Origin of the sequence: Mycobacterium sp. NPDC051804, assembly GCF_044452905.1 — a bacterium.
Lineage (GTDB): Bacteria > Actinomycetota > Actinomycetes > Mycobacteriales > Mycobacteriaceae > Mycobacterium.
Genome location: NZ_JBITCD010000003.1, coordinates 579,344 through 634,934 on the forward strand (window position 1 = coordinate 579,344; position 55,591 = coordinate 634,934).

Genomic DNA, 55,591 nt, shown 5'->3' on the forward strand with positions numbered 1-55,591 from the left:
CCGTCGTCTTCGGCCTCGGCTTCGGCTTCTTCCTCAGCGGCTACCTCTGCCGCGACTTCCTCGGCCTCGTCAGCACTTTCGACCGTAGCCTCATGGACCTCGGGCGCAGCTTCCTGCGCCTCGACAGCATCCTCACCCTCGACAGCACCGACACCACCAACGGATTCTGCCTCGTCCTCAGTTTCAGCCTCAGGTGCTTCGGCTTCTTCCTCAGCGGCTACCTCTGCCGCGACTTCCTCGGCCTCATCGGCACTTTCGACCGCAGCCTCATGCGCCTCGGGCGCAGCTTCCTGCGCCTCGACAGCATCCTCACCCTCGACAGCACCAACACCGCCAACGGCATCGGCCTCAGCGTCCTCGGCTTGTTCTTCAGCGGCTACCTCGGCGGCGTCGTCCTCAGCCACTTCCTCGGCGTCACCAGACTCGGCCTCCTCGGCCTCAGTCTCTGCTTCTTCGTCTTCAGCATCAGCATCAGCAGCGGCGGCGGCTGCAAGCAGTTTGGCTTCAGCGGCGGTGTCCTCGTCGATCTCCGAATCCTGCTCCGAATCCAGATCTTCCGAATCGACATCGAAGTGTTCGTCCGCCGCTTCGATACGGGCGTCTTCATCTTCGTCCTGGCCTGCCGCCTTCGCCGCTGCCACCACACCCGACGTCGCCGCCACCGCGACAAGTTCGTCGGCCATCTCGTCGACGAGCGACTCCCCGCGCGGTTTACCCTTCAGCGTCGCCGGATCCTCACGGCCCTTAGGCGCGACCATGACGTACACCACGGCGCCAATGAACACGAAGGTCGACGTGAATGAGTTAACCCTGATATCCGCGATCAACGTAGCCGGATCGCTACGCAACAGTTCGATCCAGAACCGCCCCGCGCAATAGCCCGCGACATACAACGCGAACAACCGGCCGTGGCCGATCTTGAACCGCCGATCGACCCAGATCAGCAATGCGAAAATCAGGACATTCCACAACAATTCGTAGAGGAACGTTGGATGGACGACTTCATAGAGCTGACCTGTCGACACACCGTTGGCCAGGTCCGGACTGACCACGCCGTTGGCGCCTTCGCGCTCGTAGATCTCCAGGCCCCACGGGACCGTCGTCGGCCGGCCGTACAACTCCTGGTTGAAATAGTTGCCCATCCGGCCGATCGCCTGCGCCAGAATGATTCCCGGAGCAATTGCATCGCCGAACGCAGGCAACGGAATGCCACGATTCCGGCACGCAATCCAGGCTCCAACACCACCTAGCGCTACCGCACCCCAGATTCCCAGGCCGCCGTCCCAGATTCGCAACGCTCCGAGAATCCCTGGCTTGCCCTCACCGAAGTACTTCGACCAGTCGGTGATGACGTGATACAGCCGGCCGCCGATCAGGCCGAACGGCACCGCCCACAATGCGATGTCGTAGATGACGCCGCGCTCGCCGCCCCTGGCCTCCCAGCGACGATCACCGATGACCAACGCCACGACGATCCCGATGATGATGAACAACGCATACGCGCGAATCGGAACCGGACCGATATGCCAAACGCCCTGAGCTGGACTTGGAATGTAGGCGAGCACAGTCGTCGTCACGCGGTAACCCTCTGCCGTACTCCCTCGGCGAGCTCAGCGGTCAGCGTTCGCACCGCATCCTCACTATCCTGCAACGCCGACACCAACGCCGACCCCACGATCACCCCGTCCGCATAGGCACCGATCTCTGCCGCCTGCTCGCGCGACCGCACACCCAGGCCGACACCGACCGGGATATCCGATACCGCCTTCACCCGGCTCACCAACGCGGGCGCCGCATTGGACACGGCGTCACGCGCACCGGTCACACCCATAGTCGATGCGGCGTACACGAATCCGCGTGAGGCCTTGACCGTCGCCGCGAGCCGCTCCGGCGTCGACGACGGTGCCACCAGGAAAATACGATCCAGATCGTGCGCTTCCGATACCTCGAGCCACTCCGTCGCCTCGTCCGGAATCAGATCGGGCGTGATCATCCCCAGCCCGCCGGCCGCCGCCAGGTCGCGCGCGAACGCGTCTACACCCCAACGCAGCACCAGATTCCAGTACGTCATCACCACGGCCCGGCCGCCCGCATTGCTGATCGCCTCAACGGCTGCCAACGTGTCGCGCACCCGCACACCGCCGCGCAGCGCCGCCTCCGTGGCCGCCGCGATCGTCGGCCCGTCCATGCCCGGATCCGAATACGCGATGCCCACCTCGATGAGATCGCAGCCGGATTCGACCAACGCCGTCATCGCCGAGATCGACTTCGGCACATCGGGAAAACCCGTCGGCAGATAACCGATCAGCGCCGCGCGGTCTTCGTCTCGGCACGTGTCGAACATTGCCGCCAGCCGGCTCACGAGTCACCGTCCATCAGGCCGAACCACTTGGCCGCTGTCTCGACGTCCTTGTCGCCGCGTCCAGACAGATTGACCAGGACGATCGCACCGCTGCCCAATTGCCTGCCCAGCTTCAGCGCTCCCGCGACGGCATGCGCCGATTCGATGGCCGGGATTATTCCTTCGGTGCGGCACAACAGGCCAAAGGCATCCATCGCCTCGGTATCGGTGATCGGCTGATACTCCGCGCGCCCAATATCCTTCAAGAACGCATGCTCGGGACCGACGCCCGGATAGTCCAAACCGGCTGAGATCGAATGCGATTCGATGGTCTGACCATCTTCGTTCTGAAGCAGGTACGAGAACGACCCCTGAAACGCCCCCGGTGATCCACCGGCGAAAGTCGCTGCGTGACGGCCAGTTTCGACGCCGTCACCTGCCGCCTCGAAGCCGACCAACCGAGTGCCGGGGTCGTCGATGAACGCGTGGAAGATGCCGATTGCATTCGACCCGCCACCCACGCACGCCGTCACCGCATCGGGCAACCGGCCGGCCTGTGACTGAATCTGCGCACGCGCCTCCAGTCCGATCACCCTTTGGAAGTCGCGCACCATCGTGGGAAACGGGTGCGGTCCGGCGGCGGTGCCGAAACAGTAATACGTGTTGTCGGCGTTGGTGACCCAATCCCGGAAGGCTTCGTTGATCGCGTCCTTGAGCGTCTTCGAACCGGACTCGACAGACACCACTTTCGCGCCGAGCAAGCGCATCCGCGCGACGTTCAGAGCCTGACGTGCCGTATCGACCGCACCCATGTAGATGATGCATTCCAGACCAAGCAAAGCGCAGGCCGTCGCGGTGGCCACCCCGTGCTGGCCCGCGCCCGTCTCGGCGATCACCCGCGACTTGCCCATCTGCTGAGCCAGTAGCGCCTGTCCGAGCACGTTGTTGATCTTGTGAGATCCCGTGTGGTTGAGATCTTCTCGCTTCAGAAACAGTCGCGCGCCACCCGCGTGCTCTGACAGCCTGGACGCCTCGTACAACGGCGACGGCCTGCCGGTGTAGTGGCGCTGCAGGCGATCCAGTTCATCGAGAAACGTCTGATCGCCACGAGCTTTGTCATAGGCGGCAGTGACCTCTTCGATCACCGCCATCAGCGCCTCAGGAACGAATCGTCCACCGTAGACGCCGAAATGGCCGCGCGCGTCAGGATCGTGGACTGTGGGTTCGGCGACGGCCGCACTGGAACGCGGCAACTCCGGCCCGGCGAGGTCGGCCACTTGTCAGCGTGACGGTTTCGGGCAGGACGGATGCGTACCTGCGGTGACCAGATCGGCAACGGCGCCGCGGGGGTCACCACTGGTGACCAGTCCCTCACCGACGAGCACGGCATCGGCGCCTGCTCCGGCGTACGCGAGCAGATCGGCGGTGCCGCGGACACCCGACTCGGCGATGCGGATGACACCGCTCGGCAGGCCGGGGGCGATGCGCGCGAAGCAGTCCCGATCGACGTTCAGCGTCTTGAGGTCGCGTGCGTTGACCCCGATCACCTTCGCTCCGGCCTGCAGTGCGCGATCTGCTTCTTCTTCGGTGTGCACCTCGACAAGTGCTGTCATGCCAAGCGATTCGGTGCGATCGAGCATCGACTCCAGCGCCTGCTGCTCGAGCGCGGCAACGATCAGCAGCAGCATGTCAGCACCGTGGGCACGTGCCTCGTGGATCTGATAAGGGCCGACGATGAAATCCTTGCGCAGCACCGGGATTGACACCGCGGCGCGCACCGCGTCGAGGTCGTCGAGCGATCCGTTGAAGCGGCGCTGCTCGGTCAGGACGCTGATGACGCGTGCGCCGCCGTCCTCGTACGCACGGGCCAGTGCCGCCGGATCCGAAATCGAAGCCAGTTCTCCACGTGACGGGCTGGCGCGCTTCACTTCCGCGATGACGCCGATACCGGGTTCACGCAGCGCCGCCAAGACGTCCAGCGGAGACGGTGCGGCCTTGGCCGCTTCCTTGATGTCTGCTAGCGGTAGAACTGCCTCGCGAGCTGCGACATCAGCGCGAACACCCTCAATGATGGTGTCGAGCACGGTTGCCGAACTCATGGGGTGCTGGTTCCTCCCGGATGATGCCCACAGATCTTCAACGAAGGGTAACCCGTCGCCACACCCCCTGGTGTCACCGCCCCTTGTCCGGGTCGGTCGGGTCGCGGCCTTCATCGAGTGCGTCCCACAGCTGCCGCTCGGACATCGCATCGTCCGCCTGGTCCGTCGAAATCGCGGTACGACGTGCGTAACGCGCCGTACCTGTGCTCTCCTTGGTGACCGATCGCAGCAGCAACACCGCGCATGCAAGCGTGACGACCGCGGCCACCACCGTGACCACCGCGCCCCCGTAGTGCCGCTGAGTCCCGACCAGGTCGGCAACCGGCGCGTCGGCCAGATGCGACGCCCTGACGCCGACATCACGGGTCACCCACAGGCTGATCGCCAAATAGGCCATTCCCGCACTGGCAATCGCTGCGAGGATGGCCAGTGCCCGCAACGGCCAACCGCGTACCGCCAGCGCGGCGACGGCGGTCGCCAACAGCAGCACTGCCAGCGGTACCAACGCCGTCGACCACGAGCCGCCGGACAGCGCCACGGTCCTCGGCTGGCCCAGCCCGTCGAACGACGTCACGTCGACCCACGTCATCCGCGACGCCCCCCATAGCGCCGCCGCGGCCAGTACCAGCCCGAGCTGCGCAGTCCGGATCACGGTTCGGTCAGCGTTTCCGCGGCCGCGACGGCGTTCAGCACCGCGCGGGCCTTATTCGCCGCCTCCGTGTACTCATACGGGCCATTGGAGTCGGCCACAACTCCCCCGCCGGCCTGCACGTACGCCGTGCCCCCGCGCATCAATGCGGTGCGAATCGCGATCGCAAAATCGGCGTTGCCCGCGAAGTCCAGATAGCCGAGCACGCCGCCGTACAGTCCGCGACGAGTCTTCTCGACCTCCTCGATCAGCTCCATCGCGCGCACCTTCGGTGCACCCGACAACGTGCCCGCCGGGAAGCACGCCGTCACAGCATCCAACGCGGTCTTGTCCTCGGCGAGCTCGCCGTGCACCGTCGACACGATGTGCATGACGTGGCTGTAACGCTCGATATGGCTGTAGTCCTCGACGCGCACTGTGCCGGGACGGCAGACGCGGCCGAGGTCATTGCGGCCCAGGTCGACCAACATCAAATGCTCGGCACGCTCCTTGTCGTCGTGCAGCAATTCCTTCTCCAGCAGCAGATCCTCTTCCTCGGTCTGCCCACGCCACCGCGTACCCGCGATCGGATGCGTCGACGCCCGACCGTCCTTGACGGTCACCAGCGCCTCAGGGCTTGAGCCGACGATCGAAAAGTCCAGTCCCCCTGTGCTATCGGGCACATTGAGCAGGTACATATACGGGCTCGGGTTGCTCACCCGCAACATGCGGTAGACGTCGAGCGGGTCGGCGTCGGTGTCCATCTCAAATCGCTGCGAAGGCACTACCTGGAATGCCTCACCCGCCTCGATGTCACCGACGAGTTTCTCGACGATCGCTGTGTATTCCTCGACGGTGCGCTGTGAACGGTGCAGCGGCGCGGGCTTGCTGAAGGTCGCAACGGTCGACGCCAGCGGCTCACCGAGCGCGGCAGTCATCACATCGAGCCGGGCGACCGCGTCGTCGTAAGCCCAGTCCACCCGCTCGTCGGTGCCGTTCCAATTCACCGCGTTGGCGATCAGTGTGATCGTGCCTTCGTGGTGGTCCACGGCGGCGACGTCCGTGGCCAGCAGCAGCAACATGTCCGGCAATCCGAGATCGTCGATTGCCAGCGACGGCAGCCTCTCCAGCCGCCGCACCATGTCGTAGGCGAAGAACCCCACGAGGCCTGACGACAGCGGCGGCAGACCCGACACCGGCTCGGTCTTCAACAGCTCCAGCGTCGCGCGCAGCGCCGCAAGTGGCTCCCCGCCCTGGGGCGCATCCTTCGGGGTCGTACCAAGCCAGATGGCCTCGCCGTCACGAACCGTCAGCGCCGACGGCGCACCTGCGCCGATGAACGACCAGCGCGACCACGACCGGCCGTTTTCAGCCGATTCGAGCAGGAACGTCCCGGGCCGATTGGCGGCCAGCTTGCGGTAGGCCGACAGCGGGGTCTCGCTGTCGGCGAGCACCTTGCGGGTCACCGGCACCACGCGGTGCTCGGCGGCCAGCGCCCGGAAGTCCTCACGGGACGTCGTTTGTAGCGCCGATGTGGGGGCACCTCCCGCTTGCGGGGGACGCTCGCGCGAAGACCCGACAGCAGGGTTGGCGGTCGATTGCACTCAGCGATTCTCCCAGACGCCCGCGAGCGGCGACGACGACGCAGGCGTCAGCGGACTCGTCAGCACGACCGGGCCCTGCGCCATGAACCGGGGCCTGCGGCCGCGGTGCTCGTCGGCGGCGTGCACCGTGAACGGATGGACGAGGTACATGTCACCGGGCAGTCCGGTGGCTTGCACCACGGGCCGCTCGGTACTCGCTTCGTCGACCAGCCGGCCCATGTCGGCCAACTCCACCGGATCCGGTCCCAGCACCCGAGCCACGTCGCGGTGCGATCCTGCCCGGATGCGCGTCGGCGCGTCCTCGGGACCCACCTCCGAAAGCAGGGTGAGCACCAGCAGCGTGTTGGGACGTCCGGTCACGGCCCACGACCCATCGGGTTGCGGCGTGTTGGCATCGATGTGCCACCCGCGGTCGTCGTTGGGCGGCACGGTGTCGCCGTTGGGGAATCGAACGGGGATGTTGCCCAGGGCCCCTCGCGGCAACCAGCAGCCGGCACCGCAGACACGGTCCAGCGCTTCTGCTAGTGCTGGACTGCGCACGAGCTCACCGAACGGCCCTTGTCCTGTCAGATCGGACGCCCAGCGGACGGGCTCCGACCAACCAGCGGGATCGTCGGGCGATAGACCCAGCTGCTGCCACAGCAGGGCGCGCGCCGCATCGGCGACGGTGCGCAGAGCCGCCTGCTCGATTCTCGCGTAGCCCTCGGTCATGAACTCGTCGACATCCAGCATCGGACGCACGCTCTCACGGCGACGGCAACCCGCGCCAACGATTTTCAGTGGGCGTAGCGTGACGATCATGAAACGTGGTGACCAGGTTGCAGAGTTCGAATTGCCGGACCAGACGGGCACTGTGCGGAGCCTCACGGACTTGCTCGCCGGTGGACCGATCGCGCTGTTCTTCTACCCCGCCGCGATGACGCCGGGTTGCACCAAAGAGGCGTGCCACTTCCGCGATCTCGCCTCGGAGTTCGCCGAGGTCGGCGCCAGCCGCGTCGGCATCAGCACCGACGACGTCGAGAAGCAGGCAAAGTTCGCCGACAAGCAGAGCTTCGACTACCCACTGCTGTCGGATAGCGGCGGCGCCGTCGCCGCGCAGTTCGGGGTCAAGCGCGGACTGCTGGGCAAGCTGTCGCCCGTCAAGCGCACGACGTTCGTCATCGATACGGATCGCACGGTGCTCGAGGTGATCGCCAGCGAGGTCAATATGGACACCCACGCCGATAAGGCGCTGGAGGTGCTGCGCCAACGTCAGTCGGCGTGACACCCGTCCTCGAACTCGCCGATGTGACGTTCCGTCGCGACGGCAAGCAGATCATCGACGGCATCTCACTCACCGTGAACGCCGGTGAGCACTGGGCGCTGCTCGGGCCGAACGGTGCAGGCAAGAGCACGCTGTTGGGTTTCTGCGCGGCGGTGACGTTTCCGAGCTCGGGCACCGTGCGGATCCTCGGCGAACAGATGGGGCGTGTCGATCTCGGCCGGCTGCGGCACTCCATCGGCCACGTGAATCCCCGTCACCGGCTCCAGTATTCGTTGACTGTGCGCGAAGTGGTGCTGACGGGCATCACGGCGACCATCGACCTCCCGATGCGCTGGACGCCGTCGTCCGCGGAGCTCGACCGGGCGAACGCGATGATCGACGCGGTTGGCCTGTGGCACAAGGTGACTGACGTGTGGCCGACCCTGTCGCAGGGTGAACGGGGCCGCACCCTCATTGCTCGCGCGTTGGTGTCCGAACCACGGCTGCTACTGCTCGACGAGCCGACGACGGGCCTCGACGTCGCCGCGCGGGAGCAGCTGTTGGAGACCATCGACTCGCTCGACGAGACGCACCCCGACGTCGCCTCTATCCTCGTGACGCACCACCTCGAAGAGCTGCCGACCACCACGACGCACGCCATGCTGATCGCCGAGGGTCGCACCGTCGCCGTCGGTCCCGCACGAACGACGGTGACGACCGACAACGTCAGCGCCGCGTTCGACCATCCGGTGATCGTCGGCTACGACGAGGGCCGCTGGACCGCTCGCGCCAAGGCAACTCGCATCATCGACTGAGCGTCACAGGTGTGTGCGCAGATGGTCGATCAGACCCTGCATGAACTCGTCCATCGATCGCGCCTTCTGCGCGAACCCGTCTGCGGCGTGGTACATCCGCGGCACGATGGTCAATTCGCACGGCACATCGCTCGCACGGAGCTTCTCCGCGTAGTCCACGTCCTCGGCGTAGTACAGGTCCAGATCGCCGACGCCGATCCAGGCGGGTGCAAGACCGGACAGATCGTCCCGTCGGGCGGGCGCCGCGTAGGCCGGCGCGTCCGACATCCGCGGCTCCCTGCCGAGGTATGCGGTCCAGGCGTACCGGTTCGATTCGGGCGTCCAGACGATCTGGCCGCGGCCCTCGTGGTCGTGCTTCAGCACTGTGCGGTCGTCCAGCATCGGATACACGAGCCCCTGGGCACGTAGCGACATTCCCTCGTCGTGGCTGCGCTGGGCGACCGCGGCCGCCAGTCCACCGCCTGCGCTCGCCCCGACGACCGCGATGCGATCGGCGTCTATCCCCAACTCGTCGGCGTGCTCACGCATCCAAACCAAGGTGGCCATGCAGTCGTCGAGTGCTGCGGGGAAAGGGTTTTCGGGGGCGAGACGGTAGTCCGGCGCCACGACGACCGCGCCCAGATCTCTCGCGATTCGCCCGTGAGTCATCTGCTCGAGCTGTGGTGATCCGACGATCATGCCGCCGCCGTGCAAAGACAGCACCGCGGGCCGCTTCGCCTGATGCCCCTCCGGAGTCGTGATGAGGACCCGCACCGGCAGTTGGCCGATCTGTCGCGTGACGACGGTGACACCGCCTCCCGGCGACGATTTGACCCGGTAGATCTGGCGAATGACGGGCAAGGACTTGTCCGAGTAGGTGACCGTCACAAATGGCAGGACGGGGCTGCGCAGTTCGGGCGCAACGTGCGTGAGCGCGTCGCGCATCGCGAGATAGCGACGGGCGGCCAGCGCCGCGACACCGACTGCGGCGATCGCCACCAACTTCTTCATGGCGGTGAATGTAGTCGTTCAGGGATGCGTGACGACAAGAACTTTTGAGCGGTCTTTCGGGTCGACGCGAACCGGCACCTGCGCCCCCACCGCGATGTGTGGCGCCGTCGACAGTTCGAGGGCGACCCGCCGCACGGCCCGGTACGGGTCGCTGCCGGGCAGGTGGACATCCAACGACAGCTCATGCCAGGCACCGACCGTCGTCGTGGCGATGTTCTGTTCGATGCCCACGATGGTGGCGGTTGCGATCACACCGTCGCGCATCAAGCGATCGCGTTCGATGCCTAACGCGCTGAGTTCGTCGAATGCGGCCAACGCCTCGCGCTCGTCCCGGCGATCGAACCATCCCATCTAAATCTCGAGGTACTTCCGGAGATGTTCGAGCAGGCTTGCGCGAAACTCACGCATCGACGGAGCCTTCGGCTTCAGACCATCCGCGCCGTGATACATCCCTTCGACCGTGACCAATTCGCACGGCACACCGGCTTCCTTCAGCCGCGCCGCATAGTCGACGTCCTCATCGTGAAAGACGTCCAGGGTCCCTACGCCGACCCAGGCGGGTGCCAGCCCGGACAAGTCGACTCTGCGTCCGGGAGCCCCGTATTCGGGCGCATCCGACATCCGCGGCGCGCGGCCGAGGTAAGCCGTCCAGCCGAACGTGTTCGACTCCGGTGTCCACGCGAACCGTCCCTGCCCACGATGGTCGGCGCGCAGCGTGCATCGGTCGTCCAGCATCGGATAGACGAGCACCTGCGCCCGCAACGGGATCCCCTCGTCATGGCAGCGCTGCGCTACCGCTGCCGCCAAACCACCGCCGGCACTCGCACCGACGACCGCCACCCGTGTCGGATCGATCCCCAATTCGTCGGCGTTGGAAAGCATCCAGCGCAGCGTCGCCATACAGTCGTCCAACCCTGCGGGGAACGGATGCTCGGGCGCCAGCCGGTAGTCAGGCGATACCGCCACCACCCCGAGGTCACGTACCAGGCGGCCCGTGCCGGCCGCCTCGAACTCGGGGGTGCCGACGACGTAGCCGCCACCGTGGATCCACAACACCGCCGGACTGGGCACGTCCCGATATACCGGCGTGAAAACCGCAGTGCGCACGGACGGCTCGCCGATGTAGCGCTCGGTGACGGAGACGCCGTGTCCCGGCTTCGTGCGCACATTGAAGATCAGCCGAAATGCCCCGAGCTTGTTGGCGGTCAGCGGCGTCGCGATCAACGGCAACAGCGGGCTGCGCAATTCGGGTGCGACGCTTGCGACGGCTTCGCGGACCTTCAGTCGGCTGCGCACCACCGCGGCGACAAGTGCCAATCCGGCGATCGCCGCGACCCGCTTCACTATCACTCCTCCGACGCCAACAACACGTCCGCATCGAAGCAACTGTGGTCGCCGGTGTGGCACGCCGCCCCGACCTGGTCGACTTCCAGCAGCACCGTGTCACCGTCGCAGTCCAGTCGCACCGAATGCACATACTGTGTGTGGCCCGACGTGGCGCCCTTGATCCACTGTTCGCCGCGGGAACGCGAATAATAGGTCGCCTCACGGGTTTCCAGCGTCCGCGCCAATGCGTCGTCGTCCATCCATGCGACCATCAGCACCTGGCCGGTGCCGCGCTCCTGTACCACGGCTGCGAACAGCCCGTTGGCGTCGCGCTTGAGTCGCGCGGCGAGGCCTGCGTCCAGTGCGCTCATCTCACGACAATCCCTTCGGCCGCCATCGCCGCCTTGACCTCCTTGATGGTCAGCTCGCGGAAATGGAACACACTCGCGGCAAGAACAGCGTCGGCACCTGCTACCACCGCGGGCGCGAAATGTTCCGTTGCACCCGCGCCGCCGCTGGCGATCACCGGGACGTTGACCGCCCCACGCACCGCCGTGATCATCGGCAGGTCGAACCCTGCCTTCGTGCCGTCAAAGTCCATCGAGTTCAACAGGATCTCGCCGACACCGAGTTCTGCTCCCCTGGTCGCCCATTCGACGGCGTCGATACCGGTGCCCCGGCGCCCACCGTGCGTGGTGACTTCCCACCCCGACGGCGTCGGTTCCTGATCCTGGGGCACTGTGCGTGCGTCGACCGACAGCACGATGCACTGCGAGCCGAACTGGCGTGACAACTCGGCCAGCAGCTCCGGTCTGGCGATTGCGGCAGTGTTCACCGCGACCTTGTCCGCGCCCGCTCGCAACAACACGTCGACGTCGGCGACCGATCGCACGCCACCACCCACCGTCAGCGGAATGAACACCTGCTCGGCCGTGCGCTTGACGACCTCGAGCATGGTTGCCCGTCCCGCAGAGGAGGCAGTGACGTCCAGGAACGTGAGCTCGTCGGCGCCCTCGGCGTCGTACGCGGCCGCCAGTTCAACGGGATCGCCTGCATCGCGCAGGTTCTCGAAGTTCACTCCCTTGACCACCCGGCCATCGTCGACGTCCAGGCAGGGAATGATGCGAACCGCAAGGTCCATTTAGAAGTCCTCCGGTGCGCCGACCGACTGCAACAGTTCGAGAAGTTCGGCGTGCACCCCCGGCGCCCCGGCCAGCGCCGAACGCGATTCGGTGGTCCAGTCGCTGCCGTCCAGGTTCGTGACGATGCCGCCCGCCGACCGCACAAGTGCGACACCTGCGGCGTGGTCCCAAACATGCGCACCGAAACTGATGGCACCGCCGAGGACCCCCGACGCGGTGTACGCGAAGTCGATCCCGGTGGCGCCATGCATCCGCATGCGGGAACACTTGCGGCTGAGGTTCTCGATCACCGCGAGCCGGTAGCGTCCCGGTACCTTGCCCCGCGAATCGACGTTGAACGTGCTCACCCCGACGATCGCTTCGGACAACTTCACGGGCTGCAGCGCGGTCTGCTCAACATCGTTGCTGCGCAATGGTTTACCGACGACACCGGTGAATCGTTCACCAGTAAACGGAACCCACGTCAAGCCGGCGACGGGCTCGCCGTCACGCATCAGTCCGAGCAGGATGGCTGCCATCGGCGAACCGGCCGCATAGTTGAACGTCCCGTCGATCGGATCGAGCACCCACACCAGCGGCGAATCGACGTCGGCACCACCGAACTCCTCGCCGTGCACCTCGATCCCGGTCTCACGGCGCAGCGCCTCGACCACCTGGCGTTCGATCGCGAGGTCAACTTCCGTGGCGAAGTCGTTGCCCTTCTTCTGCACTGCGGAGTCGGCACGGTGACCTTCGATGAACGGTTTGGCCGCGTCGTCGAGAATCTTGGTGGCCACGGCGACCAGCGCATCGAGGTCCGCCGTATCGAGGGCCATCTACTGTGCCACCGCCGCCAGCGCCTCGGGAAGTGTGAACCGACCCGCGTACAACGCCTTTCCGACGATCGCACCCTCCACACCGCGGTCGGTCAGCGTCGCGATCGCCCGCAGATCGTCGAGGCTGGAGACTCCGCCCGATGCAATCACCGGTGCGTTGGTGCGATCGGTGACCTTCGTCAGCAGCTCGAGATTCGGCCCGTTCAGCGTGCCGTCCTTGGTCACGTCGGTGACAACGAATCGCGTACAACCCTCGCGGTCAAGGCGTTCCAGCACGTCCCACAGATCGCCGCCGTCGGTTTCCCACCCGCGGCCGCGCAATCGGTGATCGTCGCCGTCGATCTTCACGTCGAGTCCTACGGCCACCTTGTCGCCGTGCTCGGCGACGGCCTTCGCGCACCACTGGGGATTCTCCAGCGCCGCCGTGCCGAGGTTCACCCGGGCGCAGCCGGTGGCCAGGGCAGCCGCCAGTGAGTCGTCGTCACGTATCCCGCCCGACAGCTCCACAGCGACGTCGAGCCTGCCGACCACCTCGGCGAGCAGTTCACGGTTGTTGCCCCTGCCGAAGGCGGCGTCGAGGTCCACCAGGTGGATCCACTCCGCACCGTCACGCTGCCAGGTCATGGCGGCGTCGAGCGCCGAGCCGTACTCGGTTTCGCTGCCCGCCTTTCCCTGCATGAGGCGAACGGCGCGGCCCTCGACCACGTCAACGGCGGGAAGCAGTATCAATCTCACGGCCGTCAACCTAGAGCCCCTCAACCCAATTGTTCAAAAGCGATGCCCCGGCGTCGCCGCTCTTCTCCGGGTGGAACTGCGTCGCGGAAAGCGGACCGTCCTCGACCGCGGCCAGGAACGGGACGGTGTGGGTGGCCCACGTCAGCTTCGCGTCCGGGCTGCCTTCCCACTGCTGAGCGGCATAGGAGTGCACGAAGTAGAACCGCGTATCGGGGTCCAGGCCCTTGAACAGTCGGGTGTCCGCGGGTGCATCCACGACGTTCCAGCCCATGTGCGGGATCACCGGGGCGTCCAACCGGATCACCGCTCCGGGCCATTGACCGCACCCTGTGCTCTCCACGCCGAACTCGACCCCGCGCGCGAACAGGATCTGCATCCCGACACACACCCCGAGCACCGGCCGGCCCAGGGCCACCCGCTCTGCGATGATCTTCTCCCCACCGATCTGGCGCAGGCCGGTCATGCACGCCTCGAAGGCGCCGACGCCCGGCACCACCAAACCGTCGGCGTTCATCGCCGCATCGACGTCGGCGGTCACTTCGACGGCCGCGCCCGTACGCTCCAGCGCGCGCTGAGCCGATCGAAGGTTTCCGGAGCCATAGTCGAGGACGACGACTCTCGCTGTCACAGTGTGCCTTTGGTCGACGGCACTCCGGTGACACGCGGATCGAACTCGACCGCCTGTCGCAACGCACGAGCGACGGCCTTGTACTCCGCCTCGGTGATGTGGTGGGGGTCGCGGCCGTACAGCACCCGCACGTGCAGTGCGATCCGCGCGTTCATCGCGATGGTTTCGAACACGTGGCGGTTGACCACGGTGTGGTACGGCGCCTCGGATCCCGCGATGGTGAAGTGCAGCATGTGATCCGGCTCGCCGGTGTGCACGCAGTACGGCCTGCCCGACACGTCGACCGCGGCGTGCGCGAGCGACTCGTCCATCGGGATCCAGGCGTCGCCGAAGCGGCGAATGCCCTTCTTGTCGCCCAAGGCCTGCCCCAGCGCCTGGCCGAGCACGATCGCGGTGTCCTCGATCGTGTGGTGGCCCTCGATCTCGACGTCGCCTTTGGCGCGCACGGTCAGGTCGAAGCTGGCGTGACTGCCAAGCGCCGTCAGCATGTGGTCGAAGAACGGCACACCGGTTTCGACGCTGACGTTGCCGGTGCCATCGAGGTCGAGTTCGACCACGATGTCCGATTCCTTGGTCTTGCGTTCGATCTTCGCGATGCGAGACGTGGTCACTGTGCTCCTATGGATACTCGTGCTGGGCCAACTGGGAAGCCGCCAACGCTGCGCTGACCTCGAGCAGCGCATCGTTCTCTATGGCAAGTCCGGTGGTGGCGCGCAGGAATCCAGGGATCCCGACATCGCGGATGAGTACTCCGGCATCCAGATAGCGCTGCCACGTGGCTGGTGCGTCGGCGAACTCGCCGAAGAGCACGAAGTTCGCATCGCTGTCGATGACACGAAACCCCATGCGGGTCAGATCTTCTGCGACCCGTTCACGCTCGGCGATGAGCTTGGCGACGCTGCCCAGGGTGTCGTCGGCGTGGCGCAGCGCGGCGCGCGCAGCCGCCTGAGTGACCACCGACAAGTGGTACGGCAGCCGGACGAGCAGCATCGCGTCGATCACCGCCGGAGCCGCGATGAGATAGCCGAGCCGCCCGCCGGCGAAGGCGAACGCCTTGCTCATGGTGCGGGTCACGACGAGCCTGCTCGGGTAGTCGTCGATGAGGTTGACTGCGCTGAGTTGGCTCGAGAATTCGCCGTAAGCTTCGTCGACGATCAGCACTCCGGTCGACATCGCTTCCAAGACGCGCCGCAAGTCGTCGAGTGAAATGCTCTGTCCCGACGGGTTGTTGGGGCTGGCGAGGAACACGACGTCCGGAGTGTGTTCCTTGATGGCCTGCACCGCGACATCGACGTCGAGGCTGAAGTCGTCGGCGCGGTTGGCGACCAGCCACTCGGTCTGCGTCCCGTCGGAGATGATGGGATGCATCGAGTACGACGGCACGAATCCGATGGCGCTGCGCCCCGGGCCACCGAACGCCTGCAGAAGCTGCTGCAGGATTTCGTTGGAACCGTTTGCCGCCCAGAGGTTCTCGACACCGAGAGGGACACCGGTTTGCGCACTGAGATATGCGGCGAGGTCGGTGCGCAACGCGACCGCATCACGATCCGGGTAGCGATGCAGCTCCCCCGCGACCCCTCGGACCGATTCGGTCACATCGTCGACCAGAGCCTTCGTCGGCGGGTGTGGATTCTCGTTGGTGTTGAGCCGCACCGGCACCTGCAGCTGCGGCGCCCCGTAGGGCGACTTACCGCGAAGGTCATCACGCAGCGGCAGATCGTCAAGGGTCACCTTCTTGCCGAGCGTCACCTTTCGAACCTCCGCCGTACCGCTTCGCCGTGCGACGGCAGGTTCTCGGCCTCGGCGAGCGTAATCACATGTCCTGATACGTCCTTGAGTGCCGCCTCGTCATAGTCGACGACGTGGATGCCGCGCAGGAACGTCTGCACGGACAGCCCGCTGGAGTGCCGTGCGCAGCCAGCGGTGGGCAGCACGTGGTTGGAGCCGGCGCAGTAGTCACCGAGACTCACCGGGGAGTAGGCACCGACGAATATCGCCCCGGCCGAACGGATTCGGCGGGCCACGTCGCGGGCGTCGGCGGTCTGGATCTCCAGGTGCTCGGCCGCGTAGGCGTTGACGGTGCGAATACCCGCCTCGAGGTCGTCGACCAGCACCGTCGCCGACTGCTTGCCGCTCAGTGCCGCGGTCACCCGCTCGCCGTGGACGGTGGTCTCCAGCTGGTTCGCCAGTTCCCTGTCGGTGGCGTCGGCCAGCTCAGGGCTGGTGGTGACCAGCACGCTCGAGGCCATCTCATCGTGCTCGGCCTGACTGATCAGGTCGGCGGCGACGTGCACGGGGTCCGCGGTGTGATCGGCAAGGATCGCGATCTCGGTCGGGCCCGCCTCCGCATCGATTCCGACCTGCGAACGGCAGATCCGTTTGGCCGCCGTCACCCAGATATTGCCTGGGCCGGTGACCATGTCGACAGGGGCCAGCTCGGATCCGTCGGTGTCGGTGCCGCCGAACGCGAGCAGCGCGACGGCCTGCGCGCCCCCGACGGCCCATACCTCGTCGACACCCAGGAGCCGCGCCGCGGCCAGGATCGTGGGGTGCGGCAGGCCGCCAAACTGCACCTGCGGTGGGCTGGTGATCACCAACGAGTCGACACCCGCGGTCTGGGCGGGCACGACGTTCATGACCACGCTGGACGGATAGACGGCGTTGCCGCCCGGGACATAAAGGCCGACACGCTCGACCGGAACCCATCGTTCGGTCACGGTGGCCCCGGGGCCGAGCGTCGTCGTGGTGTCGGTACGACGCTGATCGGCGTGTACCGCACGGGCACGCTCGATTGCTACCTCGAGTGCGGCGCGGATGTCGGCCGGCAATTCGGCCAGCGCGGTCTCCAGGTGAGCTGCGGGTACCCGGACCTGCGCGGGCCGCACGCCGTCGAAGGATTCACCGAACTCGAGGGCGGCCTCGGCGCCGCGCTCGGCCACCGCGGTCACGATGGGACGAACCTTCGGCACGACCGCATCGACGTCCACGCCACCGCGCGGCAGGGCCGACCTCAGCCGCGCGGCCGAAAGCTCGGTGCCCCGCAGATCGATGCGGGCGAGCAGGACTGACGAATCACTCACCCAGCCATTGTCCCAGAACAGGCCAAATCGTTATCGCGGCGGCGAGCAGCGGCATTTTTGCGGTCAGCAGCGCCTGTTTCTGCAGCACCGGACCCTCGTCACGTAGTGTCCAGATTCATGTCCGCCAAGGATCATCCCAACAACGCGCCGGGCGTCCCGATGGTTTATCCGCCCACATTCGAGCGCCTGCAAATCAAGTACATGAACCCGATGGTCAAGCGGATTGCGCGGTTCATGCCCGGCGTCGCGAAGATCAAGCACCGCGGCCGCAAGTCCGGTAAGACCTACGAAACCGTCGTCACCCCGTTCCGCAAGGGCACCGTTCTCGCGATCGCGCTCGGGCACGGCAAGACCGACTGGGTGAAGAATGTGATTGCCGCTAACGAGGCCGACGTCGTCTTCGGCTCGCGCACAGTCCACATCGTCAACCCGCGGATTCTGCCAGCGGGTACGGGCGGCGCCGACGACCTGCCGTTCATGGCGCGCACACAGGCCAAGAAGATGGCCATCTTCGTCGCCGACATCGCCTGAGCGCTATCGCGTGAACACCGTCTTGCCCGTCATCGAGGGCCAGACTTCCGGGGCCGCGTCCCACGGCACCGCCCGGTCCACCGCCGGCGTGAGATCACAGCCTGCTTCGAGAAGTTCCACGACCTCGGGAATGACGGCGCGCGCGTTGACCCGGCCTGTCACAAACCTCACCCCTCGCGTGTACATGGGCAATAACGGCAGCTCGACCGCACCCTGGTAATAGATGCCCGTGTCGGTGCACACACCGTCCGGCCACGTCGCGCGTAGCGTCGCCGCGAGCACGGCCGGATCGGCGGACGTGTGGACAGTGACCGGATACGGACCCGATGACTTGTCCGGCTTGGGCCTGTCATGCACTGTGGCACCGAGCTTTTCGGCGGCAGCCAGCCGCTGCGGATCAGTATCGACATAGTCGACGCCATAGCCGAGCGCCGCGGCCAATCCCGCGGCGTACAGGCCAATCGATTGCCGCCCGACGACCAGGACACGCCGATCGGCGACGTCGAGTGCGTCGAGTTCGGCCCGGTACGGCCCGACTGCCCGCCACCCGTCGACGATGTTGTCCGATAAGGACGCGACACCGACAAGGTCGACGCCGCGCGGGATCGGCACCAGCATCGCGTCGGCGTACGGCACGTGGACCAGATCAGCCATGAATCCGCCGCCGTCCAAGCCGGCGAGCGGTGCCATGCCGTACATGGCCATGAGCGGATGCGCGCCACACGACCCCGTCACTCCCCGTCGACACTCGCGACATTGCCCGCAGCTGATCTGGAACGGGATGACGACCCGATCGCCGAGCGCCACACTGCGCACAGCATCCCCGACGGCGACGACTTCACCAATGCCCTCGTGCCCGACCGCGTGTCCGGGCGGCACCGGGAGACGGCCCTCGGCGACAGCCACGTCGAGGTCGCAACATGCCACCAGCGTCGGCCGGACAATTGCCTGCTCAGGGGCCTGGATCTGGGGTTCCGCGGCCTCGCGCCAGGCATAGGAACCCGCCTCTTCGAACACCAGCTGCTGCATCGTCGGCCCCTTCTTTAGCGATTGTTCAACTATTCTTGAGTGACCTTTCAAGTAAAGTCAAGAGATGCCCCGCCCAGATCGGAGCCGCACCGCACTCGTCAACGCCGCGGCCCAGCTCTTTCGCAGGCAGGGTTATGCGGCCACCGGTGTGAATCAGATTTTGGAGACCGCGGACGTCAAAGCCGGATCGCTGTACCACCACTTCCCCGACGGCAAGCAGCAGCTGGCGGCGGCTGTGGTGGACAGCGCCGGAACCGATATCGAAACGCGGCTGCGGCAGTTTCTCGGCAGCGGATTGCCGGTGCCCGACATCGTCGACGGCTGGATCGATCTGATGTCATCGGGCTTGGCGATGGATCGACGCGACGGCTGCCCCATCGAACCGATCGCAACCGAATCGGTGAACGCGAGCCCGCTCGTCCGTGAGGCGTCGGCGCGGGCTTTTCGCGCCTGGCAGACAGCCATCGCCGACCGGTTGCGCGACGATGGTTGGGGCGAAGCCGACTCCGAGCAGACGGCGCTGGCCGTCATCGCCCTTCTCGAAGGAGCACTGATCCTGTCGCGCATCGCGGGTGACAGTGCCGCGCTCGATTCCGCGAAAGCGGGCGCGCGCATGCTGCTCACCGAATAGCTATTTGCACAACTCTTCGAGGCCGGCGTTCACCTCGTCGGCGTTCTTCAGTCGCTGGGCCTGCGCGGGATCGTCGTTTGTCACGCCCGCCGTCGCGTTCGCACCGATATCCATCAGGTCATCGGCGAATTCACGAACTTTGGCGGCCAGGTCGTCCGGCGTCGCCGGGTCCAACCGCGCGATCAGGTACTGCCCGCCGTCATTCAATGACACCCGCGCGTTGGCGGCCACGGCCTGAGCACCGGTGATGTCAGCCGCTCCACCCGCAGGCATCAAATTGGTATTGAGCGACACGCCGCGCCGCACGACCTCCACCGCCGTACAGACCTTGGCCCTGGCGTCGGCGGTCTGTTCAGCGCTGTAGTCCGTGTTGGCCGGATCTGACCGGTACACCGACCAAGCGGCCACCCCTAGCGCGGCAACCGCCACGGCCAGACTGATGATGGTCAGCGCCATGAGGCGGCGCGAAACGACATTCACGATGCGCCATCGTAATGGCCTGTGCTGTCTAGAGATCCAGCCCGATGTCCAGCACGGTCACCGAGTGGGTGAGCGCACCGACTGCCAGGTAATCCACGCCTGTCCCGGCGTACTCGGCCGCCGTATCGAGCGACAGTCCGCCCGAGGACTCCAGCTTGGTTGCCGGAGACCGCGAATCACGGCGCTGGACCGCGATCTGCGTCTGCCAGACCGGGAAGTTGTCGAGCAGCACGAGTGCCTCGTCCCCCAGGTTCTCGGCGAACACCTCGTCGAGTTGTTCCAGGGAGTCCACCTCAACCTCACACGGCAGATTCGGAGCGGCGGCGCGCACGGCCCGCAGCGCAGCCACCACCGAGCCCGCGGCGGCGACGTGGTTGTCTTTGATCAGCGTGGCGTCGCCCAGGCCCATCCGGTGGTTCACTCCACCGCCGACCCGGACCGCGTACTTCTGCAGAGCCCGCAGCCCCGGCAAAGTCTTGCGGGTGTCGCGGATCTTCGCTCCGGTGCCCTGGACGGCGGCCACCCACTCCGCGGTCGTGGTGGCGATGCCGGATAGATGACATACCAGGTTCAGCGTGGTGCGCTCTGCGGTCAGCAAGCCCTGCGTCGGCGCTTCGACAGCCAGCACCACCCCGCCCGCGTCGAGCCACTCGCCGTCGTCGACACGGTGCTTGACGACGTATCCGCCGACACCGAGCACCTCGTCGAGGACCAGCAGCGCGATGTCCACGCCGGCGATGACGCCGGGCTGCCTGGCGACCATCGACGCGGTCGTCGTGGCATCCGGGCTGACCGTCGCCAGCGTGGTGGCATCAGGGCCGTACCGCAGGTCCTCCTCGAGGCCGAGTGCGATCACCCGGCGAGCCTCGGTCAGCTCATCGGCAGTCAATTCCATCAGGCGCACACCACCGCGGGCACCAGGCTGCGCGCCATCGCCGGGTCAGTTTCCGGGTAGTCGGAACGATGATGGCAGCCCCGCGATTCGGTTCGCTCCAAAGCCGCTGTCATCACCGCACCCGCCGCGCAGGTCAGCGCGACATCCTCGAAATCCTTGCGCGAGTTGAGCTTCCGGGGGGATCCGGTCTCCAGCAGTTGGGCCAGCGAGCGCAGACCGGCATCGTCTCGGACCACTGCCGCGTACCGCGTCATTGCCCTCTGCAGATCCGCCCTCGGCAGGGCACGCCGAACCGCTGGCTCCGGCGGCACCGCGGTGGACGTTCCGGAGTCCGAAGCGTGTGCGGCCGCGGCGCTTCCAGCTCGACCGCCGACCACAAGACCCTCGAGCAGGCTGTTGGAGGCCAATCGGTTCGCCCCATGCATTCCGGTGCGCGCCACCTCCCCCGCCGCGAAAAGCCCCGTCAATTCGGTGCGCCCATGGACATCGGTGACGACACCGCCACAGCTGTAGTGCGCGCCCGGGACAACGGGGATGGCCTGACGCGTCGGATCGATACCCGCGTCGCGGCACGCCGCCGTGACCGTGGGAAAGCGCTTCTTGAAACCCTTGATACCGCGTGCATCGAGGTAGACACAGGGGTCGCCAGTCTCCGTCATCCGGGCGTCGATCGCCGCGGCGACGATATCGCGTGGCGCCAGATCCCCCATTGGATGCACCCCTTCAGTGACCGAACGGCCATGGGAGTCAACAAGAACCGCACCTTCGCCGCGGACAGCCTCGGTGATCAGCGGCCGTCGCCCACCCGCATGTCCGTCGAACAGCATCGTCGGGTGGAACTGAATGAACTCGAGGTCGGACACCGGTAGCCCGGCCCACATCGCCAGCGCGACACCGTCACCCGTGGAACCCTCGGGATTCGTGGTCGCCGAGTACAAGTGCCCGAGTCCACCGGTCGCCAGGATCACCGATCGAGAGTGGATCATCCCCGGGCCGTCGTCGTTGAGCGCGAGGACGCCGGTGACCGCGCCATCGTCGTGCAGGATCTCCAGCGCGACGTGGTTGCGACGGATGTCCAAGCGGGCCGCGGCATCGTCCAGCGCGCGCTGGACCTCCGCGCCGGTCGCATCGCCTCCGGCGTGGATGATCCGCCTGCGCGAATGCCCGCCTTCTCGGGTGAGGGACCACTGTCCGGGGGCCGCTTCGTCGAACCGAGCGCCGTCATCGACGAGGTCGCGCACCGCGCGGTAACCATCGGCGACGATGGAGCGCACCGCCTCCGGGTCGCACAGTCCGGCACCCGCAGCCAACGTGTCGGCCACATGTGCGTCGATCGAATCGCCGTCTTCGCGTAGGACTTCCGGCAATACCACCGCGATGCCGCCCTGCGCGTAGAACGTGGCCGTGTTGCCGGCCTTGCTGAGCACCATCACCTTTTGGCCCCGACGGTGTGCGGCGAGCGCAGCGCACAGACCGGCCACACCGGTGCCGATCACGACGACGTCGGCGCGCTGCTGCCAGTAGCCGCTACCGCCGCAACCGGCCTGGCGCGTCATTCGCCGCCGCCGGGCTGACCGATCTCGATCATCCGCAACACGCTGTCACGTCCCAGTCGGGCGGTCTCGGGATCGACGTGGACCTCGTCCTTGCCTTCCACCAGGCAGCGCAACAGCGCAGCGGGGGTGATCATCTTCATGAACTTGCACGACGCCCGGTCGTTGACCGCTTGGAAGTCGACTTCCGGTGCGACGCGACGCAACTGGTGCAGCATCCCGACCTCGGTCGCGACGAGCACCTGGCGCGCCCGGGTGTCCCGCGCCGCGTCCAGCATGCCGCCGGTGGATAGGATCTTGACTCGGTCCTCCGGGAATGCGCCTTCGCCGGCCAGGTACAGAGCCGAAGTGGCGCAACCGCATTCGGGGTGGACATAGAGTTCGGCGTCCGGATGCGCGCGAGCCTGATCGGCCAGCTCGTCGCCGTTGATGCCGGCGTGCACATGGCATTCACCGGCCCAGACGTGGAGATTCTTGCGGCCGGTCACGCGGCGCACGTGAGCACCCAGGAATTGGTCCGGGCAGAAGAGCACCTCGCGGTCCTCCGGGATCGACGCGACGACCTCGACGGCGTTCGACGAGGTGCAGCAGATGTCGGTCTCGGCTTTCACTGCGGCGGTGGTGTTGACGTACGAGACGACCACAGCGCCGGGGTGTTCGGCCTTCCACTCGCGCAGTTCGTCGGCGGTGATCGAGTCGGCCAGTGAGCATCCGGCCCGCTGATCGGGGATCAGCACGGTTTTCTCCGGGGACAGGATCTTTGCGGTCTCGGCCATGAAGTGCACGCCGCAGAACACGATGGTGTCCTCGGGGACTTCGGCGGCGATGCGCGACAACGCCAGCGAGTCACCGACGTGGTCGGCGACGTCCTGGATGGCCGGCAGCTGGTAGTTGTGCGCCAGCAGCGTCGCACCGCGCAGATCGGCCAGGCGGCGCACCTCGGCGGCCCATTCCTGATCGCCGTCGACGCCGGAGTATCCGTTCGGCCCCGCGACGATGTGGTCCGCCAGATCGTTAGCGGGCATGCGATCCAAAACCGTCACAACCGCCTCCTTAGCTTTATCGAGGTTTTCGACTTACAATCGAAAACATGCCCCATAGTAGCACCGAGCACGAGGTGCTGGCCGCTGTGTTCCAGGTTCGCGCCGTCGATTCCCCGAAACCTGCACTTCACGTGCTGTTGTGGCAGCGTGCACTCGAGCCGGAGGCGGGAAAATGGGCCCTGCCCGGCGGCAGATTGCGCAACGACGAGGATCTGACCAGCTCGGTTCGGCGTCAGCTCGCCGAAAAAGTCGACCTACGTGAGGTTGCTCACCTCGAACAGCTCGCGGCGTTTTCCGATCCGAACCGAGTCCCAGGCACCCGCACCATCGCGTCGACGTTCCTCGGCTTGGTGCCCTCCCCCGCAACCCCCGAGCTGCCGCCGGACACCCGGTGGCACCCGGTCGACGATTTGCCGCCGATGGCCTTCGACCACGGACCGATGGTCGAGCACGCCTGCGCCCGACTCGTCGCCAAACTGTCGTATACCAATATTGGCTTCGCCTTGGCACCAACCGAATTCGCCGTATCGACGCTACGGGACATCTACAGTGCTGCGCTGGGGCACCCCGTCGACGCGACCAACCTGCAACGCGTGCTGGAACGACGGAACGTCATCACCCGCACCGGGACCACCGCGCGCTCGGGCCGCAGCGGCGGTCGTCCCGCCGCGCTGTATCGGTTCACCGACTCCCACTACCGGGTGACCGACGAATTCGCCGCATTACGCCCGCCAGGGTGAGTCGGCTGGCTTCTTAACGTTGCCTTAAGTAACAATGGCCCGATGGATCTGGGCAGCGTCGCGCCAGTAGCTGGTGCAGAGTGGATCGGGCACGTCCCGCATGACGAGCTGGTACGCGGTACGCGTCCGCAGCTGCCGTCGGACGACCCGTTCTACGACCCCCCTACCGGCTTCCAGCACGCCACCCCGGGAACCGTCCTGCGCAGCAGGGACGTCGAGCTGGCATTCCTGGGCCTGATCCCACAGCGTGTGCGAGCCACCCAGCTGCTGTATCGCACCGCCGACATGCACGGCAACGCCGATGCCGCCGCGACCACCGTGATCGTGCCCGCCGAGCGCGCGCCGGCGGCCGTCACGCCGGTAATCTCCTACCAATGCGCGATCGACGCCGTCACGTCGCGCTGCTTTCCTTCGTACGCCCTGCGGCGGCACGCACACGCGACCGGTGCCGTCGCCCAGTTCGAGTTCCTTCTCGTGGCCGCCTGCCTCGCTGAGGGCTGGGCGGTGTCAGTGCCCGACCACGAGGGCCGCCTCGGCATGTGGGGCGCCCCGTACGAACCCGGCTACCACGTCCTCGACGGACTGCGCGCCGCGCTCGGCTCCAAGCGGCTCGGATTGTCGCCGGCCGCACCGGTCGGCCTCTGGGGCTATTCGGGCGGCGGCCTGGCCACCGCATGGGCCGCCGAAATGAGCGGTACCTATGCGCCGGAGCTAAATGTCGTCGGCGCGGTGCTCGGATCGCCCGTCGGCGACCTCGGGCACACCTTCCGCAGGCTCAACGGCACGTTCGCATCCGGACTGCCCGCACTCGTCGTCGCCGCGCTCTCGGACATCTATCCAGATCTCAACAAGCTCATTCAGGACCACGTCACCCCAGAGGGCAAGGTGCTTCTCGAGCGCCTGCACACAATGACGACCGCCGAGGCGATGGTCCGGATGGCCAAGAAAGACATGGGCGACCTGCTCGACTGGCCCCTCGAGGAGATCCTCAACAGCCCCGCAGTGCAGCATGTCTTCGCCGACATCAAGCTCGGTGTCGCGGCACCGACTCCGCCTGTGCTGATCGTGCAGGCGGTCCATGACCAGCTGATCTCGGTCGAGAGCATCGACGAGCTCGCGGAAATGTACCGATCCGGCGGCGCGTCAGTCACCTACCACCGCGACATGTTCAGTGAGCACATGCTGCTACACCCCATGTCCGCGCCGATGACACTGCGCTGGCTGATCGATCGGTTCGCCGGAAAGCCATTGTCGGAGCACATGGTTCGGACGAAGTGGCCGACGCTGCTGAACCCTATGACCTACGTCGGCATGGCGCGACTGGCGAAGATCGTCGCCAAGGTCGTCACCGGTCGGACGGTAGAACGGTCCCCGCTGTAGCGATCGCGCCGTCGAGTTCGGTTTCGATAGGTGGCCACGCACCCAGATCATCGCGAGGGATCGACACCGCGATCAGTGCGTAGACCAGCGTCGCGATAGCCGCGGGAAACAGGATCGTCAGGGCGATCAGTAGCGGCGAGTGCCCGAAGAACACCGGCGGGGCCTCGATGACGTAGTGCACGCGGTGCTCCGGTGAGATCGGTGCCGAGTCGACGTCGATGGTTCCGTATCGCCAACGAACCAGTGCCGCACCGACTCCCGCGGCCACAGCCGCCGCCGCTGCACATCCTAGACCGAGTGCGGTCACCATGAGCGGGCCACGGTGCGCACGCCACTGCCACACGAGTACGGCCGCGACGACAGCCATCACGCACAGCATGCCGATCTCAAGGAAGGCGGCCACGAAGAAGTGGTCGGCCTCGTTGCCGAGGTGTGCACGGACGCGCTCACCGCTCTTGGTCAACGCCACCACACCGTGAATGGGCGGGGCCAGCCACGCCCACAGCGAGCCGATCACCACGCCCGTCAGCGCCAAGCCGATGACGACGGTCATTGCTGCGCGGTTACGCGAAATACGGGGTGGGGCAAGCTCACTCATCGCTGCTCTAGATCCTTCGAGTCGGTTACGCCGTGCCGCGAGCATTTCGCCGACCAGCCGTCAGGACGCACCTGCACGATCATCCGGCGGCCGCACTCCGCGCAAAATCGGGGCGGCTCGAGGCCAAGTTGCGCCGCTGCCGGCAGCGGCGTGCCATCGGGCTCGCCCGTATAGACGTTGAACGCCATCACTCAATGGTTCTACAGAGTGGCGTTGAGCGCCTTGATGGGCATCTGCAGATCATCGAGCAGCTGCAGGTCGGACTCGGCCGGCCGGCCCAGCGTCGTCAGGTAGTTGCCGACGATGACGGCATTGATGCCACCGAGAATGCCCTGCTTGGCGCCCAGGTCGCCCAGCGTGATCTCACGGCCACCGGCGAACCGAAGCATCGTGCGCGGCAGCGCGAGCCGGAAGGCCGCGACGGCCTTGAGTGCCTCCGACGCAGGGAGCACCTCGAGGTCGCCGAACGGCGTACCCGGTCGCGGGTTGAGGAAGTTCAGCGGCACCTCGTGCGGATCGAGTTCGGCGAGGTTGGCGGCGAACTCCGCACGCTGTTCCAGAGTTTCGCCCATGCCGAGGATGCCGCCGCAGCAGACCTCCATGCCGGCCTCACGGACCATCTGCAGGGTCTCCCACCGCTCTTCCCAGCTGTGGGTGGTCACGACGTTGGTGAAGAACGACCGCGCGGTCTCCAGATTGTGGTTGTAGCGGTGCACGCCCATCTCGGCGAGCCGCTCGACCTGATCGGCGGTGAGCATGCCCAGCGAGCAGGCGATCTGGATGTCGACCTCGTTGCGAATCGCCTCGATGCCGGCCGCTACCTGCGCCAGCAGTCGCTCGTCCGGGCCGCGGACCGCGGCGACGATGCAGAATTCGGTGGCCCCGGTCTTCGCGGTCTGCTTGGCTGCCTCGACCAGGCTGGGGATGTCGAGCCATGCACTGCGCACCGGTGATGCGAAAAGACCAGACTGCGAACAGAAATGGCAGTCTTCGGGGCAGCCGCCGGTCTTCAGGCTGATGATGCCCTCGACCTCGACATCAGGTCCGCACCATTTCATCCGGACCTCGTGGGCGAGCTCGAGCAGTTCGTCGAGGTTCTCGTCGGGCAGACGCAGTACCTGCAGCGTCTGATCCTGGTCGAGGCCTTCGCCGCGCTCCAGTACCTGGTCGCGTGCCTTCGCCAGAATGTCGCTCACAGTCGGTCCCTTCATCAAACTTGAACGGCGTTCAGGTTAGGGTATCGGTGTGCAGCTCCACAAACGCGACGTGGTCGAGGCAGCGACGACACTGCTGGACGAATACGGCATCGCCGACCTCACGATGCGACGGCTTGCGCGCGAGCTGAGCGTGTCCCCTGGCGCTCTGTACTGGCATTTCGCCAATAAGCAGGAGCTGCTCGGCGCCGTTTCCGATCGGATTCTCGAGGGCGTGCCATCCGCGCGCGGCGTGGTCGAGGTGTGTGACCGGCTTCGCGACGCGCTGCTGTCGCACACCGACGGAGCCGAGCTGGTGTCGGCGAGCTTCGCGGCCGGTCAGTCGTCGGCGATGAAGCAGATTCTGGCAATTCTGACCGAGGCCGTATCCGAGGTCGGCGTTGACTCGGCACACGCCGAACTGGCCGCCCGCACCGTCGTCTACTACGTGCTCGGCTTCACCGTGGACGAGCAATCACGCTTGCAGTGGGACGCTGCTGGCGCCGAGCTGCCCGAGTGGCAGTCGGTGCTAGCCGACGACGCGAATGCGCGGTTCGCGTTCGGCCTGCGCCTGTTCGTCGACGGCATCAACGTTTCTCAGGCGTCGCCGCTCACGTTCGGGCCGTGATCACCGTCGACGACGTGCGCCGTATCGCCTCGACGCTGCCGAGGTCCTACGAAGCCGTTGTCCGCGACGAGATCCGGTTCCGCGCAGGACGGCTCGTGTATGCCGCGTTCTCGCGCGACGAGACGGTGATGGGTGTTGGCTTTCCCAAGGAGGAGCGCGCGGCAATGGTCGCTGCGGAACCCGACAAGTTCATGATGCCGCGTCAATCGGAGATGCGATACAACTGGATTCTGGTGCGGCTCGACGCTATTGATCTGGAAGAGCTCCGCGAGCTGCTGATCGATGGCTGGCGGATGTGTGTACCGAAGAGCGTTGGGGAAACGGTTCTTTAGATCGGGTATTCCCGTTTGGAGTTGCCGTCCCAGTGCCGCAGGCCCACCACCGTTGCGGACAGCGGATGCCCCACGCTCTTGAGCGTCAAAGCCGACTCCAATTGATCGGGAGGCACGCGGCGCGCCAGCGTCACGTGTGGCGTCCACTGCCCAGGTTCTGAATGCGGCAGAGGACCAGCAGGCATATGCGGCAGGCAGGTGTTTTGTACCTCGGCATGTAGCGAGAGCAGTTCGGCAGAGGGCACGATCAGCCGAACCAGAGTGAAATCTCTGCGGCCGAACAGCATTGGCGCGCCGATCGTGGAGCCGAGCGGCAGCCGTCGCAGCAGGGGCCGCAGCGCATCGTTGACCGATTCGTCCATGGCTTCCGCCACTGTCAGCGTGACGTGCGGTCGATTGCTCGGTGCTCTGTGCGCGGCCTGGCTACGCACCCCGACTCCGGTGAGGTCGTCCCAGATCCGCCGAATCGCCGCATCGGTGTCTCGGTCGAACAGCAACTCGACGGAATGCACCATCGCTACAGGCTGGCGATCCACGCCGGATCGAACGCCGACGAGCATACGGTCTCGAACTCCGCAGCGCTCACCGCACCGAGGGCCGCGGGCAGCACCGCGCGCACCGGAGCGAGCCTGCTCAGCGCCTCGCGGTTGCCTTCCTCTGCCGGACCCGGATCGGAGGGCCACGCCCCGATCACCAATCCAGCGCACGGAACCCCTTGGGAATCAAGCGCTTCCAATGTCAACGCGGTGTGGTTCAACGTGCCAAGACCCGCAGCGACAACGATCAGCACCGGTGCGGCCAGGTCCACCGCGACGTCGCGCAGTGTGACCCCGCCCTCACCCAACTCGACGAGCAGACCGCCGGCGCCCTCCACCAGCACCAGCTTGGCTCCCCCGTCGCCGGCCTCGCGTATCGACCCGACCAGTTCGGCGCGCGTCGGCAACGGTAGGCACGCTCGTTTCGCGGCCGCGACCGGAGCCAGCGGCTCCGGGTATCGCCACGCACCGCGCAAATCGGTCGCGCCAGAAAGCCGCGCGATGTCAGCTAGGTCGTCGTCAGCCGGACTACCGGTCTGCACGGGCTTGCACACCGCGACATCGATTCCCGCCAGCCGCGCACTACACGCCACGGCGGCCGTCGCCACCGTCTTGCCGACGCCGGTATCGGTCCCGGTGACGACGATCGTGCTCACGTGCGCGCAGAGAGTACGTCGGTGAGAACCTCACGCGCCAAGGCCATCTCGTCGTCCGAGAGCGATGCGCGGGCCGTCAACCGCAGGCGCGAAGTACCCGGTGCGACGGTCGGCGGTCGGAAGCAGCCCACACGGACACCGCGGTCCAGGCACGCGACAGCGGCGGCCAACGCCACCTCGGGTTCACCGAGGATCACCGAAACCACCGCAGAGTCGGGGCGTTCGACGACACCGCTCACCGCGGCAAGCGCCGCTGCATGATCCAGCACCGCCTGCGCGCGCCACGGCTCGGCGATCAGCACGTTCAGCGCCGCCCATGCGGCTCCCACCGCGGCGGGGGCCAATCCTGTGTCGAAGATGAACGGCCGTGCGGCGTCGATCAAGTGGTCGCGTACCGCCGCCGGCCCGAGCACCACGCCACCCTGGCTCCCCAGCGCCTTGGACATCGTCGTCGTCATCACGACGTCCGGCGCGCCCGCCAAACCGACCTCGTGCACCAGCCCGCGGCCGCCGGTGCCCCGCACCCCCAGCGCGTGTGCTTCGTCGACGAGGAGCAGCGCGCCGTGTCGGCGGCATACGTCGTGCAGTGCGCGCAGCGGTGCGACCACGCCGTCGGCGGAGAACACCGCGTCGGTCACCACCACTGCGCGTTCCTCGTCACGGCCGGCCAGCGCCGCCTCGACGGCCGCGACGTCGCGATGCGGGGTCACCACCACGCGGGCCCGTGACAGGCGGCACGCGTCGACCAGGGAGGCGTGTGTCAAGGCGTCGGAGACCAGAAGCGACCCGGCGCCGGACAGCGACACCACAGCGCCCAGGTTCGCGGTGTAACCCGACGAGAACACCAGCGCCGATTCAGCGCCGGTGAAGTCGGCGAGCGCGTGCTCGAAGCCCTCGTGAATCTGGGTGTTGCCCGTGACCAGCCGTGATCCGGTCGATCCGGCACCCCAGGTCCGCAGCGCGGCGACGCCGCCCTCGATGACATCGGGATGCTGCGACAGGCCGAGATAGTCGTTGGAGGCCAGGTCCAGTTCCGCGCCGACGGGTGGCCGGGTGCGCAGGGAACGCCGCAGACCGGCGGCACGACGCTGCTGCTCGACCTCGTCGAGCCAGGCCAGCGGCGAAAGTCCGGTGCGCGTCACGCTGCCTCCCAAGCCGACAATTGAACACGTCGGCGAGCCGACAATTGAACGGTGTTCAGGTTAAGACATCGGTACCTGCGCCAACAAATGCCGTTGGCGTTGACGGGTGGATTGCAGCCACCAGGTGCTTGCGATCAACCCGTGAGTGCACGTGCGACGCCGACCATCGCCGAAGTGATCTGGGCGATCTCCTCGGGCGTGCAGATGTAGGGCGGCATTACGTAGACCAGGTTGCGGAACGGACGCAACCAGACCCCGTGATCCAGCGCCGCCGGTGTCGCGACCCGAAGGTCGACGGGTCGATCCATCTCGATGACGCCGATCGCGCCGAGCACCCGCACGTCAGCCACCCCGGGCATCGATGCCGCGGGCGCGAGGCCGTCACGCAGGCCCGCCTCGATCGCGCGCACCGACGAACGCCAGTCCCCGGCGAGCAACAACTCGACCGAGGCGACCGAGACCGCGCACGCCAGCGCGTTGGCCATGAACGTCGGGCCGTGCATCAGCGCGCCCGCATCGCTCGAACTGATGGTATGAGCGATCTCGTTCGTGCACAGCGTCGCGGCCAGGGTGACGTAGCCGCCGGTGAGCGCCTTACCGACGCACATGATGTCGGGCGTCACCCTCGCATGGTCGGCGGCGAACAGCTCACCGGTGCGCCCGAACCCGGTCGCGATTTCGTCGAAAATCAGCAGCACGTCATGGCGGCTACAGATCTCGCGCAGGTCGCTGAGATATCGCGGATCGTGGAACCGCATTCCGCCCGCGCCCTGCACGACAGGTTCGACGATCACGGCGGCCAGCTCATGGGCGTGCTCGGCCAGCTGTTTCTCGAAGTCCTCGACGTAGGCCGCGTCGTACTCGTTTCGCACCGGCGGGGCGAATACCTGCGGAGCCAACACGTCGCTCCACAGCTCATGCATGCCGCCGTCGGGGTCGCAGACGCTCATCGGGGTGAACGTGTCGCCGTGGTAGCCGCCGCGCCACGTCATCAGCCGGTGTTTGTCCCAGCGCCCCCTGCTGCGCCAGTACTGCAGCGCCATCTTGACCGCGACCTCCACCGATACCGATCCGGAGTCGCTGAAGAACACGGCGTCCAACCCGTCTGGGGTGAGCTCTACCAGCAGTTGCGCCAGCCGCGCCGCGGGTTCGTGGGTCAGCCCGCCGAACATGACGTGGTTCATCGTGGCCAGCTGCCCGGTGATCGCTGCGTCCAGCACCGGATGGCCGTGACCGTGGATCGCGGTCCACCAGGACGCCATCGCGTCAAGGACCCGCAGCTCCTGCCCATCGCGGTGCAGGGTCAGCCAGGCGCCGCGGGCGCCCACGGCGACCAGCGGGGTCAATGCCTCTGCGCCGATCGTGCTGTAGGGATGCCAGACGTGGGCGGCGTCGATGGCGCTGATCTCGGCGGGCGTCAGTGCGGCCACCTTCGGTAGATTATCCGTCGACCATGATGACCCTCGCCCCTCCCCGGCCGGCGCCAGCCACCAAACCGGGACCACCGTCGCGCGAAGCGAACGCAGGCAAGACTTCGCGCGCGTCGGAAAGCTATCGGCACGACCTGGACGGACTGCGCGGCGTCGCGATCCTGCTCGTTGCGGTTTTCCACGTGTGGTTCGGTCGCGTCTCCGGTGGCGTGGACGTCTTCCTCGCGCTGTCGGGGTTCTTCTTCGGTGGACGCCTGCTGCGCACTGCCATGACGCCTGGCGCATCGCTGTGGCCGGTACCCGAAGTCACACGGCTGGTTCGCCGGCTGCTGCCCGCACTCGTGGTCGTGCTCGCTGCCGCGGCGGTGCTGACGATCTTGATCCAGCCCGAAACCCGTTGGGAGACATTCGCAGACCAGAGTCTGGCGAGTCTGGGTTATTACCAGAACTGGGAATTGGCGCGCACCGCATCGGATTACCTTCGCGCCGGCGAGGCCGTGAGCCCGCTGCAGCACATCTGGTCGATGTCGGTGCAGGGCCAGTTCTACATCACCTTCCTCGCGCTGATCTTCGGCTGTGCCTTGCTGTTCCGCCGCATCTTCGGCCGCCATATGCGCATCGCGTTCATCGTGCTGCTGAGCGCATTGACCATCGCGTCGTTCGTGTACGCGATCTTCGCCCACAACGCCGACCAGGCGACCGCGTACTACAACAGTTTTGCCCGCGCATGGGAGTTGCTGCTCGGTGCGTTGGTCGGCGCGCTGGTGACCAACCTGCGCTGGCCCATGTGGCTGCGGACGACGGCCGCCGTGATCGCGCTGGCCGCGATTCTCGCGTGCGGTTTCCTTATCGACGGCGTGCACGAATTCCCCGGACCGTGGGCACTGGTTCCGGTCGGCGCGACGATGCTGTTCATCCTGTCCGCGGCGAACCGGGTGGCCGACCCGCACACCGACGGTCGCATGCCCGCCCCCAACCGGCTGCTGGCCACCGCCCCGTTCGTCGCACTGGGCGCCATGGCGTACTCGCTGTACCTGTGGCACTGGCCGCTACTGATTTACTACCTGTCCTACACGGGACATCCCCGCGTCAACTTCGTTGAGGGCGCGGTCATCTTGCTGGTGTCCGGCGTGCTGGCCTGGCTGACGACGAAGTACATCGAGAACCCGCTGCGCTATCGCACCCCCGCGGCGTCGGCTCCCACCGTCGCGTTGCGCGCCCGCCTGCGCAGGCCGACGATGGCACTCGGCTCGGTCGTCGTCCTGCTGGCGGTCGCGTTGACCGCCACGTCGTTCACCTGGCGTGAGCACGTGACCATCGAACGCTCGACAGGCAAGGAGCTGACCGGCCTTTCGTCGCGAGACTATCCCGGTGCCCGCGCACTCATCGACAAGGCCAAGGTGCCAAAGCTGCCGATGCGCCCGACGGTCCTCGAGGCCAGAAACGACCTCCCTCGCACCACGGAGGACGGCTGCATCAGCGACTTCGACAACGTCGGCGTCATCACCTGTAACTACGGCGATGATTCCGCGACCCGGACCATCGCGCTCGCGGGCGGTTCCCATGCCGAACACTGGATCACCGCCCTGGACCTGCTCGGCCGGATGCACAACTTCAAGGTGGTCACCTACCTGAAGATGGGCTGCCCACTGACCACCGAGGAAGTTCCACTGGTCATGGGCGACAACCGTCCTTACCCCAAGTGTCACGAGTGGAACGAGCGGGTGATGGACAAGATCATCGCCGACCACCCGGACTACGTGTTCACCACCGCGACCCGCCCGTGGAACATCAAACCGGGCGATGTCATGCCCGCCACCTACACGGGCATCTGGCAGACGTTGTCCGAGAACAACATTCCGATCCTGGCGATGCGCGATACTCCGTGGCTGGTGCGCAACGGTCAGCCGTACTTCCCTGCAGACTGCCTGGCCGACGGCGGCAACGCCATCTCGTGCGGCGTCAAGCGGTCCGACGTCCTGTCGCCCTACAACCCCACCCTCGATATCGTCGCGAAGTTTCCGTTGCTCAAGCCGCTGGACATGAGCGACGCGGTCTGCCGAAAGGACATCTGTCGCGCGGTCGAGGGAAATGTGTTGCTGTATCACGATGCCCACCACATCTCGACCACCTACATGCGCACGATGACCAACGAGCTCGGACGGCAGATCGCGGCCGCCACCGGTTGGTGGGTCGACTGATGTCATCCGGTCCCCCGGCCTCGGTACCGACCGTTTGGCCGGGTACCGCGTATCCCCTCGGAGCAACGTACGACGGTGCGGGAACGAACTTCTCGCTGTTCTCCGAGATCGCCGACCGCGTCGAGCTGTGTCTGATCGGCAAGGACGGCAGCGAGGAGCGGATCAATCTCGAGGAGGTCGACGGCTACGTCTGGCACTGCTACCTGCCGACGGTGACGCCCGGGCAGCGCTACGGCTTCCGGGTGCACGGCTCGTGGGATCCGACCGTGGGCCATCGCTGTGATCCGAGCAAGCTGCTCCTCGACCCGTACGGGAAGTCGTTTCACGGTGAGTTCGAATTCACCCAGGCACTGTTCTCCTACGACCTGAACGCCGACGACCCGGCGAGCGGCGGGACGCCACCGATGGTCGACTCGCTTGGCCACACCATGACCAGCGTTGTGATCAACCCCTACTTCGACTGGGCATCCGATCGGGCGCCGCGCACGTCGTACCACGAAACCGTCATCTACGAGGCGCACGTCAAGGGCATGACGCAGACCCATCCCGGCATCCCCGAGGACATGCGCGGGACGTACGCGGGCCTCGCGCATCCGGTAATCATCGATCACCTCAAGTCGCTGAACGTCACCGCGATCGAACTCATGCCGGTGCACCAGTTCATGCACGACCACCGGCTGATCGACCTCGGCCTACGAAACTATTGGGGCTACAACACTTTCGGCTTCCTCGCCCCCCACTACGAGTACGCGGCGAACAAGCACGCAGGTGGTGCCGTCGCAGAGTTCAAGGCGATGGTGCGAACCTTCCACGAGGTCGGCATCGAGGTGATCCTCGACGTCGTCTACAACCACACCGCCGAGGGGAATCACCTCGGGCCGACGATCAATTTCCGAGGCATCGACAACGCCGCGTACTACCGGCTCATGGACGACGACAAGAGGCTGTACCGCGACTTCACGGGCACCGGTAACAGCCTCAACCCACGGCATCCGCACACCCTGCAGCTGATCATGGACTCGCTGCGGTACTGGGTGCTGGAGATGCACGTCGACGGATTCCGGTTCGACCTGGCATCCGCGCTGGCCCGGGAGTTCTTCGAAGTCGACCGGCTGAGCGCTTTCTTCGACATCATCCAACAGGACCCGGTGATCAGTCAGGTCAAGCTGATCGCCGAACCGTGGGACGTCGGCGAGGGTGGCTATCAGGTCGGCAACTTCCCGGGTTTGTGGACGGAGTGGAATGGGAAGTATCGCGACACTGTGCGCGATTACTGGCGGGGCGAGCCCGCAACCCTAGGCGAATTCGCATCTCGGCTGACCGGATCGTCGGACCTCTATGAGGCGACCGGTCGGCGTCCGGGTGCCAGCATCAACTTCGTCACCTGCCATGACGGTTTTCCGCTCGCGGACCTGGTGTCATACAACGAGAAACACAACGAGGCCAACGGCGAGGACAACCGTGACGGCGAGAGCCACAACCGGTCGTGGAACTGCGGCGTCGAAGGACCAACTGACGACCCCGAGATCCTCGCGCTGCGTGCGAAGCAGATGCGCAACATCATGGGCACGCTGATGATGTCGCAGGGCACCCCGATGATCTCGCACGGCGACGAGATCGGGCGCACGCAGCGGGGCAACAACAACGTCTACTGCCAGGATTCCGAGATCTCCTGGATGGATTGGTCACTGTGCGAGACGAACGCCGAGCAGCTCGCGTTCACCCGCAAGGTCACCAAACTCCGCAAGAAGCATCCGGTGTTCCGACGGCGGCGGTTCTTCGAGGGTAAACCGATTCGATCCGGAGACCAGGTTCGCGACATCGCGTGGCTGACGCCTGCGGGAAGCGAGATGACACCCGAGGACTGGGGGTCCGGCCTCGACAAGTGTGTCGCGGTGTTCCTCAACGGCGACGCCATCCCGACGCCCAACCATCGTGGCGAACGGGTGGTCGACGACTCTTTCCTGCTGTGCTTCAACGGCCACAGCAAGCAGGTCGACTTCATTGCGCCTGACGACGGCTACGCCACTCAATGGACCGCGGCGATCGACACGGCGCATCCGGCGGGAGACTCCGACCTCGTGGTTTCGGCTGGCGAGAAACTCACACTGGCGCCGCGATCGCTGCTGGTGCTACGCAAGACGGCCTAGACCATGCGTCCGCTTTCGACGTACCGATTTCAAATGCGTGGCGACTTCTTCACTTTCGCCGATGCGGAGAACCAACTCGACTACCTCGATGCCCTCGGCATCACGCATGTCTACCTGTCGCCGATTCTCACCGCCGCCGAAGGCTCGACCCACGGTTACGACGTCACCGATCCCCTGACCGTCTCGGCGGCACTCGGTGGCGCCGAGGGTTTGGCACGGTTGTCGTCGGCGGCGCGGTCGCGCGGCATGGGACTCATCGTTGACATCGTGCCCAACCACGTCGGCGTGGATGATCCGCAGCAGAACAAGTGGTGGCTGGATGTGCTGACCCACGGACACGGGTCGTCCTACTCCTCCTTTTTTGATATCGACTGGGACCTGGATCCCGAACGTCGGATCGTACTGCCGGTCCTCGGCGATGACGGCGACGATCCACCACCGGGCTACCCCGCCGACAGCTCCCACTACCGAGCCATCGGCTGGCGCAACGGCATCTGCGGATATCGGCGCTTCTTCTCCATCACCTCGCTGGCCGGGCTGCGCCAGGAGGACCGCGCGGTCTTCGACGCGACGCACGCGGAGGTCAAACGTTGGTTCGACGAGGGTCTCGTCGACGGGATCCGAATCGACCATCCCGACGGATTGTCAGATCCCGCAGGGTATCTCGGTTGGCTGCGCGAGCTGGTCGGTCCGGAAGCGTGGATCGTCGTCGAGAAGATCCTCGCCGTAGACGAGGCGTTGGAACCTACCTTGCCGGTCGCCGGGACCACCGGGTATGACGCGTTGCGCGAGATCGGCGGCTTGTTCGTCGACCCGGCGGGTGAAGCCGCCCTGACCCATCTGTTCGATTCCGCGGGTTCGCCGTACGCCGAGATGCCTGCGCTGGCCCGCCGACTCAAGGTCGAGGCCGTCACCGAAACCCTCAAGAGTGAACTGGCCCGGCTGTGCCGCACGATCACGGCCGCAACCGGCACCGAGCACCCCGACGTAGCCACGGCGCTGGCGACACTGCTCAGCCACATCGAGGTGTACCGCTCCGATTACCGGGGGCTGTCCCTGGTGCTGCCGATCGCCTTCGCCGAAGCCGGCGCCGAGCGACCCGATCTCGCAGGCGCTTTCGCGATCATCGCGTCCGCGCTTGCCGCCAGCACCGAGACCAACGTGCGGCTGCAGCAGCTGTGTGGTGCGGCGACCGCGAAGTCCATGGAGGACTGCCTGTTCTATCGCGATGCACGATTGGTGTCGCTGAACGAGGTGGGTGGCGAGCCACAGCGCTTCGGTGTCGGAGTCGCGGAGTTCCACCAGCGTGCCGCGGTACGCGCACAGATGTGGCCGTCAACCATGGTCACCCTGACGACCCACGACACCAAACGCGGTGAGGATGTGCGCGCCCGCATCGGCGTGCTGTCGCAGGTGCCGTCGCTGTGGGCGGAGCTCGTCGGGAAGTGGGCGCTGGCCGCGCCACCGCCCGACCCGTCGACGGGACTCTTCTTGCTGCAGAACATGTTCGGAGTGTGGCCTGTCGACGGCACCGTCGGCGGCGAGCTTCGCGAGCGGCTGCATGCCTACGCCGAGAAGGCCATCCGGGAGGCGGCTACCCACACCACCTGGAACGAACCGGACGACGAGTTCGAATCGGCGGTACACACCTGGATCGACGCCGTGCTCGACGGTCCGGTCGGTACCGAGTTGACGTCGCTGGTGGCCCGCATCGACCTTCATGCGCGCAGCGACGCCCTCGGCCAGAAGTTGATTGCTCTCACCGCGCCCGGGGTCCCGGACATCTATCAAGGCACCGAGCTATGGGAGGACAGCCTCGTCGACCCCGACAATCGCCGGCCGGTGGACTACATGACCCGCATCCAGGCGCTCAAGACGTTGCGCCATCCGAAGATTCGAGTCGTGGCAGCGGCATTGCGGCTCCGGAAGGAGCGCGCTGCCAGCTTCACCGAAGGTGCCTACACACCGGTGCGGGCCGAGGGCCCCGCCGCTGACCATCTGGTGGGATTTCTGCGCGGCCACGACGTGCTGACCGTCGTCAGCAGGCACACCGTAACGCTGTCGGAGACCGGTTGGAGTGACACGGCATTGGTGTTACCCGGCGGACAGTGGACCGACCGCATCTCAGGTACGAGGTTCAGCGGCCGAGTACTGGCCGTCGAGCTGTTCGCGGACCTACCCGTCGCGCTGCTGGAGCGCACCAATGGCTGAATTCGCGGTGTGGGCGCCGATTCCCGAGCGGGTCCGGCTCGATGTGGACGGCACCCTCCATGAGATGGCACGATCCGACGACGGCTGGTGGCGTGCCGATGTCGACGCCGGCGACGGGGCGCGCTACGGGTTCGTTCTCGACGACGATCCGACGGTCCTGCCGGATCCGCGGTCGCCGCGTCAACCCGACGGTGTGCACGCCCGCTCGGCGCTTTGGCGGCCAGACCCCGGCGCATGGACAGACGCCGACTGGGCCGGCGCCTCCATCGAGGGTCGCGTGATCTACGAACTGCATGTCGGCACGTTCACTCCGGGTGCCACGTTCGATTCGGCGATCGAGAAGCTGGACTATCTGGTGGATCTCGGCGTCGACTTCGTCGAGGTGATGCCCGTGAACGCGTTCGGCGGAACGCACGGCTGGGGCTACGACGGGGTGCTGTGGTATGCGGTGCACGAACCGTACGGCGGGCCTGACGCGCTCGTGCGGTTCATCGACGCGTGCCACCGGCGCGGCCTCGGTGTGTTGATCGACGCGGTCTTCAACCACCTCGGCCCGTCGGGCAATTACCTGCCGCGATTCGGCCCGTACCTCTCCGCGGGCAGTAATCCTTGGGGCGAGTCGATCAACATCGGTGGCCAGGACGCCGACGAAGTCCGCACCTACATCCTCGAATGCGCGCTGCGATGGATGCGCGACTTTCACGCCGACGGTCTGCGCCTCGACGCGGTGCACGCTCTCGTCGACACCACGGCGATCCACATTCTCGAAGAACTGTCAGCCCAAACCGACGCGCTGGCCGAACAATTGGGCCGCCCACTGTCGCTGATCGCCGAAAGCGACCTCAACGACCCACGGCTGATCACCCCGCGGGACCACGGCGGCCTCGGCATGACCGCGCAGTGGGACGACGATATCCACCACGCGATTCACGCCGCGGTATCCGGTGAACGTCAGGGCTATTACTCGGATTTCGGCTCGATAGAGACACTGGCGCAGACGTTGAAGCACGGGTACTTCCATGCGGGTACGTACTCATCCTTCCGGCACCGGCGACACGGCCGTCCGCTGGACACGTCGACGATCCCGGCGACCCGGCTGCTCGCGTACACGCTGACGCACGACCAGGTAGGCAACAGGGCATGCGGTGACCGCCCGTCGCAGAACCTCACTTTCGGCCAACTGGCGGTCAAGGCTGTGCTTGCACTCGGATCGCCCTTTACCGGAATGCTTTTCATGGGCGAAGAGTGGGGCTCGTCGTCGCCCTTTCAGTTCTTCACCTCGCATCCCGAGCCCGAACTGGCGAGAGCCACCGCGGAGGGCCGCAAGCGTGAGTTCGCCGAGCACGGGTGGAATGCCGACGAGATCCCCGACCCCCAGGACCCCGCCACCTACGAACGGTCCAAGCTGGACTGGCAGGAGATTGACGAGGGTGAGCACGGTCGGCTGCGCCGCGTATACCAGCAGCTGATCTCATTGCGGCAGAATGAACCTGACCTCGCCGATCCGTGGCTGGACAATATGCGGGTCGACTACGACGAGGATCGGAAGTGGATCGTGATGCAGCGCGGGTCGCTGGCGATCGCCTGCAACCTCGGCGCCGACCCGGTCGAGGTTCCCGTCACCGGCGACGTGTTGCTGGCGTGGGATGAGCCGACCGTCGGCGCGAAATCGATGCGTATCGAAGGACATTCGTTCGCAGTTGTCAAGCCGCTATCCACAGCCAGCCAGCCTGTGGATAACTGACTACCGCGACACCGGGAAGTTGGCCCATAGTGCCGACATGAATCATCGCGAGTTGCTACCCATCCCACCCATCGAAACCGCGACCAATCCAATCCGGTCCGCGGCCGATTTGCGCCAACGGTGGCGCGCCTTGATGCAAGAGCTGGGATTTGGTCAACGTCTGCTATGGGTCGGCTTCGTGAGCCGCGACCGGCGTCTATACAAGACGATGACGCAGATTCCGATGCCACCTCGTCCTCGACGCGACTACGTCGATGACGTTCTGGTGCGGTTGCACTGGATCCTGTACGAATTCGAGCCCGGAACCACCCCGGCGCTGTTGTTGACCCGCCCCGGCGTCGGAGGGATTTCACAGCTGGACCGCGAGTGGGTAGCGCTGCTGACCGAGGTGGCGGCGCAGCGCGAAATCGAGCTGGAGCCGATCTTCCGCGCCAACGACGAATCGCTGGTACAGGTCTTGGTCGAGCCGGAGATGAGCGCAGCAGACTAGAGCTACCGTGTGCTACCTGGAGCGCATCGGCCTACATCGCGCCTTCCTAGAGCAGGTAGCGATAGGCCGGCGAGCCGGGCTCGAGCGTTTCAACGTGAATGTCGGACGCCTTCATCCGTTCGAGGAGGCCGTCGAAGTCGGTGGCCGAACCGAGTTCGACTCCAACCAATGCTTCACCGGTCTCGCGGTTGTTGCGCTTGACGTACTCGAACAAGGTGATGTCGTCGTTGACGCCGAGGACCGTATCCAGGAACCGCCGCAACGCACCCGGCTCCTGCGGAAAGTCCACCAGGAAATAATGCTTGAGTCCGAGGTGCACCAGCGAGCGCTCGAGCACCTCGCCGTAACGGGAAACGTCGTTGTTTCCGCCCGAGATCACACACACCACAGTCGATCCGGGCTCTAGACGCGCTTCGAACAGGGCAGCCACCGACAGCGCGCCCGCAGGCTCGGCGATGATGCCTTCGTTTTGGTAGAGGTCGAGCATCGCCGTGCACACCGCGCCCTCGTCGGCGGTGGTGATCGACACCATGTCCCCCGCCGCGGCCAGGGCCGCGTACGTCAGCGTGCCTGCGCGGTTCACCGCCGCACCGTCCACGAACTGGTCGACGTCCTCGAGGGTCACCGGCCCTCCCGCGACCAGCGCGGCGATCATCGCTGCGGCACCGGCGGGCTCGACACCGAGCACGGAGGTATTCGTGGTGCGTTCGGCCAGATAGGTGGTGATGCCCGCGATGCAGCCACCGCCACCTACCGGAACGATGACCAGATCCGGTTCGTCGTCGAGCTGGTCGAGAATCTCGGCGGCTATTGTGCCCTGCCCCGCGATCGTGCGCAGGTCGTCGTACGGCGGCACCAATGTGGCGCCGGTGCGCGCGATGTCGTCCAGCGCGGCGGCCGCGGCCTCGTCGTACGTGTTGCCCGTCACGATCAGCTCGATGAACTCGCGTCCGTGATACCGGATGCGGTCGCGCTTCTGCTTCGGTGTCTTGGCCGGTACATAAACCCGGCCGTGGATGCCCATCGAGCGGCATGCCATCGCAAACCCCTGTGCGTGGTTACCTGCCGACGAGCACACCACGCCAGCGGCGATCTCCTCGGGCGACAGCTGCATCAACAGGTTGTGGGCACCACGCAGCTTGTAGGAACGCACGGCCTGCTGGTCTTCGCGCTTGAGATAAACGTTCGCGCCGGTGGCCTCCGACAGCCGCTCGCTGTACTCCAGCGGACTGCGCAGGACCACGTCGGAAATCCGCTGAGCAGCCTCATCGATGTCGGCCGCGGACAGCGACGACGTTCTCGGGCTCTGGCTCAGTTCAGCGGACACCGATCAATGGTGCCATCAACCTAGGTCTTCTCTGAAATGGAATCCGTTAGCCCACCGGGGTCAAGACGAACACCGGAATCTGTCGCTCGGTCTTGGTTTGGTACTCCGCGTAGTCGGGCCACGCCTCGACCGCACGCTCCCACCAGAGGGCCTTCTCTTCGTCGAAGACCTCTCGAGCCTCATAGTCCCTGGTCACGGCGCCGTCCTGCAGTTCGACGCGCGGGTGTGCCGTGACGTTGAAATACCAGACCGGATGCTTGGGCGCACCGCCCAGCGACGCGACAATCGCGTACTGACCATCGTGTTCCACCCGCATGAGGGGGGTTTTGCGGATCTTGCCGGTTTTCGCGCCGACGGTCGTCAGCAAAATGAGCGGCTTGTCCTTCATCTCGATGCCCTCGGTACTGCCCGACTCCATGATCTTGTCGGCGTGGTCGCGGACCCAATCCCACGGACTGGCTTCATATTCTCCAGAAAGCGGCATGTCAGACAGCTTAGGCGGCCTAGAAAAGGTGAGTCGCCTCATCCGGTGTTTCGGTTGCCCGAAAACTCACTTACGAGCTATCGTCAAACCATGACCGTGCGCGACCAAGTGAGCATCGCCGGAGTTCCCTGGCCGGTATACAAGCTGCTCGCTCTCGCTGTGGCAGCAATCGTGCTCGTCATCGTCGCCGTCGCGACGGCAAGTGCCGCGCCGGCCGTGCTCGCCGCCGCAGCCACCGGCACCATCGTGTGGCTGGGCCTCGGCGCCTTCCAATCGTCTGAGTGAGCTGATACGAGTCAGGCCCGGCGCCGGGAGGGCCTGACTCGTCGGTGGATCAGCGGTGGTAACCGGGAACCTTGGCCTCGACGCGGGCCACGCCGTGCAGGTGGTGCTGCGGTGCCGGGTTGGCCTTGACGACTGGCGAGTACGAGTAACCGGGGCCGTGCGGTGCGGTGGAGGTGGCCGCGTTGGCCATCCCCGCCATCCCTACGGCGGCTGCTCCGATGATGCCGACGGACATGATCGGCAGTGCGATGAAGCGGGCGATCCGGGTGTTGAAGTTGTTGGTCATTGTCGTGCTCCTGCTTTAGTGCTTGGCGCCGGTTTGCCGGCGTGACTAAAGAATGCCGCGCCCACGCGCTTCGGTCTGTCCGCTGATCGGCCGCCAACCAGGAGGAATTCGGGTGTCCCCCGATCGGGGGAACTGGAACGAGCCGGCTAGGACTCGACGAGACCCTTCAACGTGGCCAGGTCCGCTGCGACCGCGGCGACGTCGGCGGCGAATTCTTCGTCGGTCATGCCCGGGCGTCGCCGAACGGAGAAGACCGCCTCGCACGCGGGCTCACCCACCCCGACGGGCACGACCCGCAGCGGGTTGTACACCTGCTCCCCCGAGGGCATCCGAACCACGTGATCCAGCACGCCGAACGCGTTCGGAGGCGCGAACTCCACGGCAACGGTGCCCATCGGCGAATCGGCAACCCAACCGTCGGCACTCTGTCGCAGCCCACCCTCGGCCAGTCCGGCCGCCCACCGCGGCCAGGTCTGTGGATCCGCAGCGAATTCATAGACCGCTTCGGGTGCAACATCGATCCAAATACTCACGTGTCGCGATTCCATACCTCCATCGTGGCGCACACACTTAGTGGGTGGACACCACATCCGAACCGCCGAAGCCGGTCGAGGAGTTCATGCGTCGCGCCGAAACCCTGGCATCGGACGCCGAACACCGGGTTCCGTCCTGGTTGCGTCCCGGCGACCCGGAAAGCCGGTTGCCGGTGCTGACCGCGCTGGTCGTGGCGATCGGTCTGCAGCTCGCGATTCCGAAGAGCTATGCGGTGGTTCCGCGCTGGCCACTGATCGCCATGGAGATTCTGCTCCTCGTGGTGCTGGTGGGCCTCAACCCGCTGCGGCTGAAGCGGCGGACGGTGTTCGGCACGTGGGCGAGCTACCTGCTGTTGGGGGCGATCACGGTCGACAATGTGCTGTCAGCACTCGTCCTGGACATCCGCATTCTGTCCGGCGAAGTGAGCAACAACGCCGCGTTCCTGCTCGGCAGCGGTGCCGCGATCTACGTCACGACCGTCATCGTTTTCGGAATCTGGTATTGGGAATTGGACCGCGGTGGCCCGTTCGCCAGGCGCCAGGGCAGCCGGCCCTACCCGGACTTCATGTTTCCGCAAATGACGGAACGCGAACTGGCACCGCCGAACTGGCGTCCCGAGTTCTTTGACTACCTGTACGTCAGCATCACCAACGTGGTGGCGTTCTCGCCGACCGACACCATGCCGCTGACGCGGCGGGCAAAGGGGATGATGACGGTCCAGGCGGTGATCTCGATAACCACGCTGGCCCTCGTAATCTCAAGGGCGGTGAACGTTTTGGGCTGACTGTTCAGCGGCTATCGAACATCGCGTTGAGGTCGTCGAAGCTTGCAGCGCCTGCCAGTCCCGCGAATGAGCCCTCGTCGGCGATTTCCCTTGCGGCCGAGAGGAATGCGCCCCACGCAACCCGCGTCAATGCGGATCCGACGCTGACCCGCCGCACCCCGAGATCCGCCAGATCGTTGACCGTCAGTCCAGTGTCCGACGACATCAGTACGTTCACCGGCGCGGGCCGCAGCGCATCGACGAGTGCGGCGATGTCCTCGCGCGTCCGCACTCCCGGTGCGTACAACACGTCGGCCCCCGCCTCGGAGAACGCCTGCAGCCGCGTGATCGCCTCCCGCAGTGGATCGGGGTGGTCGTAGAGAAAGCACTCGGCACGTCCGGTCAGCAGCACGTCGGCGCCGTCGATCGCGGTATACGCAACCCGGATCCGCTCGACGGCCTCCGACAGCGAATACAGCGGATCCTCCGCGCCGCCTCTGGTGTCCTCGATTGACAAGCCGGCGACACCGGTTGCCACACAACGCCGTACGTTGGCCGCCAGCCCATCGAGGTCACGGGCGTACCCAGCTTGAAAGTCGGCGTTCACCGGCAAGTCGACGGCGTCGACGATCTCGGCGATGTTGTGTAGTGCGCCGTCCACACCGAGCGCGGTCGGCGTGTCGGACAACCCCTGAGCGAAACACGCACCGGCACTGGTTGTGGCAAGTGCAGGAAATCCCATGGCCGCCAGCGCGATCGCCGTGCCGCGGTCCCATGGATTCGGAATGACGAAGCAGCCGCGCTCGTGCAATTCACGAAACGACATCAGCCCAGGCAACCGGGGCCCAGCAGCGCCTTCAAATCACCCATCAACGCTGAGGACGCCGTCACCCTCAGGGATGCGTCGAGTTCGAGTGTGGTGATGCGCTCACCGCTGATCAGCCGCAGATGCACCTGCGCGGTACCGGGATGACGCGCCAGCACCTGCTTCAGCGCTGTCACCTTGTCGACCGTGCACTGGCGGGTCGGCAGCGTGACGGCCACCGGGCGATTGGCCTGGGCGCTCGAAAAGTCAGGTACCACAAGATCGTTGGCGATCAGCGAGATCCGGTCGTCGCGGATCGCGACCTTCGCCCCCACCAGGACCACGGCGTCGTCCGCGATCTCGGCGCCGAACGTCGAGTACGTCTGCGGGAAGAACAACACCTCGATACCGCCGGTGAGGTCTTCCACTTGCGCAGACGCCCAAGGCAACCCGTTCTTGTTGACCCGGCGGTTCACCGACGCCAGGATGCCGCCGATCCGGACTTGCGTGTCGTTGGCCACGTCGCCGTCGAGAATGGCCGGGATGGCCGTGTCGACCTGTGCCGACAGCAGATGGGCGATGCCGTTGAGCGGGTGCCCGGACACATAGAGGCCGAGCATCTCGCGCTCCAGCGCCAGCTTGTGCTTGTCCTCCCACTCTTCCTCGGGCACCTTGATCGTGAACACCGCGTCGGTGGCGGTATCCGCACCGCCGAACAGGTCGAACTGCCCCATTGCTTCGGCCTTTTTTGTGCCGAGCACCGAGTCGACCGCATCGGTGTGGATGAGAAACAGACCTTTGCGCGGATGTCCCAGCGAGTCGAACGCACCGGCCTTGATCAGCGATTCAGTGACCTTCTTGTTGCAGGCGGCGATGTCGATCTTGTTGAGGTAGTCCGAGAAGTCGATGTACTTACCCTTGTCGGTGCGCGAACCGATCAGCGAGGAAACGACGTTCGCGCCGACGTTGCGCACGGCGCCCAGCCCGTACCGGATGTCCTCACCCACCGAGGCGAAGTTGAGGCTCGACTCGTTGACGTCGGGCGGCAGCACGGTGATGCCGAGCCGGCGGCAGTCGGCGAGATAAACGGCCGCCTTGTCCTTGTCGTCGCCAACCGATGTGAGCAGCCCGGCCATGTACTCGGCCGGGAAGTTGGCTTTCAGGTACGCGGTCCAGTACGACACCAGGCCGTAGCCGGCGGCGTGCGATTTGTTGAACGCGTAGTCGGCGAACGGCAGCACCGTGTCCCACAGCGCCTTGATGGCCTTGGCCGAGAAACCGTTGGACTTCATGCCGTCGGAGAAGCCCTCGAATTCCTTCTCGAGAACCTCGCGCTTCTTCTTGCCCATGGCTTTCCGCAGAATGTCTGCTCGAGCCAGCGAGTAACTGGCCACCTTCTGCGCGATGCGCATGATCTGCTCTTGGTAGACGATCAGGCCGTACGTCTCGGCGAGGATCTCGCGCAGCGGCTCTTCCAGTTCCGGATGGATGGGCTTGATGGCCTGACGGTTGTTCTTGCGGTCGGCGTAGTCGTTGTGGGCGTTCATGCCCATGGGTCCGGGCCGGTACAGCGCGATGACGGCGACGACGTCCTCGAATCCGGTCGGCTGCATGCGGCGCAGCAGATCGCGCATCGGGCCACCGTCGAGCTGGAACACACCTAGCGTGTCGCCTCTGCCCAGCAGTGCGTAGGCGGCCGGGTCGTCCAGCGGCACACTGTCCAAGTCGAGGTCGATGCCACGGTTGGCGCGGATGTTCTCCAGGCAGTCGCCGATGATCGTCAGGTTGCGCAGGCCCAGGAAGTCCATCTTCAGCAGGCCGATGCTCTCGCACGACGGGTAGTCCCAGCCGGTGATGATGGCGCCGTCCTGCGGCCGCTTCCACAACGGGATCGCGTCGACCAGCGGCTCACTGCTCATGATGACCGCGCAGGCGTGCACGCCGGCGTTCCGGACCAGGCCCTCCAGGCCGCGCGCCGTCTCGTAGATGGTGCGCACATCGGGATCGGTGTCGATCAGCCCGCGAACCTCGGCGGCTTCCTTGTACCGCTCATGGTTCGGGTCGGTGATGCCCGACAGCGGGATGTCCTTGGCCATGATCGGCGGCGGCAGCGCCTTGGTGATTCGGTCAGCGATCGCGAACCCGGGCTGGCCGTAGTTGACTCGTGCCGAATCCTTAAGCGCCGCCTTGGTTTTGATGGTGCCGAACGTGATGACCTGCGCCACCCGGTCGCTGCCCCACCTGTTGGCGGCGTAGCGCAGCATCTCGCCGCGACGACGATCGTCGAAGTCGATATCGATATCGGGCATCGACGCACGTTCGGGGTTGAGGAACCGCTCGAACAGCAGACCGTACTTGATGGGGTCGATGTTGGTGATGCCGAGCGCGTACGCCACCAGCGATCCCGCCGCCGAGCCACGCCCGGGCCCCACCCGGATGTCCACCGAGCGCGCGTAGTTGATCAGGTCGGCGACGATGAGGAAGTAGGACGGGTAGCCCTTGTCGCAGATGACCTTGATCTCGTAGGCGGCGCGGTCAACGTACTCGACCGGCACCGTCGCGCCAGGGAAGCGCCCCTGCAGACCGGCGTCGACCTCATGCTTCAACCACGACGCCTCGTCGTGGCCCTCGGGCACCGGGAAGATCGGCATCCGGTCTTTGGGCGTCCAGACGTCTGCGTAGCTCTGCACCCGCTCGGCGATCAGCAGCGTGGAATCGCACGCCCCCTCGACCTCGCCATCCCAGAGCGCGCGCATCTCGGACGCCGATTTCAGGAAATAGCCGTCGCCGTCGAACTTGAACCGGTTGGGGTCCGACAAGGTCTTACCGGTCTGCACACAGAGCAGCGCCTCGTGGTTGCGGGCGTTGTCGCGCGTGACGTAGTGGCAGTCGTTGGTGGCCAGCGGCGGAATTCCCAGCTTCTTGCCGACCTCGATCAGCCCTTCGCGGACCCGGCGTTCGATATCGAGGCCGTGATCCATCAGCTCGAGGAAGTAGTTGTCGGGCCCGAAGATCTCCCGCCACTTGGCGGCCGACTCCAGTGCCTCGCGCTCGTGACCGAGGCGCAGGCGGGTCTGCACTTCACCCGACGGGCAGCCGGTGGTCGCGATGATGCCCTCGGCGTTCTCGGCAATGATCTCTGCGTCCATGCGCGACCACTTGCCGAGTTGACCCTCGAACGAGGCCAGCGACGACAGCTTGAACAGGTTGCGCAGTCCGGTCGCATTCTCGGCGACCATCGTCATGTGCGTGTAGGCGCCGCTGCCCGACACATCGTCGGACTTTTGCGACGGGTCGCCCCACAGGACGCGCTTGGTGTCGAACCGTGAACCCGGCGCAATGTAGGCCTCGACGCCGATGATCGGCTTGATATCGACGTCGGTCGCGGCGTTGTAGAACTCGCTGGCGCCGAACATGTTTCCGTGGTCCGTCATACCGATCGCGGGCATTTCGAGGCGTTGCGCCTCCGCCAGCATCGGCTTGACCTTCGCGGCACCGTCCAGCATCGAATATTCGGTGTGGTTGTGCAGGTGCACGAAGGACTGGGAGTTCATAGGGACGCCAGTCTATGGCCGAGCACCGACAGATCTCGGCGTGTCGTGGTGCGTGTCTTTGCCGCCTGTTAATCGACCGGGAACCGCCGTGCGCCCGCCTCCAATGGGAGCCTCAATCCGTTGACCAGATAGCTCACGGTTCGGTACGTCCCCGCCAGCATTATCAGCTCGAGAATCGCCTCATCGCTGTGGTTCGCGGTCAGCGCCGACCACAGCGCGTCGTCGATCGCGCACGTCTGCTGAAGCGCGTCGCACAGCCGGATCACGACACGGTCGGCGTCGTCCCAACAGGTGTCATCAGGCCCACCGATGACCAGCGATGCGACCTGCTGCTCGGTGAGTCCAGCCTTCTCTGCGTATACGGACACGTGCACGCCCCACTCGTACTCGGCTCCGCACAGTGCCGTGACGCGATCGATGACGATCTCGCGGTGGCGGATCGTGAGGTGGCCGCGATCCAGCAGACCCGAATTGAAGAACTTGAAGAACAGGCGCCGATCACGAGCCATCGTGGTGAAGAGAACCAGTGGCGGCGCTCCGCGCATGATGGCGTCGACGGCATCCTGCATATCGCCCTGCAGCGGTAGCGGTGCCGGATCGATCCGCGCGCTATGACTTTTATAGCTGGTCATGATTGCGACCCTAAGGTCGGTGCTACAAAATGTAAAGCGTGACCGCTCCCAAGATCGGCGACCCCGTCCGCGGGTCGGTATCGGGCAGACCCGTCATGGTCGTGCTCGACATGCTGGGCAGACGCGGGACATTGCGCGCCCTATGGGAATTGCGCAGCGGCCCGTTGACGTTCCGCGCACTTCAAGCGGCATGCGAGAGCAATCCCGGCTCGTTGAACACGAGGCTGAAGGAACTTCGCGCCCTCGGGATCGTCGAACACGGCCCGGGCGGCTACCGACTCAGCCGCCACGGGACGTCGCTTATCGAGGCTCTGCGACCGCTACAGGCGTGGGCCGATGGGTGGGCGGCCGACTCCACCGCAGCCGATCAAGCCTGAGGATCCGCTTGACCTCACCTTTCGGCGGCAGCTGCCATCCGAGCTGGGCGACGACACCAGCCGCGACAAGGGCCGCGATCATCGCGGTGAACCAGAAGCCGTCCATGCCTCAAACGTAGGGCGCGGGGGGCGCCGAGGAATCAGGTGTTTCCCTACTTTCTAGATCATTCTCGGGTCGCGGAGGCGTGCGTGACCGCCACAGCGCGTCGACACTGAACACCAACAAAGCGAGCCAGATGAGCGCGAATCCGAGCCACCGCGCGGGTGGCATCGGTTCGTGCGCAACCAGCACGCCCCACGTCAGCTGCATCGCCGGAGTCACATAGAACAGCAGGCCCATCGTCACCAGCGGCACGCGCTGCGCGGCCGCGGCGAACAGCAACAGCGGCAACGCCGTCACGACGCCGGAAAGAATGAGCAGCGCTACATGACCGGGACCGAAATCGGTGAAGGTTCCCGGCCCGCCGCGCTCCAGCACCACGATGTAGGCCAAAGCCAAGGGAGCCGCTACCGCGGCTTCTACGCCGACGCTGACCCGCGGGTCGGTCGGCACCACCTTCTTCACCGCCCCGTAGAGCCCGAAGGACAGCGCCAGCCCAAGCCCGATGAAAGGCGGCGCGCCGACCTCGACCGTCAGCACCACGACGGCGACCACCGCGATGGCCAATGCGCTGAGCTGAGCACGATTGAGCCGCTCTCGAAAGATCAGCAGCCCGAGAACGACCGTGACCAACGGGTTGATGAAGTAGCCGAGCGCGGCGTCGACGACGTGGCCGTTGTTGACGGCGTAGATGTAGACCCCCCAGTTGATGGAGATCAGCGCGGACGCACACACCAACAGCAACCAGACCCGCGGTGTGATCGCGCGGATGTCGCGCAGCAGGCGTGCCACCGCGATGACGAAGACCATCAGCACGCACGTCCACACGATCCGGTGGGACAGCACTTCCAGTGCGCTTGCGGGCATCAGCAGGGGAAAAAATGCGGGAAACACGCCCCACATCGCGTAGGCGCCGATGCCGTAGAGAAGCCCGCTCGTTCTCACAATCAGTGCTGCCGCAGCACGTCGAGCGCGTGCTGCAGATCAGCTGGGTACGGGCTGGTGATCTCGACGCGACGCCCGTCGGCGGGATGCGCGAAGGCCAGGGTGCGGGCGTGCAGCCATTGGCGTTCCAGCCCGAGCTTGCTGGCCAGCGTCGGGTCGGCACCGTAGGTGAGGTCACCGGCGCACGGATGGTGCAACGCCGCGAAATGCACCCGGATCTGGTGGGTGCGGCCGGTTTCCAGCTCGACATCGAGAAGGCTCGCGGCCTGATGCGCCTCGAGCGTGTCGTAGTGGGTGATGCTGTGCCTGCCGCCTTCGGTGACCGCGAACTTCCAGTCGTGTCCGCGGTGGCGCCCGATGGGCGCGTCGATGGTTCCGCTGGACGGATCGGGATGGCCCTGCACCAGTGCGTGATAACGCTTTTCGACGGTGCGCTGTTTGAACGCGCGCTTGAGCACCGTATACGCACGTTCAGAGATCGCCACCACCATCACGCCCGAGGTGCCGACATCGAGCCGATGCACAATCCCTTGGCGCTCATGAATTCCCGAGGTGCTGATGCGGAAACCCGCCGCAGCCAGCCCGCCGAGCACCGTCGGCCCGCTCCAGCCGACAGTGGCGTGTGCCGCGACGCCGGGCGGTTTGTCCACCGCGACGATGTCCGCGTCAGAGTAGAGAATGCCCATGCCCTCGATCTCGACGGGCGTATTCTCAACTGGCGCAGGCGCTTCCGGCAACCGGACTTCCAGCCAGGCGCCGGCGACCAGCTTGTCGGACTTGCCCGCGCGCGCCCCGTCGACGTCGACGCCACCGTCTTCGGCCAAAGCCGCGGCGGCCGTCCGCGATAGCCCGAGCAGTCGCGCCAGACCCGCATCGACGCGCATGCCTGCCAGCCCTTCCGGCACCGGCATCGAGCGTGTGGTCACTCTGACGAATCGCCCGTGCGGCGCCCGACGGTGTCGAAGTCGAATCCGAACAGCGAAAGCGCGACGAGCAGAATCGCGCCGCCGACCACCGACGGATCGGCGACGTTGAACACCGGCCACCATCCGACGGAGAAGAAATCGACCACATGGCCCCGCAGCGGGCCCGGCGACCGGAAGAACCGATCGACCAGGTTGCCCATCGCACCGCCGAGGATCATTCCGAGGCCGAGCGCCCACCACGGTGAGACCAGGCGGCGACCCATCCAGATGATGCCGATGACGACCGCGGTCGCGATCAGCGTCAGAACCCATGTGTATCCGGTGGCCATCGAGAACGCGGCACCCGAATTGCGGACCAGGGTCCACGTGACGGTGTCGCCGATGATCGAGACAGGCTGGCCGGGGGTGAGCAGCCGAACGGCTAGCACCTTGGTGACGATGTCGGCGATCAGCACGATCCCCGCGACCGTGAGCAGCAATCGCAGTCGGCGCCTCGGCGCGGGCTGCTCCTCCTGCGGCGGCGACTCGGTGCCGGTGACCAGCTCGTCCGACGGCGGGGATTCATCATTCACTCCCCCATCATTCCAAAGCCCCTATGAGCGAGAATTCCACCCATGGCTGGCCTCCTCGTCCTGACCACCGGCGGCACCATCTCGACGAGCGCCGACGACCGCGGCGTCAAGCGCCCGACCCGTACCGGCGCGGACCTGACCTCTGGGCTCGACGTGGATGTCGTCGACCTGATGGCGGTGGACAGCTCGATGCTCACATTCGCGGACTGGGACCGGATCAGCGCGGGACTGCGCTCGGCGTCGGACGCCGACGGTGTCGTGATCACACATGGCACCGACACGATGGAGGAAACCGCGCTGTGGCTGGAGTTGACGTATGAGGGGCGCGTTCCCGTCGTGCTCACCGGGGCGCAGCGCAGCGCCGACGCCCCAGACGCCGACGGTCCGACCAATCTGCGCGACGCGCTGACGGTGGCCGCGAGCCCGCACGCGCAGGGATTGGGTGTTCTGGTGAGTTTCGCGGGCACGGTATGGGAACCGCTGGGCCTGCAGAAGGTCGCGACGGCCGATCTGCAGGGCTTCGCGGGGTCGGCGGTCGGGTCGGTGTCGGATGCGACGTTCACGGTGCAAGCGGTCAAGGATCGTCCGTTCCTCACGGACTCCTCGGCGACGGACGCGCCACGGGTGGACACCGTCGCGGTGTATCCGGGCGGTGACTCCGTGGCGATGGACGCGTGCGTCGCCGCGGGTGCGCGCGGGCTTGTGTTGGCGGCGCTGGGTTCGGGCAATGCGGGCGCCGCCGTCATCGACGGCGTACGGCGGCATTGCCGCGACGGGGTTGCGGTCGCGGTGTCGACGCGGGTGCCCGGTGGACGGGTCAGTCCCGGGTACGGCCCGGGCTGCGACCTCGCGGACGCCGGTGCGGTCATGGTGCCGCGGCTGCGCCCGCCGCAGGCCCGCGTCCTGCTGATGGCCGCGCTGGCGGCCGGTTCGCCCGTCGAGGACGTGTTCGCGCGCTGGGGCTGATATCGCCTAGGTCGAACTCTGATAGCGACTCAGCTCGTCGAGGTAGTCCGCCCAGTCCAGGCTGTCGACGGGATTGGCCCTGGCGATGTCCGGATCGTCGGCGCGCAGCGTGTGCACGGGCCCCGGTCCGCTGCCACGGGTCTCGAAACGCACCGTCATCACTCCGTGGCCGGCGCCCTGGATCCACCCGTGTCCGTGGGTGGTGTGCGCCACGTCGTCGCCGATTCGCCAGGCGGGTGCCGTGTCGGTGACCTCGGTCAGCGTCGGCGGCAGTTGGGTGCCCGACACTTCCTCCGCGACCAATTCCAGATCCGGGAACAGCGACTCCTGCTGAACCTCCGACAGACCCGAAAAGCCAACGCCGACAAGGCGGATGGGCCCTACTTCGATCGGATCCAGCAGCAACCGCCGAGCGGTCGCGATCAGAGTGGGGGCATCGGTGGTGGCGTACGGCAGTGTGGCCGACCTGGTCAAAATGCTCATGTCGGACTTCTTCAGCTTGACCGTGATGGTGCGCGCTCCGCGGCCGTCCTTCTCCAGCCGGGTGTGGGCGTGCTCGCCGATTCGAGCCACGGCTTCGCGTAGCTGATCGAGAGTGGTGAGGTCCTCGGGAAACGTCGATTCGGCGCTGATCTGCTTAGCAGGCGAGTTCTCGGCGACGGGACGATCGTCGATGCCGCGGGCCAACCGGTGCAGTGCGGCACCCACGGCGCCGCCGAGTATGTCGGCGGCTTCGGCGTCGCTCAGCGCGGCGAACGACCCGATGGTGTCGATACCGAGCCGATGCAGTTTCTCCTCAGCGACGGGTCCAATACCCCACAGCCGGCGCACCGGTAGCGCGTCGAGCAGGGAGCGCTCCTCACTGCGCGACACCACCCGGATGCCGTCGGGTTTCGCGAGGTCTGAGGCGATTTTGGCGACCTGCTTGCCCGAGCCGGCGCCGACGGACGCGACTAGCCCCGTTTGGTCGAGCACCTTGGATTTCAGGGTCCGACAGAACTTTTCGACGTCCTCGGTCGACGCGCCTGCGAGCTCGGCGGGTTCACCGAACGCCTCGTCGAAGGACAGCTGCTCCAACACCGGCACGAAGCTGCGCACGGTGTCGAAAACGCGGCGGCTCGCGACGCCGTAGACGACGCCGCGCGGCGGCAGGACCACCGCAGAGGCGCCCACCATTCGCCGTGCCATGTGCATGGGCATCGCGGAGCGGGCGCCGAAAACCCGGGACTCGTAGCTCGCGCCGGCGACCACGCCGCGGCCGCCCAGTCCGCCGACCAGCACCGGCCTGCCCCGAAGGGTCGGGCGGGTCAGCTGCTCGACCGACGCGAAGAACGCGTCCATGTCGAGGTGCAGTACCCATCGACCTTCCACATCCGCCGATGGTATTTCGCTAGCCTGACGTCCATGGCACAACCTGTCGGTCAACGCAGTGGCTTCGGCCGGTGGGTCGACCACTTCGAGGCCAATGAGCACGTGCACCGGCAGGTGGACGCCGCAATCGACTTCGGCGCCGACTGCGCCGTGCCCGAGGCCGCGCGGCGGCCGCTGATCGCCTCGGTGCGCAGGTTTCAGCTGGGCGAAAGCGGCGACGGCCGGCAACTGATTCGCAACGCCGAGCGCGCGGGAGACCCCGAATATGTTCGTGCAATAAGTCTTTTCGTTGCCGAAGAGCAACAACATGCAGCGCTGCTGCTGCGCCTGCTCGGGTATCTGGGTGGCACTCCGATGAGCAGACACTGGTCTGACGCGATCTTCGTGCGATTGCGTCGCCTCCTCGGCCTACGCACCGAGTTGATGGTGCTGACCGTCGCCGAGGTTGTCGCGCTGTCCTACTACGGCGCCCTGGCGGCCGCGGCTCCCGATCCGGTGACCCGCGCGGTCGCCGCGCGCATCGTCGACGATGAGAACGCCCACGTGCGGTTTCAGCGGGACCGCCTCCATGCTGGCTTCGCGGATTCGCCGACAGCAGTGCGGCTCCTCGGACTGGGTCTGTGGT

59 protein-coding genes and 1 pseudogene (1 of these 60 only partly in view) are annotated in these 55,591 nt (G+C 66.1%); 19 read left to right on the top strand and 41 right to left on the bottom strand.

Features of this window, described 5'->3' with window-relative positions; translation table 11 throughout:
- From lgt to ACIA48_RS13910, 7 genes are all read right to left on the bottom strand, one after another.
- Positions 1-1,577 (bottom strand): prolipoprotein diacylglyceryl transferase (gene lgt / locus ACIA48_RS13880; protein WP_396731951.1); only part of this gene is annotated, 1,577 nt, incomplete at its 3' end.
- Entirely contained in the window at positions 1,574-2,344 is a 771-nt protein-coding gene (gene trpA, locus ACIA48_RS13885; protein WP_396732830.1) for a tryptophan synthase subunit alpha, read from the bottom strand. The genes trpA and lgt, both read right to left, overlap by 4 nt.
- Positions 2,345-2,358: 14 nt before the next feature.
- Positions 2,359-3,618 (bottom strand): tryptophan synthase subunit beta, encoded by a 1,260-nt coding sequence (trpB, locus tag ACIA48_RS13890; RefSeq protein WP_396731954.1) that lies wholly within the window; start codon positions 3,616-3,618, stop codon positions 2,359-2,361.
- A 3-nt stretch (positions 3,619-3,621) separates the two neighbouring features.
- Positions 3,622-4,440 (bottom strand): indole-3-glycerol phosphate synthase TrpC, encoded by an 819-nt coding sequence (gene trpC / locus ACIA48_RS13895; RefSeq protein WP_396731956.1) that lies wholly within the window; start codon positions 4,438-4,440, stop codon positions 3,622-3,624.
- A 73-nt stretch (positions 4,441-4,513) separates the two neighbouring features.
- Entirely contained in the window at positions 4,514-5,092 is a 579-nt protein-coding gene (locus tag ACIA48_RS13900; RefSeq protein WP_396731959.1) for a TIGR02234 family membrane protein, read from the bottom strand.
- Positions 5,089-6,561 (bottom strand): anthranilate synthase component I, encoded by a 1,473-nt coding sequence (locus tag ACIA48_RS13905; RefSeq protein ID WP_396732832.1) that lies wholly within the window; start codon positions 6,559-6,561, stop codon positions 5,089-5,091. Before ACIA48_RS13905 ends, ACIA48_RS13900 begins: the two co-directional genes overlap by 4 nt.
- A gap of 111 nt (positions 6,562-6,672) precedes the next feature.
- Entirely contained in the window at positions 6,673-7,404 is a 732-nt protein-coding gene (locus ACIA48_RS13910) for a phytanoyl-CoA dioxygenase family protein (protein WP_396731961.1), read from the bottom strand.
- Positions 7,405-7,471: 67 nt separating this feature from the next.
- Between ACIA48_RS13910 and ACIA48_RS13915 the strand changes: the two genes are divergently transcribed.
- Both ACIA48_RS13915 and ACIA48_RS13920 read left to right on the top strand, forming a co-directional pair.
- On the top strand, positions 7,472-7,936 hold the full coding sequence (locus ACIA48_RS13915; RefSeq protein WP_396731964.1) for a peroxiredoxin: 465 nt from the start codon (positions 7,472-7,474) through the stop codon (positions 7,934-7,936).
- Positions 7,933-8,730, top strand: a complete 798-nt coding sequence (locus ACIA48_RS13920; protein ID WP_396731966.1) for an ABC transporter ATP-binding protein — start codon at positions 7,933-7,935, stop codon at positions 8,728-8,730. Before ACIA48_RS13915 ends, ACIA48_RS13920 begins: the two co-directional genes overlap by 4 nt.
- Before the next feature lie 3 nt (positions 8,731-8,733).
- Here the strand turns inward: ACIA48_RS13920 and ACIA48_RS13925 are convergent, their stop codons facing one another.
- Genes ACIA48_RS13925 through hisD form a run of 11 tightly spaced genes read right to left on the bottom strand, consistent with a single transcriptional unit; the run spans position 8,734 to position 17,428 of the window.
- Positions 8,734-9,720: an alpha/beta hydrolase gene (locus tag ACIA48_RS13925; protein WP_396731969.1), complete on the bottom strand. Its 987-nt coding sequence runs from the start codon at positions 9,718-9,720 to the stop codon at positions 8,734-8,736.
- A gap of 18 nt (positions 9,721-9,738) precedes the next feature.
- On the bottom strand, positions 9,739-10,071 hold the full coding sequence (locus tag ACIA48_RS13930) for a hypothetical protein (protein ID WP_396731971.1): 333 nt from the start codon (positions 10,069-10,071) through the stop codon (positions 9,739-9,741).
- The gene (locus ACIA48_RS13935; protein ID WP_396731974.1) at positions 10,072-11,064 is read right to left on the bottom strand and encodes an alpha/beta hydrolase; all 993 of its coding nucleotides are present in this window, start codon (positions 11,062-11,064) and stop codon (positions 10,072-10,074) included.
- A 2-nt stretch (positions 11,065-11,066) separates the two neighbouring features.
- Positions 11,067-11,417 (bottom strand): phosphoribosyl-AMP cyclohydrolase, encoded by a 351-nt coding sequence (gene hisI / locus ACIA48_RS13940; RefSeq protein WP_396731977.1) that lies wholly within the window; start codon positions 11,415-11,417, stop codon positions 11,067-11,069.
- Entirely contained in the window at positions 11,414-12,187 is a 774-nt protein-coding gene (gene hisF / locus ACIA48_RS13945; protein ID WP_396731980.1) for an imidazole glycerol phosphate synthase subunit HisF, read from the bottom strand. The genes hisI and hisF overlap by 4 nt, the downstream gene beginning before the upstream one ends.
- Entirely contained in the window at positions 12,188-13,003 is an 816-nt protein-coding gene (locus tag ACIA48_RS13950; RefSeq protein ID WP_396731983.1) for an inositol monophosphatase family protein, read from the bottom strand.
- Positions 13,004-13,738, bottom strand: coding sequence for a bifunctional 1-(5-phosphoribosyl)-5-((5-phosphoribosylamino)methylideneamino)imidazole-4-carboxamide isomerase/phosphoribosylanthranilate isomerase PriA (gene priA, locus ACIA48_RS13955; RefSeq protein ID WP_396731986.1), 735 nt, complete (start codon positions 13,736-13,738; stop codon positions 13,004-13,006).
- A gap of 10 nt (positions 13,739-13,748) precedes the next feature.
- Positions 13,749-14,366 (bottom strand): imidazole glycerol phosphate synthase subunit HisH, encoded by a 618-nt coding sequence (hisH, locus tag ACIA48_RS13960; protein WP_396731988.1) that lies wholly within the window; start codon positions 14,364-14,366, stop codon positions 13,749-13,751.
- Positions 14,363-14,992, bottom strand: a complete 630-nt coding sequence (hisB, locus tag ACIA48_RS13965; protein WP_396732834.1) for an imidazoleglycerol-phosphate dehydratase HisB — start codon at positions 14,990-14,992, stop codon at positions 14,363-14,365. Before hisB ends, hisH begins: the two co-directional genes overlap by 4 nt.
- Positions 14,985-16,115 carry a histidinol-phosphate transaminase gene (locus ACIA48_RS13970; protein ID WP_396731991.1) on the bottom strand — a complete coding sequence of 377 codons (1,131 nt, stop codon included), beginning with the start codon at positions 16,113-16,115 and terminating at the stop codon, positions 14,985-14,987. Before ACIA48_RS13970 ends, hisB begins: the two co-directional genes overlap by 8 nt.
- Positions 16,112-17,428, bottom strand: a complete 1,317-nt coding sequence (gene hisD / locus ACIA48_RS13975) for a histidinol dehydrogenase (protein WP_396732837.1) — start codon at positions 17,426-17,428, stop codon at positions 16,112-16,114. The genes ACIA48_RS13970 and hisD overlap by 4 nt, the downstream gene beginning before the upstream one ends.
- A 135-nt stretch (positions 17,429-17,563) precedes the next feature.
- Between hisD and ACIA48_RS13980 the strand changes: the two genes are divergently transcribed.
- Entirely contained in the window at positions 17,564-17,977 is a 414-nt protein-coding gene (locus ACIA48_RS13980; protein WP_396731993.1) for a nitroreductase family deazaflavin-dependent oxidoreductase, read from the top strand.
- A 3-nt stretch (positions 17,978-17,980) separates the two neighbouring features.
- Here the strand turns inward: ACIA48_RS13980 and ACIA48_RS13985 are convergent, their stop codons facing one another.
- Positions 17,981-19,006: an alcohol dehydrogenase catalytic domain-containing protein gene (locus ACIA48_RS13985; RefSeq protein ID WP_396731996.1), complete on the bottom strand. Its 1,026-nt coding sequence runs from the start codon at positions 19,004-19,006 to the stop codon at positions 17,981-17,983.
- A gap of 64 nt (positions 19,007-19,070) precedes the next feature.
- Between ACIA48_RS13985 and ACIA48_RS13990 the strand changes: the two genes are divergently transcribed.
- Positions 19,071-19,637 (top strand): TetR/AcrR family transcriptional regulator, encoded by a 567-nt coding sequence (locus tag ACIA48_RS13990; protein WP_396731998.1) that lies wholly within the window; start codon positions 19,071-19,073, stop codon positions 19,635-19,637.
- Here ACIA48_RS13990 and ACIA48_RS13995 read toward each other — a convergent pair whose 3' ends face one another.
- The 4 genes from ACIA48_RS13995 to nadA are packed head-to-tail and all read right to left on the bottom strand — an operon-like array spanning position 19,638 to position 23,590.
- The gene (locus ACIA48_RS13995) at positions 19,638-20,117 is read right to left on the bottom strand and encodes a hypothetical protein (protein WP_396732001.1); all 480 of its coding nucleotides are present in this window, start codon (positions 20,115-20,117) and stop codon (positions 19,638-19,640) included.
- 28 nt (positions 20,118-20,145) lie between these two features.
- A complete protein-coding gene (gene nadC / locus ACIA48_RS14000) occupies positions 20,146-21,012 on the bottom strand; it encodes a carboxylating nicotinate-nucleotide diphosphorylase (RefSeq protein WP_396732003.1) in 867 nt (288 codons plus the stop codon).
- Positions 21,012-22,568, bottom strand: a complete 1,557-nt coding sequence (locus ACIA48_RS14005; RefSeq protein WP_396732006.1) for an L-aspartate oxidase — start codon at positions 22,566-22,568, stop codon at positions 21,012-21,014. Before ACIA48_RS14005 ends, nadC begins: the two co-directional genes overlap by 1 nt.
- Positions 22,565-23,590 carry a quinolinate synthase NadA gene (nadA, locus tag ACIA48_RS14010; protein WP_396732840.1) on the bottom strand — a complete coding sequence of 342 codons (1,026 nt, stop codon included), beginning with the start codon at positions 23,588-23,590 and terminating at the stop codon, positions 22,565-22,567. Before nadA ends, ACIA48_RS14005 begins: the two co-directional genes overlap by 4 nt.
- Positions 23,591-23,655: 65 nt before the next feature.
- On the opposite strand from nadA, the gene ACIA48_RS14015 reads away from it, so the two are divergent.
- The 3 genes and pseudogenes from ACIA48_RS14015 to ACIA48_RS14025 all read left to right on the top strand — a co-directional run bounded on the left by ACIA48_RS14015 (position 23,656) and on the right by ACIA48_RS14025 (position 25,728).
- Entirely contained in the window at positions 23,656-24,348 is a 693-nt protein-coding gene (locus ACIA48_RS14015; RefSeq protein ID WP_396732008.1) for an NUDIX domain-containing protein, read from the top strand.
- 51 nt (positions 24,349-24,399) lie between these two features.
- Positions 24,400-24,495, top strand: a pseudogene (locus ACIA48_RS14020) (hypothetical protein); the annotation flags it as partial.
- 138 nt (positions 24,496-24,633) lie between these two features.
- On the top strand, positions 24,634-25,728 hold the full coding sequence (locus ACIA48_RS14025; protein ID WP_396732843.1) for a lipase family protein: 1,095 nt from the start codon (positions 24,634-24,636) through the stop codon (positions 25,726-25,728).
- Here the strand turns inward: ACIA48_RS14025 and ACIA48_RS14030 are convergent.
- The 3 genes from ACIA48_RS14030 to bioB are packed head-to-tail and all read right to left on the bottom strand — an operon-like array spanning position 25,694 to position 27,522.
- The gene (locus tag ACIA48_RS14030) at positions 25,694-26,326 is read right to left on the bottom strand and encodes a DUF2567 domain-containing protein (RefSeq protein ID WP_396732011.1); all 633 of its coding nucleotides are present in this window, start codon (positions 26,324-26,326) and stop codon (positions 25,694-25,696) included. The genes ACIA48_RS14025 and ACIA48_RS14030 overlap by 35 nt on opposite strands.
- Positions 26,323-26,514: a hypothetical protein gene (locus tag ACIA48_RS14035; protein ID WP_396732013.1), complete on the bottom strand. Its 192-nt coding sequence runs from the start codon at positions 26,512-26,514 to the stop codon at positions 26,323-26,325. The genes ACIA48_RS14030 and ACIA48_RS14035 overlap by 4 nt, the downstream gene beginning before the upstream one ends.
- 12 nt (positions 26,515-26,526) lie before the next feature.
- A complete protein-coding gene (bioB, locus tag ACIA48_RS14040; RefSeq protein ID WP_396732016.1) occupies positions 26,527-27,522 on the bottom strand; it encodes a biotin synthase BioB in 996 nt (331 codons plus the stop codon).
- A gap of 49 nt (positions 27,523-27,571) precedes the next feature.
- On the opposite strand from bioB, the gene ACIA48_RS14045 reads away from it, so the two are divergent.
- Positions 27,572-28,147: a TetR family transcriptional regulator gene (locus ACIA48_RS14045; protein ID WP_396732019.1), complete on the top strand. Its 576-nt coding sequence runs from the start codon at positions 27,572-27,574 to the stop codon at positions 28,145-28,147.
- The gene (locus ACIA48_RS14050) at positions 28,144-28,479 is read left to right on the top strand and encodes an MmcQ/YjbR family DNA-binding protein (protein WP_396732022.1); all 336 of its coding nucleotides are present in this window, start codon (positions 28,144-28,146) and stop codon (positions 28,477-28,479) included. Before ACIA48_RS14045 ends, ACIA48_RS14050 begins: the two co-directional genes overlap by 4 nt.
- On the opposite strand, the gene ACIA48_RS14055 is transcribed toward ACIA48_RS14050, so the two are convergent.
- The 4 genes from ACIA48_RS14055 to ACIA48_RS14070 all read right to left on the bottom strand — a co-directional run bounded on the left by ACIA48_RS14055 (position 28,476) and on the right by ACIA48_RS14070 (position 32,243).
- Positions 28,476-28,994, bottom strand: a complete 519-nt coding sequence (locus ACIA48_RS14055; RefSeq protein WP_396732024.1) for a 2'-5' RNA ligase family protein — start codon at positions 28,992-28,994, stop codon at positions 28,476-28,478. The two genes, ACIA48_RS14050 and ACIA48_RS14055, sit on opposite strands and share 4 nt — an antisense overlap.
- A gap of 2 nt (positions 28,995-28,996) precedes the next feature.
- Positions 28,997-29,671: a dethiobiotin synthase gene (gene bioD, locus ACIA48_RS14060; RefSeq protein WP_396732027.1), complete on the bottom strand. Its 675-nt coding sequence runs from the start codon at positions 29,669-29,671 to the stop codon at positions 28,997-28,999.
- Positions 29,668-30,813 (bottom strand): 8-amino-7-oxononanoate synthase, encoded by a 1,146-nt coding sequence (locus tag ACIA48_RS14065; RefSeq protein WP_396732030.1) that lies wholly within the window; start codon positions 30,811-30,813, stop codon positions 29,668-29,670. The genes bioD and ACIA48_RS14065 overlap by 4 nt, the downstream gene beginning before the upstream one ends.
- A 134-nt stretch (positions 30,814-30,947) precedes the next feature.
- Positions 30,948-32,243: an adenosylmethionine--8-amino-7-oxononanoate transaminase gene (locus ACIA48_RS14070; RefSeq protein WP_396732033.1), complete on the bottom strand. Its 1,296-nt coding sequence runs from the start codon at positions 32,241-32,243 to the stop codon at positions 30,948-30,950.
- 23 nt (positions 32,244-32,266) lie between these two features.
- Between ACIA48_RS14070 and ACIA48_RS14075 the strand changes: the two genes are divergently transcribed.
- Genes ACIA48_RS14075 through ACIA48_RS14095 form a run of 5 tightly spaced genes read left to right on the top strand, consistent with a single transcriptional unit; the run spans position 32,267 to position 41,039 of the window.
- Positions 32,267-34,444, top strand: coding sequence for an acyltransferase family protein (locus ACIA48_RS14075; protein ID WP_396732036.1), 2,178 nt, complete (start codon positions 32,267-32,269; stop codon positions 34,442-34,444).
- The gene (gene glgX, locus ACIA48_RS14080) at positions 34,444-36,594 is read left to right on the top strand and encodes a glycogen debranching protein GlgX (protein WP_396732037.1); all 2,151 of its coding nucleotides are present in this window, start codon (positions 34,444-34,446) and stop codon (positions 36,592-36,594) included. The genes ACIA48_RS14075 and glgX overlap by 1 nt, the downstream gene beginning before the upstream one ends.
- A 3-nt stretch (positions 36,595-36,597) precedes the next feature.
- Entirely contained in the window at positions 36,598-38,805 is a 2,208-nt protein-coding gene (gene treY, locus ACIA48_RS14085; RefSeq protein WP_396732040.1) for a malto-oligosyltrehalose synthase, read from the top strand.
- Positions 38,798-40,549, top strand: coding sequence for a malto-oligosyltrehalose trehalohydrolase (treZ, locus tag ACIA48_RS14090; RefSeq protein ID WP_396732043.1), 1,752 nt, complete (start codon positions 38,798-38,800; stop codon positions 40,547-40,549). The genes treY and treZ overlap by 8 nt, the downstream gene beginning before the upstream one ends.
- Positions 40,550-40,586: 37 nt before the next feature.
- Positions 40,587-41,039, top strand: coding sequence for a hypothetical protein (locus tag ACIA48_RS14095; protein ID WP_396732045.1), 453 nt, complete (start codon positions 40,587-40,589; stop codon positions 41,037-41,039).
- A 46-nt stretch (positions 41,040-41,085) separates the two neighbouring features.
- Here ACIA48_RS14095 and ilvA read toward each other — a convergent pair whose 3' ends face one another.
- Both ilvA and ACIA48_RS14105 read right to left on the bottom strand, forming a co-directional pair.
- On the bottom strand, positions 41,086-42,366 hold the full coding sequence (gene ilvA / locus ACIA48_RS14100) for a threonine ammonia-lyase IlvA (RefSeq protein ID WP_396732047.1): 1,281 nt from the start codon (positions 42,364-42,366) through the stop codon (positions 41,086-41,088).
- 46 nt (positions 42,367-42,412) lie between these two features.
- Positions 42,413-42,850, bottom strand: a complete 438-nt coding sequence (locus ACIA48_RS14105; protein ID WP_396732050.1) for a nitroreductase family deazaflavin-dependent oxidoreductase — start codon at positions 42,848-42,850, stop codon at positions 42,413-42,415.
- A gap of 90 nt (positions 42,851-42,940) precedes the next feature.
- Here ACIA48_RS14105 and ACIA48_RS14110 point away from each other — a divergent pair, with 90 nt between their 5' ends.
- On the top strand, positions 42,941-43,135 hold the full coding sequence (locus tag ACIA48_RS14110; RefSeq protein ID WP_396732053.1) for a hypothetical protein: 195 nt from the start codon (positions 42,941-42,943) through the stop codon (positions 43,133-43,135).
- A gap of 49 nt (positions 43,136-43,184) precedes the next feature.
- Here the strand turns inward: ACIA48_RS14110 and ACIA48_RS14115 are convergent, their stop codons facing one another.
- On the bottom strand, positions 43,185-43,421 hold the full coding sequence (locus ACIA48_RS14115) for a hypothetical protein (protein ID WP_396732056.1): 237 nt from the start codon (positions 43,419-43,421) through the stop codon (positions 43,185-43,187).
- Positions 43,422-43,567: 146 nt separating this feature from the next.
- Positions 43,568-43,969: an SRPBCC family protein gene (locus ACIA48_RS14120; RefSeq protein WP_396732059.1), complete on the bottom strand. Its 402-nt coding sequence runs from the start codon at positions 43,967-43,969 to the stop codon at positions 43,568-43,570.
- A gap of 71 nt (positions 43,970-44,040) precedes the next feature.
- Between ACIA48_RS14120 and ACIA48_RS14125 the strand changes: the two genes are divergently transcribed.
- Positions 44,041-44,739 carry a hypothetical protein gene (locus tag ACIA48_RS14125; RefSeq protein WP_396732846.1) on the top strand — a complete coding sequence of 233 codons (699 nt, stop codon included), beginning with the start codon at positions 44,041-44,043 and terminating at the stop codon, positions 44,737-44,739.
- Positions 44,740-44,743: 4 nt separating this feature from the next.
- Here ACIA48_RS14125 and ACIA48_RS14130 read toward each other — a convergent pair whose 3' ends face one another.
- The 3 genes from ACIA48_RS14130 to ACIA48_RS14140 all read right to left on the bottom strand — a co-directional run bounded on the left by ACIA48_RS14130 (position 44,744) and on the right by ACIA48_RS14140 (position 49,709).
- Positions 44,744-45,544: an oxaloacetate decarboxylase gene (locus ACIA48_RS14130; RefSeq protein WP_396732061.1), complete on the bottom strand. Its 801-nt coding sequence runs from the start codon at positions 45,542-45,544 to the stop codon at positions 44,744-44,746.
- Positions 45,544-49,077, bottom strand: a complete 3,534-nt coding sequence (gene dnaE / locus ACIA48_RS14135; protein ID WP_396732064.1) for a DNA polymerase III subunit alpha — start codon at positions 49,075-49,077, stop codon at positions 45,544-45,546. Before dnaE ends, ACIA48_RS14130 begins: the two co-directional genes overlap by 1 nt.
- Before the next feature lie 68 nt (positions 49,078-49,145).
- Positions 49,146-49,709, bottom strand: coding sequence for a carboxymuconolactone decarboxylase family protein (locus ACIA48_RS14140; RefSeq protein ID WP_396732067.1), 564 nt, complete (start codon positions 49,707-49,709; stop codon positions 49,146-49,148).
- Between the two features lie 38 nt (positions 49,710-49,747).
- Here ACIA48_RS14140 and ACIA48_RS14145 point away from each other — a divergent pair, with 38 nt between their 5' ends.
- Positions 49,748-50,086, top strand: coding sequence for a winged helix-turn-helix transcriptional regulator (locus ACIA48_RS14145; RefSeq protein WP_396732069.1), 339 nt, complete (start codon positions 49,748-49,750; stop codon positions 50,084-50,086).
- 109 nt (positions 50,087-50,195) lie between these two features.
- Here the strand turns inward: ACIA48_RS14145 and rarD are convergent, their stop codons facing one another.
- Genes rarD through lspA form a run of 3 tightly spaced genes read right to left on the bottom strand, consistent with a single transcriptional unit; the run spans position 50,196 to position 52,599 of the window.
- A complete protein-coding gene (gene rarD, locus ACIA48_RS14150) occupies positions 50,196-51,131 on the bottom strand; it encodes an EamA family transporter RarD (RefSeq protein ID WP_396732071.1) in 936 nt (311 codons plus the stop codon).
- Positions 51,132-51,133: 2 nt separating this feature from the next.
- Positions 51,134-52,057, bottom strand: a complete 924-nt coding sequence (locus tag ACIA48_RS14155) for an RluA family pseudouridine synthase (RefSeq protein ID WP_396732074.1) — start codon at positions 52,055-52,057, stop codon at positions 51,134-51,136.
- Positions 52,054-52,599, bottom strand: a complete 546-nt coding sequence (lspA, locus tag ACIA48_RS14160; RefSeq protein WP_396732849.1) for a signal peptidase II — start codon at positions 52,597-52,599, stop codon at positions 52,054-52,056. Before lspA ends, ACIA48_RS14155 begins: the two co-directional genes overlap by 4 nt.
- Before the next feature lie 72 nt (positions 52,600-52,671).
- Here lspA and ACIA48_RS14165 point away from each other — a divergent pair, with 72 nt between their 5' ends.
- On the top strand, positions 52,672-53,595 hold the full coding sequence (locus ACIA48_RS14165; protein WP_396732077.1) for an asparaginase: 924 nt from the start codon (positions 52,672-52,674) through the stop codon (positions 53,593-53,595).
- Positions 53,596-53,601: 6 nt separating this feature from the next.
- Here the strand turns inward: ACIA48_RS14165 and ACIA48_RS14170 are convergent, their stop codons facing one another.
- On the bottom strand, positions 53,602-54,936 hold the full coding sequence (locus ACIA48_RS14170; RefSeq protein ID WP_396732852.1) for a DNA polymerase IV: 1,335 nt from the start codon (positions 54,934-54,936) through the stop codon (positions 53,602-53,604).
- Between the two features lie 63 nt (positions 54,937-54,999).
- On the opposite strand from ACIA48_RS14170, the gene ACIA48_RS14175 reads away from it, so the two are divergent.
- Positions 55,000-55,591, top strand: partial view of a ferritin-like domain-containing protein gene (locus ACIA48_RS14175; protein ID WP_396732080.1) — the 5' portion only. It continues 158 nt past the right edge of the window; only the first 592 of its 750 coding nucleotides appear in the window; it begins with the start codon at positions 55,000-55,002; the stop codon falls past the right edge of the window.

What these genes read in the sequence shown, in the direction of transcription:
- hisF (WP_396731980.1), bottom strand. Translation starts at nt 12,187, where the DNA reads ATGGACCTTGCGGTTCGCATCATTCCCTGCCTGGACGTCGACGATGGC.
- ACIA48_RS14105 (WP_396732050.1), bottom strand. Translation starts at nt 42,850, where the DNA reads ATGCCGCTTTCTGGAGAATATGAAGCCAGTCCGTGGGATTGGGTCCGC.
- ACIA48_RS13910 (WP_396731961.1), bottom strand. Translation starts at nt 7,404, where the DNA reads ATGCTGGATGTCGACGAGTTCATGACCGAGGGCTACGCGAGAATCGAG.
- treY (WP_396732040.1), top strand. Translation starts at nt 36,598, where the DNA reads ATGCGTCCGCTTTCGACGTACCGATTTCAAATGCGTGGCGACTTCTTC.
- ACIA48_RS14130 (WP_396732061.1), bottom strand. Translation starts at nt 45,544, where the DNA reads ATGTCGTTTCGTGAATTGCACGAGCGCGGCTGCTTCGTCATTCCGAAT.
- ACIA48_RS14125 (WP_396732846.1), top strand. Translation starts at nt 44,041, where the DNA reads ATGCGTCGCGCCGAAACCCTGGCATCGGACGCCGAACACCGGGTTCCG.
- ACIA48_RS14095 (WP_396732045.1), top strand. Translation starts at nt 40,587, where the DNA reads ATGAATCATCGCGAGTTGCTACCCATCCCACCCATCGAAACCGCGACC.
- ACIA48_RS14005 (WP_396732006.1), bottom strand. Translation starts at nt 22,568, where the DNA reads ATGACGCGCCAGGCCGGTTGCGGCGGTAGCGGCTACTGGCAGCAGCGC.
- ACIA48_RS13980 (WP_396731993.1), top strand. Translation starts at nt 17,564, where the DNA reads ATGTCCGCCAAGGATCATCCCAACAACGCGCCGGGCGTCCCGATGGTT.
- nadC (WP_396732003.1), bottom strand. Translation starts at nt 21,012, where the DNA reads ATGGAATTGACTGCCGATGAGCTGACCGAGGCTCGCCGGGTGATCGCA.
- nadA (WP_396732840.1), bottom strand. Translation starts at nt 23,590, where the DNA reads ATGCCCGCTAACGATCTGGCGGACCACATCGTCGCGGGGCCGAACGGA.
- trpA (WP_396732830.1), bottom strand. Translation starts at nt 2,344, where the DNA reads ATGTTCGACACGTGCCGAGACGAAGACCGCGCGGCGCTGATCGGTTAT.
- ACIA48_RS14075 (WP_396732036.1), top strand. Translation starts at nt 32,267, where the DNA reads ATGATGACCCTCGCCCCTCCCCGGCCGGCGCCAGCCACCAAACCGGGA.
- ACIA48_RS14110 (WP_396732053.1), top strand. Translation starts at nt 42,941, where the DNA reads ATGACCGTGCGCGACCAAGTGAGCATCGCCGGAGTTCCCTGGCCGGTA.
- hisI (WP_396731977.1), bottom strand. Translation starts at nt 11,417, where the DNA reads ATGAGCGCACTGGACGCAGGCCTCGCCGCGCGACTCAAGCGCGACGCC.
- ACIA48_RS13950 (WP_396731983.1), bottom strand. Translation starts at nt 13,003, where the DNA reads ATGGCCCTCGATACGGCGGACCTCGATGCGCTGGTCGCCGTGGCCACC.
- ACIA48_RS13990 (WP_396731998.1), top strand. Translation starts at nt 19,071, where the DNA reads ATGCCCCGCCCAGATCGGAGCCGCACCGCACTCGTCAACGCCGCGGCC.
- treZ (WP_396732043.1), top strand. Translation starts at nt 38,798, where the DNA reads ATGGCTGAATTCGCGGTGTGGGCGCCGATTCCCGAGCGGGTCCGGCTC.
- glgX (WP_396732037.1), top strand. Translation starts at nt 34,444, where the DNA reads ATGTCATCCGGTCCCCCGGCCTCGGTACCGACCGTTTGGCCGGGTACC.
- ACIA48_RS14015 (WP_396732008.1), top strand. Translation starts at nt 23,656, where the DNA reads ATGCCCCATAGTAGCACCGAGCACGAGGTGCTGGCCGCTGTGTTCCAG.
- ACIA48_RS13985 (WP_396731996.1), bottom strand. Translation starts at nt 19,006, where the DNA reads ATGCAGCAGCTGGTGTTCGAAGAGGCGGGTTCCTATGCCTGGCGCGAG.
- trpC (WP_396731956.1), bottom strand. Translation starts at nt 4,440, where the DNA reads ATGAGTTCGGCAACCGTGCTCGACACCATCATTGAGGGTGTTCGCGCT.
- ACIA48_RS14055 (WP_396732024.1), bottom strand. Translation starts at nt 28,994, where the DNA reads ATGGTGCATTCCGTCGAGTTGCTGTTCGACCGAGACACCGATGCGGCG.
- ACIA48_RS14115 (WP_396732056.1), bottom strand. Translation starts at nt 43,421, where the DNA reads ATGACCAACAACTTCAACACCCGGATCGCCCGCTTCATCGCACTGCCG.
- dnaE (WP_396732064.1), bottom strand. Translation starts at nt 49,077, where the DNA reads ATGAACTCCCAGTCCTTCGTGCACCTGCACAACCACACCGAATATTCG.
- ACIA48_RS14120 (WP_396732059.1), bottom strand. Translation starts at nt 43,969, where the DNA reads ATGGAATCGCGACACGTGAGTATTTGGATCGATGTTGCACCCGAAGCG.
- ACIA48_RS14035 (WP_396732013.1), bottom strand. Translation starts at nt 26,514, where the DNA reads ATGGCGTTCAACGTCTATACGGGCGAGCCCGATGGCACGCCGCTGCCG.
- ACIA48_RS14170 (WP_396732852.1), bottom strand. Translation starts at nt 54,936, where the DNA reads ATGGACGCGTTCTTCGCGTCGGTCGAGCAGCTGACCCGCCCGACCCTT.
- ACIA48_RS14025 (WP_396732843.1), top strand. Translation starts at nt 24,634, where the DNA reads ATGCACGGCAACGCCGATGCCGCCGCGACCACCGTGATCGTGCCCGCC.
- ACIA48_RS13915 (WP_396731964.1), top strand. Translation starts at nt 7,472, where the DNA reads ATGAAACGTGGTGACCAGGTTGCAGAGTTCGAATTGCCGGACCAGACG.
- ACIA48_RS13930 (WP_396731971.1), bottom strand. Translation starts at nt 10,071, where the DNA reads ATGGGATGGTTCGATCGCCGGGACGAGCGCGAGGCGTTGGCCGCATTC.
- ACIA48_RS14165 (WP_396732077.1), top strand. Translation starts at nt 52,672, where the DNA reads ATGGCTGGCCTCCTCGTCCTGACCACCGGCGGCACCATCTCGACGAGC.
- ACIA48_RS13925 (WP_396731969.1), bottom strand. Translation starts at nt 9,720, where the DNA reads ATGAAGAAGTTGGTGGCGATCGCCGCAGTCGGTGTCGCGGCGCTGGCC.
- ACIA48_RS14140 (WP_396732067.1), bottom strand. Translation starts at nt 49,709, where the DNA reads ATGACCAGCTATAAAAGTCATAGCGCGCGGATCGATCCGGCACCGCTA.
- ACIA48_RS14030 (WP_396732011.1), bottom strand. Translation starts at nt 26,326, where the DNA reads ATGAGTGAGCTTGCCCCACCCCGTATTTCGCGTAACCGCGCAGCAATG.